Annotated in this window: 56 protein-coding genes, 1 rRNA gene and 1 other RNA gene (1 of these 58 cut by a window edge); 38 read left to right on the top strand and 20 right to left on the bottom strand. The window is 43.0% G+C overall.

Translation table 11 applies throughout. The features are described from left to right. Positions 1–223: the 3' portion of a hypothetical protein gene (locus BuS5_RS14560; protein ID WP_027355120.1), read on the top strand. Its footprint begins 188 nt before the window's first position; 223 of the gene's 411 nt are visible here — the last part of the coding sequence; the start codon falls outside the window, past its left edge; the stop codon is at positions 221–223. Between the two features lie 69 nt (positions 224–292). Here the strand turns inward: BuS5_RS14560 and BuS5_RS14555 are convergent, their stop codons facing one another. After that, positions 293–469 (bottom strand): hypothetical protein, encoded by a 177-nt coding sequence (locus BuS5_RS14555; protein ID WP_274427763.1) that lies wholly within the window; start codon positions 467–469, stop codon positions 293–295. Between the two features lie 641 nt (positions 470–1,110). On the opposite strand from BuS5_RS14555, the gene ltrA (BuS5_RS14550) reads away from it, so the two are divergent. From ltrA (BuS5_RS14550) to BuS5_RS14545, 3 genes are all read left to right on the top strand, one after another. Beyond that, positions 1,111–2,484, top strand: coding sequence for a group II intron reverse transcriptase/maturase (ltrA, locus tag BuS5_RS14550; protein WP_274427762.1), 1,374 nt, complete (start codon positions 1,111–1,113; stop codon positions 2,482–2,484). A gap of 302 nt (positions 2,485–2,786) precedes the next feature. Next, positions 2,787–3,005 carry an addiction module protein gene (locus BuS5_RS20555; protein WP_443112700.1) on the top strand — a complete coding sequence of 73 codons (219 nt, stop codon included), beginning with the start codon at positions 2,787–2,789 and terminating at the stop codon, positions 3,003–3,005. Next, positions 3,002–3,292 (top strand): type II toxin-antitoxin system RelE/ParE family toxin, encoded by a 291-nt coding sequence (locus BuS5_RS14545; protein WP_274427761.1) that lies wholly within the window; start codon positions 3,002–3,004, stop codon positions 3,290–3,292. Before BuS5_RS20555 ends, BuS5_RS14545 begins: the two co-directional genes overlap by 4 nt. A 134-nt stretch (positions 3,293–3,426) precedes the next feature. On the opposite strand, the gene BuS5_RS14540 is transcribed toward BuS5_RS14545, so the two are convergent. Beyond that, entirely contained in the window at positions 3,427–3,567 is a 141-nt protein-coding gene (locus BuS5_RS14540; protein ID WP_274427760.1) for a hypothetical protein, read from the bottom strand. A gap of 1,073 nt (positions 3,568–4,640) precedes the next feature. Between BuS5_RS14540 and ltrA (BuS5_RS14535) the strand changes: the two genes are divergently transcribed. The 3 genes from ltrA (BuS5_RS14535) to BuS5_RS14530 all read left to right on the top strand — a co-directional run bounded on the left by ltrA (BuS5_RS14535) (position 4,641) and on the right by BuS5_RS14530 (position 7,206). After that, entirely contained in the window at positions 4,641–6,014 is a 1,374-nt protein-coding gene (ltrA, locus tag BuS5_RS14535; RefSeq protein ID WP_274427759.1) for a group II intron reverse transcriptase/maturase, read from the top strand. Positions 6,015–6,153: 139 nt separating this feature from the next. After that, positions 6,154–6,327, top strand: coding sequence for a DUF1214 domain-containing protein (locus tag BuS5_RS20550; RefSeq protein WP_198012185.1), 174 nt, complete (start codon positions 6,154–6,156; stop codon positions 6,325–6,327). Positions 6,328–6,414: 87 nt separating this feature from the next. Further along, a complete protein-coding gene (locus BuS5_RS14530; protein ID WP_027353080.1) occupies positions 6,415–7,206 on the top strand; it encodes a TIGR02757 family protein in 792 nt (263 codons plus the stop codon). 296 nt (positions 7,207–7,502) lie between these two features. On the opposite strand, the gene BuS5_RS14525 is transcribed toward BuS5_RS14530, so the two are convergent. Continuing rightward, a complete protein-coding gene (locus BuS5_RS14525; RefSeq protein WP_035264440.1) occupies positions 7,503–9,782 on the bottom strand; it encodes an inorganic phosphate transporter in 2,280 nt (759 codons plus the stop codon). A 570-nt stretch (positions 9,783–10,352) separates the two neighbouring features. Here BuS5_RS14525 and BuS5_RS14515 point away from each other — a divergent pair. From BuS5_RS14515 to BuS5_RS14495, 5 genes are all read left to right on the top strand, one after another. Then, entirely contained in the window at positions 10,353–11,300 is a 948-nt protein-coding gene (locus tag BuS5_RS14515; RefSeq protein WP_232223014.1) for an integron integrase, read from the top strand. Positions 11,301–11,493: 193 nt separating this feature from the next. Beyond that, positions 11,494–13,773 carry an AAA family ATPase gene (locus tag BuS5_RS14510; RefSeq protein ID WP_027353083.1) on the top strand — a complete coding sequence of 760 codons (2,280 nt, stop codon included), beginning with the start codon at positions 11,494–11,496 and terminating at the stop codon, positions 13,771–13,773. Then, positions 13,770–15,125, top strand: coding sequence for a hypothetical protein (locus BuS5_RS14505; RefSeq protein ID WP_027353084.1), 1,356 nt, complete (start codon positions 13,770–13,772; stop codon positions 15,123–15,125). Before BuS5_RS14510 ends, BuS5_RS14505 begins: the two co-directional genes overlap by 4 nt. 11 nt (positions 15,126–15,136) lie before the next feature. Continuing rightward, positions 15,137–16,297, top strand: coding sequence for a signal recognition particle-docking protein FtsY (gene ftsY / locus BuS5_RS14500; RefSeq protein WP_027353085.1), 1,161 nt, complete (start codon positions 15,137–15,139; stop codon positions 16,295–16,297). Between the two features lie 212 nt (positions 16,298–16,509). Beyond that, positions 16,510–16,782: an HU family DNA-binding protein gene (locus tag BuS5_RS14495; RefSeq protein WP_027353086.1), complete on the top strand. Its 273-nt coding sequence runs from the start codon at positions 16,510–16,512 to the stop codon at positions 16,780–16,782. 89 nt (positions 16,783–16,871) lie between these two features. On the opposite strand, the gene BuS5_RS14490 is transcribed toward BuS5_RS14495, so the two are convergent. From BuS5_RS14490 to BuS5_RS14420, 15 genes are all read right to left on the bottom strand, one after another. Next, positions 16,872–17,147 (bottom strand): acylphosphatase, encoded by a 276-nt coding sequence (locus BuS5_RS14490; RefSeq protein ID WP_035264445.1) that lies wholly within the window; start codon positions 17,145–17,147, stop codon positions 16,872–16,874. Then, positions 17,137–18,930: a CoA-transferase gene (locus BuS5_RS14485; protein WP_027353088.1), complete on the bottom strand. Its 1,794-nt coding sequence runs from the start codon at positions 18,928–18,930 to the stop codon at positions 17,137–17,139. The genes BuS5_RS14490 and BuS5_RS14485 overlap by 11 nt, the downstream gene beginning before the upstream one ends. Positions 18,931–18,934: 4 nt before the next feature. Next, entirely contained in the window at positions 18,935–19,675 is a 741-nt protein-coding gene (gene fabG, locus BuS5_RS14480) for a 3-oxoacyl-ACP reductase FabG (RefSeq protein WP_027353089.1), read from the bottom strand. A 14-nt stretch (positions 19,676–19,689) separates the two neighbouring features. Continuing rightward, on the bottom strand, positions 19,690–20,145 hold the full coding sequence (locus BuS5_RS14475; RefSeq protein WP_027353090.1) for a MaoC/PaaZ C-terminal domain-containing protein: 456 nt from the start codon (positions 20,143–20,145) through the stop codon (positions 19,690–19,692). 7 nt (positions 20,146–20,152) lie between these two features. After that, positions 20,153–20,557 (bottom strand): PaaI family thioesterase, encoded by a 405-nt coding sequence (locus tag BuS5_RS14470; RefSeq protein WP_051374593.1) that lies wholly within the window; start codon positions 20,555–20,557, stop codon positions 20,153–20,155. Between the two features lie 5 nt (positions 20,558–20,562). Further along, positions 20,563–21,690 (bottom strand): sodium ion-translocating decarboxylase subunit beta, encoded by a 1,128-nt coding sequence (locus BuS5_RS14465; RefSeq protein WP_027353091.1) that lies wholly within the window; start codon positions 21,688–21,690, stop codon positions 20,563–20,565. 144 nt (positions 21,691–21,834) lie between these two features. After that, positions 21,835–22,452 carry a flavodoxin family protein gene (locus tag BuS5_RS14460; protein ID WP_027353092.1) on the bottom strand — a complete coding sequence of 206 codons (618 nt, stop codon included), beginning with the start codon at positions 22,450–22,452 and terminating at the stop codon, positions 21,835–21,837. A gap of 50 nt (positions 22,453–22,502) precedes the next feature. Next, positions 22,503–23,666: a thiolase family protein gene (locus BuS5_RS14455; protein ID WP_051374594.1), complete on the bottom strand. Its 1,164-nt coding sequence runs from the start codon at positions 23,664–23,666 to the stop codon at positions 22,503–22,505. Positions 23,667–23,723: 57 nt separating this feature from the next. Next, positions 23,724–24,158: a Zn-ribbon domain-containing OB-fold protein gene (locus tag BuS5_RS14450; protein ID WP_051374595.1), complete on the bottom strand. Its 435-nt coding sequence runs from the start codon at positions 24,156–24,158 to the stop codon at positions 23,724–23,726. A gap of 22 nt (positions 24,159–24,180) precedes the next feature. After that, complete coding sequence (gene acd, locus BuS5_RS14445; protein WP_027353093.1) at positions 24,181–25,344, bottom strand: glutaryl-CoA dehydrogenase Acd; 1,164 nt, start codon at positions 25,342–25,344, stop codon at positions 24,181–24,183. Positions 25,345–25,376: 32 nt separating this feature from the next. Next, a complete protein-coding gene (locus BuS5_RS14440; protein WP_027353094.1) occupies positions 25,377–26,168 on the bottom strand; it encodes an SDR family NAD(P)-dependent oxidoreductase in 792 nt (263 codons plus the stop codon). 53 nt (positions 26,169–26,221) lie between these two features. Next, positions 26,222–27,016, bottom strand: coding sequence for a 1,4-dihydroxy-2-naphthoyl-CoA synthase (gene menB, locus BuS5_RS14435; protein ID WP_027353095.1), 795 nt, complete (start codon positions 27,014–27,016; stop codon positions 26,222–26,224). A gap of 102 nt (positions 27,017–27,118) precedes the next feature. Then, complete coding sequence (locus BuS5_RS14430) at positions 27,119–28,270, bottom strand: acyl-CoA dehydrogenase family protein (RefSeq protein ID WP_027353096.1); 1,152 nt, start codon at positions 28,268–28,270, stop codon at positions 27,119–27,121. 339 nt (positions 28,271–28,609) lie between these two features. Continuing rightward, a complete protein-coding gene (locus BuS5_RS14425) occupies positions 28,610–28,885 on the bottom strand; it encodes a CoA transferase (RefSeq protein WP_027353097.1) in 276 nt (91 codons plus the stop codon). Next, positions 28,885–29,607 carry a GntR family transcriptional regulator gene (locus BuS5_RS14420; RefSeq protein ID WP_027353098.1) on the bottom strand — a complete coding sequence of 241 codons (723 nt, stop codon included), beginning with the start codon at positions 29,605–29,607 and terminating at the stop codon, positions 28,885–28,887. Before BuS5_RS14420 ends, BuS5_RS14425 begins: the two co-directional genes overlap by 1 nt. 282 nt (positions 29,608–29,889) lie before the next feature. On the opposite strand from BuS5_RS14420, the gene BuS5_RS14415 reads away from it, so the two are divergent. The 3 genes from BuS5_RS14415 (at position 29,890) to BuS5_RS14405 (ending at position 32,822) form a co-directional block, all read left to right on the top strand. Further along, complete coding sequence (locus tag BuS5_RS14415) at positions 29,890–30,345, top strand: hypothetical protein (RefSeq protein WP_027353099.1); 456 nt, start codon at positions 29,890–29,892, stop codon at positions 30,343–30,345. 272 nt (positions 30,346–30,617) lie between these two features. After that, on the top strand, positions 30,618–31,436 hold the full coding sequence (locus tag BuS5_RS14410; protein ID WP_027353100.1) for an undecaprenyl-diphosphate phosphatase: 819 nt from the start codon (positions 30,618–30,620) through the stop codon (positions 31,434–31,436). A 30-nt stretch (positions 31,437–31,466) separates the two neighbouring features. Beyond that, the gene (locus BuS5_RS14405; RefSeq protein WP_035264450.1) at positions 31,467–32,822 is read left to right on the top strand and encodes a phosphomannomutase/phosphoglucomutase; all 1,356 of its coding nucleotides are present in this window, start codon (positions 31,467–31,469) and stop codon (positions 32,820–32,822) included. A gap of 67 nt (positions 32,823–32,889) precedes the next feature. On the opposite strand, the gene BuS5_RS14400 is transcribed toward BuS5_RS14405, so the two are convergent. Both BuS5_RS14400 and BuS5_RS14395 read right to left on the bottom strand, forming a co-directional pair. Continuing rightward, entirely contained in the window at positions 32,890–33,672 is a 783-nt protein-coding gene (locus BuS5_RS14400; protein ID WP_027353102.1) for a TatD family hydrolase, read from the bottom strand. A gap of 46 nt (positions 33,673–33,718) precedes the next feature. Continuing rightward, a complete protein-coding gene (locus BuS5_RS14395) occupies positions 33,719–34,339 on the bottom strand; it encodes a DUF4126 domain-containing protein (RefSeq protein WP_027353103.1) in 621 nt (206 codons plus the stop codon). A 348-nt stretch (positions 34,340–34,687) separates the two neighbouring features. On the opposite strand from BuS5_RS14395, the gene BuS5_RS14390 reads away from it, so the two are divergent. The 23 genes from BuS5_RS14390 to BuS5_RS14280 all read left to right on the top strand — a co-directional run bounded on the left by BuS5_RS14390 (position 34,688) and on the right by BuS5_RS14280 (position 57,640). After that, positions 34,688–35,143, top strand: coding sequence for an NfeD family protein (locus BuS5_RS14390; RefSeq protein WP_027353104.1), 456 nt, complete (start codon positions 34,688–34,690; stop codon positions 35,141–35,143). Positions 35,144–35,192: 49 nt separating this feature from the next. Continuing rightward, positions 35,193–36,131: an SPFH domain-containing protein gene (locus tag BuS5_RS14385; protein WP_035264453.1), complete on the top strand. Its 939-nt coding sequence runs from the start codon at positions 35,193–35,195 to the stop codon at positions 36,129–36,131. After that, on the top strand, positions 36,131–37,051 hold the full coding sequence (locus BuS5_RS14380; protein WP_035264455.1) for a S66 peptidase family protein: 921 nt from the start codon (positions 36,131–36,133) through the stop codon (positions 37,049–37,051). Before BuS5_RS14385 ends, BuS5_RS14380 begins: the two co-directional genes overlap by 1 nt. Next, a complete protein-coding gene (locus BuS5_RS14375; protein WP_051374596.1) occupies positions 37,048–38,139 on the top strand; it encodes a serine hydrolase domain-containing protein in 1,092 nt (363 codons plus the stop codon). Before BuS5_RS14380 ends, BuS5_RS14375 begins: the two co-directional genes overlap by 4 nt. A gap of 233 nt (positions 38,140–38,372) precedes the next feature. Beyond that, positions 38,373–39,416 (top strand): rod shape-determining protein, encoded by a 1,044-nt coding sequence (locus BuS5_RS14370; protein ID WP_027353107.1) that lies wholly within the window; start codon positions 38,373–38,375, stop codon positions 39,414–39,416. Positions 39,417–39,420: 4 nt separating this feature from the next. Beyond that, on the top strand, positions 39,421–40,260 hold the full coding sequence (mreC, locus tag BuS5_RS14365; protein WP_035264457.1) for a rod shape-determining protein MreC: 840 nt from the start codon (positions 39,421–39,423) through the stop codon (positions 40,258–40,260). A 631-nt stretch (positions 40,261–40,891) separates the two neighbouring features. Then, on the top strand, positions 40,892–42,736 hold the full coding sequence (gene mrdA, locus BuS5_RS14360) for a penicillin-binding protein 2 (RefSeq protein WP_035264459.1): 1,845 nt from the start codon (positions 40,892–40,894) through the stop codon (positions 42,734–42,736). Continuing rightward, on the top strand, positions 42,726–43,829 hold the full coding sequence (gene rodA / locus BuS5_RS14355; RefSeq protein ID WP_035264462.1) for a rod shape-determining protein RodA: 1,104 nt from the start codon (positions 42,726–42,728) through the stop codon (positions 43,827–43,829). Before mrdA ends, rodA begins: the two co-directional genes overlap by 11 nt. A 19-nt stretch (positions 43,830–43,848) precedes the next feature. Then, entirely contained in the window at positions 43,849–44,250 is a 402-nt protein-coding gene (locus tag BuS5_RS14350) for a bactofilin family protein (protein WP_051374597.1), read from the top strand. Between the two features lie 100 nt (positions 44,251–44,350). Continuing rightward, entirely contained in the window at positions 44,351–44,776 is a 426-nt protein-coding gene (locus BuS5_RS14345; protein WP_027353110.1) for an ATPase, read from the top strand. Beyond that, a complete protein-coding gene (locus tag BuS5_RS14340) occupies positions 44,776–45,399 on the top strand; it encodes a F0F1 ATP synthase subunit B family protein (protein ID WP_051374598.1) in 624 nt (207 codons plus the stop codon). Before BuS5_RS14345 ends, BuS5_RS14340 begins: the two co-directional genes overlap by 1 nt. Then, the gene (atpH, locus tag BuS5_RS14335) at positions 45,399–45,950 is read left to right on the top strand and encodes an ATP synthase F1 subunit delta (RefSeq protein ID WP_027353112.1); all 552 of its coding nucleotides are present in this window, start codon (positions 45,399–45,401) and stop codon (positions 45,948–45,950) included. The genes BuS5_RS14340 and atpH overlap by 1 nt, the downstream gene beginning before the upstream one ends. Then, positions 45,951–47,468: a F0F1 ATP synthase subunit alpha gene (gene atpA, locus BuS5_RS14330; protein ID WP_027353113.1), complete on the top strand. Its 1,518-nt coding sequence runs from the start codon at positions 45,951–45,953 to the stop codon at positions 47,466–47,468. Positions 47,469–47,649: 181 nt separating this feature from the next. After that, positions 47,650–48,546, top strand: a complete 897-nt coding sequence (gene atpG, locus BuS5_RS14325; protein WP_027353114.1) for an ATP synthase F1 subunit gamma — start codon at positions 47,650–47,652, stop codon at positions 48,544–48,546. A gap of 37 nt (positions 48,547–48,583) precedes the next feature. Continuing rightward, on the top strand, positions 48,584–49,999 hold the full coding sequence (gene atpD, locus BuS5_RS14320) for a F0F1 ATP synthase subunit beta (RefSeq protein ID WP_027353115.1): 1,416 nt from the start codon (positions 48,584–48,586) through the stop codon (positions 49,997–49,999). Between the two features lie 156 nt (positions 50,000–50,155). Then, complete coding sequence (locus BuS5_RS14315) at positions 50,156–50,566, top strand: F0F1 ATP synthase subunit epsilon (RefSeq protein ID WP_027353116.1); 411 nt, start codon at positions 50,156–50,158, stop codon at positions 50,564–50,566. 89 nt (positions 50,567–50,655) lie between these two features. Continuing rightward, complete coding sequence (locus BuS5_RS14310) at positions 50,656–51,420, top strand: sugar phosphate nucleotidyltransferase (RefSeq protein WP_035264466.1); 765 nt, start codon at positions 50,656–50,658, stop codon at positions 51,418–51,420. Between the two features lie 138 nt (positions 51,421–51,558). Further along, positions 51,559–51,804: a hypothetical protein gene (locus tag BuS5_RS14305; RefSeq protein ID WP_027353117.1), complete on the top strand. Its 246-nt coding sequence runs from the start codon at positions 51,559–51,561 to the stop codon at positions 51,802–51,804. Positions 51,805–51,844: 40 nt separating this feature from the next. Further along, complete coding sequence (gene zapA, locus BuS5_RS14300; RefSeq protein WP_027353118.1) at positions 51,845–52,135, top strand: cell division protein ZapA; 291 nt, start codon at positions 51,845–51,847, stop codon at positions 52,133–52,135. Between the two features lie 189 nt (positions 52,136–52,324). Further along, positions 52,325–52,506, top strand: a non-coding RNA gene (ssrS, locus tag BuS5_RS14295) — 6S RNA. 220 nt (positions 52,507–52,726) lie between these two features. Further along, positions 52,727–54,289 carry a ribonuclease Y gene (gene rny, locus BuS5_RS14290; protein WP_027353119.1) on the top strand — a complete coding sequence of 521 codons (1,563 nt, stop codon included), beginning with the start codon at positions 52,727–52,729 and terminating at the stop codon, positions 54,287–54,289. A gap of 47 nt (positions 54,290–54,336) precedes the next feature. Further along, the gene (gene tyrS / locus BuS5_RS14285) at positions 54,337–55,632 is read left to right on the top strand and encodes a tyrosine--tRNA ligase (protein WP_027353120.1); all 1,296 of its coding nucleotides are present in this window, start codon (positions 54,337–54,339) and stop codon (positions 55,630–55,632) included. 447 nt (positions 55,633–56,079) lie between these two features. After that, a 16S ribosomal RNA gene (locus BuS5_RS14280) occupies positions 56,080–57,640 on the top strand. The last annotated feature ends 31 nt before the right edge of the window (positions 57,641–57,671 follow it).

Raw genomic sequence — 57,671 nt, 5'->3', positions numbered from 1 at the left:
GCATTTTACAGGTTTCACTGTTTCGGTACTCGGCGACATCTCGTCTTGTTTTTTGCGATTTTTTGGTAAAGTCAGCATCGCATCAACAATCATTGTTGCAGAATGCCGCAAACAGCGGTTTACGCTTTGGCAATCGTTTTTTTTATTTTCATTATTCCAGCATCCGGTTGCATCTCGTCTCGTTTTCTGTGACTATTTCTCAAGGCGTTGCTTATTGTTTTAATTGGTTATGCTGCAAGCGCCGGCAAACAACGGTGAGTTCGCCAACTTTGTATTATTTGCAAATGTTTAATTACGTTTTCTCAAATCCGGCTGCTTTACAAAAAGCAGGTTGTCGCAACCGGCAGGGGTTTACAACCAGACGCTTCTCGTGCCAAGATAAATCCGAATCGTTGGGATAAGACACAAGGTCTTTGAAACTCGATATTGTTACCAAGTGGGTGCTCGGGAAACGGTTTGTTTCCTTCATCTCTGCAGGGCTTGCTCTGGCATTGATGTTAAGATAGTCCCACCTGACTAAAGACTAACCAGCAGGTCAGTAGCGAAGTCCACAGGTAAACCCGGTAACGGGAGTCTGGAGCTGGACGGAGCAAGATTGCAGGCTCTGTATTGAGCCCCGAAAAATGTATGGTTGTGGTCATTGTGATAATCCTGCTTGCAGGAAAAAGCCGACGCTTTGGAGACAGCGGAAGGCAGCAGTCCTGAATATGCTAAGGCAAGTATTCAGGACACCACCGGGGTCTTAGACCAGGGCATGTACTCAAAGGGGTAGCTCGGGAACTTGGGAGACCCGGATGTTTCCTTGGGTAAAAAGAACGGTAACAGGAAATCCAGCGCAAGCGAAATCCCGGCGTTGCATAGGAATGTCCCGCCTTGCAACGAGTCTGCCATTGGCAGAAACACAAACATTAAAAGACGGGCGATACAAGGTATCAGGGGAGGATAGCGAAGAGCGAACGAACCTGAGATAAACATTCGGAAGTCTTAGCAGATCATAGTACCGATGATTAAGAATTGAACTATCTTGATCGGAAAGGTGGGGAAGTGATGCCCAAGCGACCCACTGCAGGGAAGGTGAAGCAGGGTATAACGTTTTTTTTGGCAGGAATTATGGGAGATACACAGAGGTCACAAACCATATCAACAAAAAGCCGAGAAATTGCAAGAACGGTCGCTTGCAATTCCAGACCGATAGAATGGGGACAACCACCGGTATTAACAGGTGGGTCATCCCTTATCAAAATCGAGCTGCTTGCTCAAAATAATCATGAACTGGTATTTACATCAGTAGTCCATCGGATAGACTTTGATTTACTGAAACAATCCTTTCGTAAAATTCGGAAAAGCGAATCTGCAGGAGTGGACAAGGTTACGGCAAAGGAGTATGCCGAAAATCTTGATCAAAACCTCTATAATCTGTATGAACGACTGCGGAGAGGACAGTACGTTGCGTCTCCTGTAAAGCGTATCTGGATAGACAAGGAAGGAGGGGAAAAGCGTCCAATTGGCATACCTGTACTTGAGGATAAAATTGTCCAGAAAGCAGCAGCAGCCATATTGAATGTCATATTTGACAGGAATTTTTACAATTTTTCCCATGCATTCAGAAAAGGTCGGAGCCAACACATGGCAATCAAAGATTTACGTGAGCAATGCTTGAAGCAGAATATCAGCTGGATAGTAAGCGCAGATATTACAGGACTATTTGACAATATTAATCACGAGTTACTTAAAGACATGATACGTCGGAGAGTAAGTGACGGCGGAATGATTCGCCTGATAGGGAAGTGGTTGAATGCAGGCGTAATGGAGGAAGGCAACCTGACGTACTCTGAAACGGGCACTCCACAGGGAGGAGTAATTTCCCCTGTGCTCAGTAATATCTTTCTTCATTATGTTTTAGATGACTGGTACGTGAAAGAAGTGATCCCCCGGATGAAAGGGAGATGCTCCATCATACGCTGGGCGGATGATTTCATCCTCGGGTTCGAGTATGAAAAAGACGCATTGCGTGTCATGGATGTATTACCCAGGCGGTTCGAACAGTTCGAGCTGTCACTTCACCCGGAAAAGACAAAACTGATTCGATTTTCCAAACGCATTAGCGGAAAGGGAAACGGGACGTTTGATTTTTTAGGGTTTACATTTTACTGGTCAAAATCATTAAAAGGGTACATGGTAATAAAGAAAAAGACGGCAAGAAAGCGTTCAAGCCGTTTTATGAAGAGAATATGGATATGGTGCAAGGATAACCGTCATAAGCCAATGGCCGAGCAGTATGAGATTCTTTGCAGTAAACTGCGAGGTTTTTACCAGTACTTTGGAGTAATAAGTAACTACAAAGTGCTGGAAGTTGTGTTTGAATATACTGAGAAAGCATGGCGTCGATGGTTAAGCCGAAGAAGTCACAAGGGCGAAGTAATGTTCGAGGACTTGCGCACAACATACCCACTGCCATTACCCAGAATAGTCCATAATATTTGATGCCGTAAGGGCTGCAAAGTTATACGCCAAACGGGGTGTCGCCTGTTTGGTTGATAATCCGGTAAAAAGGATTTGAACCGAGGAACCGTATGAGGGAAATCTTCACGTACGGGTCTGTAGGGGGGGGCGTCGGGTAACCGATGCTCCTACCTGGAACCCGACCGCCAACAGCGGTGTTTTTTTTTAAACGCTCTCTTCCGCATAAATGTTGTCGTTTGCGGAAGGTCTTGCCCCGCATGTTGGCGGCCGGTGAGTTCATCGTTCTGGCCGCTAAACTATAATGATTGACGAAGGAGAGCTTTATGCCCATCGAAATACCACTTGAGACCCTGTCTGTTTCCGAAAAAATCCGCTTGCTGGAGAGCGTATGGAACAGTCTTTGCGACAAATCAGGCGATGTACGGTCGCCGGAGTGGCATCGCGAGGTACTTGAGACCCGAAAGCGACGTCTCAAAGACGGCCGAGCGACTGTGTCACCGTGGAGCGAAGCAAAGACCCGCCTGCTGGAAGTGGGTCGATGATTGTCGATATTTCATCAGATGCCGAGGAAGACCTCATTGAGGGTTACTGGTTTTATGAGCGGCAATCCCCCGGTCTTGGAGACTATTTCCGGAGTTGCTTGATTGCCGACATCGAGTCACTGGCATACTACGGTGGAATTCATGCAATAGAATACGGCCTCTACCGGTCACTTTCAAAGCGATTTCCGTTTTGCATCTACTACCGCGTCGATGGAGACGTTGTCACCGTGATAGCTGTTTTAGATGCTAGGCGTGATCCACTGTGGATAAGGCAGCGACTTGGATAGCGCAATAGCCAGAACAAAAGGATTGAGCTGACCACAAAAGCCGAGCCAATTTTTGTAAATTCAAAGTATTAGGTGGCTTTTGTGTCAGCTCATCCTTGGCGTTGTAAACCTTATCGCAGGCTTAATTTTGATTTTTATTTTTCACTGTCTGTTTTGCTAACAACCGTTGCCGGTATCTGCCGGTTATCGTTTTTGCCGGCGTTTCTTGTTACTTTTTTGAACGTCAGCTTCGGCAAGCATTTTACAGGTTTCACTGTTTCGGTACTCGGCGACATCTCGCCTTGCTTTTTGCGGCTTTTTTGGTAAAGTCAGCATCGCATCAACAATCATTGTTGCAGAATGCCGCAAACAGCGGTTTACGCTTTGGCAATCGTTGTTTTTATTGTCATTATTCCAGCATCCGGTTGGATCTCGTCTCGTTTTCTGTGACTATTTCTCAAGGCGTTGCTTATTGTTTTAACTGGTTATGCTGCAAGCGCCGGCAAACAACGGTGAGTTCGCCAACTTTGTATTATTTGCAAGCGTTTAATTACGCTTTCTCAAATCCGGCTGCTTTACAAAAAGTAGGTTGTCGCAACTATGCAGGGGTTTACAACAAAACACTTCTCGTGCCAAGATAAATCCGAATCGTTGGGATAAGACACAAGGTCTTTAAAACTCGATATTGTTACCAAGTGGGTGCTCGGGAAACAAATTGTTTCCTTCATCTCTGCAGGGCTTGCTTTGGCATTGATGTTAAGATAGTCCCACCTGACTAAAGACTAACCAGCAGGTCAGTAGCGAAGTCCACAGGTAAACCCGGTAACGGGAGTCTGGAGCTGGACGGAGCAAGATTGCAGGCTCTGTATTGAGCCCCGAAAAATGTATGGTTGTGGTCATTGTGATAATCCTGCTTGCAGGAAAAAGCCGACGCTTTGGAGACAGCGGAAGGCAGCAGTCCTGAATATGCTAAGGCAAGTATTCAGGACACCACCGGGGTCTTAGACCAGGGCATGTACTCAAAGGGGTAGCTCGGGAACTTGGGAGACCCGGATGTTTCCTTGGGTAAAAAGAACGGTAACAGGAAATCCAGCGCAAGCGAAATCCCGGCGTTGCATAGGAATGTCCCGCCTTGCAACGAGTCTGCCATTGGCAGAAACACAAACATTAAAAGATGGGCGATACAAGGTATCAGGGGAGGATAGCGAAGAGCGAACGAACCTGAGATAAACATTCGGAAGTCTTAGCAGATCATAGTACCGATGATTAAGAATTGAACTATCTTGATCGGAAAGGTGGGGAAGTGATGCCCAAGCGACCCACTGCAGGGAAGGTGAAGCAGGGTATAACGTTTTTTTTGGCAGGAATTATGGGAGATACACAGAGGTCACAAACCATATCAACAAAAAGCCGAGAAATTGCAAGAACGGTCGCTTGCAATTCCAGACCGATAGAATGGGGACAACCACCGGTGTTAACAGGTGGGTCATCCCTTATCAAAATCGAGCTGCTTGCTCAAAATAATCATGAACTGGTATTTACATCAGTAGTCCATCGGATAGACTTTGATTTACTGAAACAATCCTTTCGTAAAATTCGGAAAAGCGAATCTGCAGGAGTGGACAAGGTTACGGCAAAGGAGTATGCCGAAAATCTTGATCAAAACCTCTATAATCTGTATGAACGACTGCGGAGAGGACAGTACGTTGCGTCTCCTGTAAAGCGTATCTGGATAGACAAGGAAGGAGGGAAAAAGCGTCCAATTGGCATACCTGTACTTGAGGATAAAATTGTCCAGAAAGCAGCAGCAGCCATATTGAATGTCATATTTGACAGGAATTTTTACAATTTTTCCCATGCATTCAGAAAAGGTCGGAGCCAACACATGGCAATCAAAGATTTACGTGAGCAATGCTTGAAGCAGAATATCAGCTGGATAGTAAGCGCAGATATTACAGGACTATTTGACAATATTAATCACGAGTTACTTAAAGACATGATACGTCGGAGAGTAAGTGACGGCGGAATGATTCGCCTGATAGGGAAGTGGTTGAATGCAGGCGTAATGGAGGAAGGCAACCTGACGTACTCTGAAACGGGCACTCCACAGGGAGGAGTAATTTCCCCTGTGCTCAGTAATATCTTTCTTCATTATGTTTTAGATGACTGGTACGTGAAAGAAGTGATCCCCCGGATGAAAGGGAGATGCTCCATCATACGCTGGGCGGATGATTTCATCCTCGGGTTCGAGTATGAAAAAGACGCATTGCGTGTCATGGATGTATTACCCAGGCGGTTCGAACAGTTCGAGCTGTCACTTCACCCGGAAAAGACAAAACTGATTCGATTTTCCAAACGCATTAGCGGAAAGGGAAACGGGACGTTTGATTTTTTAGGGTTTACATTTTACTGGTCAAAATCATTAAAAGGGTACATGGTAATAAAGAAAAAGACGGCAAGAAAGCGTTCAAGCCGTTTTATGAAGAGAATATGGATATGGTGCAAGGATAACCGTCATAAGCCAATGGTCGAGCAGTATGAGATTCTTTGCAGTAAACTGCGAGGTTTTTACCAGTACTTTGGTGTAATAAGTAACTACAAAGCGCTGGAAGTTGTGTTTGAATATACTGAGAAAGCATGGCGTCGATGGTTAAGCCGAAGAAGTCACAAGGGCGAAGTAATGTTCGAGGACTTGCGCACAACATACCCACTGCCATTACCCAGAATAGTCCATAATATTTGATGCCGTAAGGGCTGCAAAGTTATACGCCAAACGGGGTGTCTCCTGTTTGGTTGATAATCCGGTAAAAAGGATTTGAACCGAGGAACCGTATGAGGGAAATCTTCACGTACGGATCTGTAGGGGGGGCGTCGGGTAACCGATGCTCCTACCTGGAAGCCGACGCAAAAAGCGCAGCGGCGCTGAAGCGGCAAGTTTGGGTGGGCCGCTGGTGATGCGTACGTTAGATGGCGGGAAAGCCTACAAACTCACCGTTCCAGCGAACGTGCCCGCACACGACTTCTGGTCCGTGGAAGTCTACGACAGGACATTATGATCATATCAGAGACTACTTTGGGTCCACTTTACTAAATATGATTTTTGTTATTATTGTTTTCCTGATAAAAAAACAATACGTAAAATTATGAAGTGTACAAAAAAAACAAAACTTGACAGTATATACAACCAATACAACAGGCGCAGTTTTGTTCATCCTGATCCTCTTGAATTCCTTTATTCTTATCAGGATATCAGGGACAGGGAAATCGCAGGCCTTATAGCATCTGCCCTTGCATATGGAAGAGTCGCTCAGATTTTAAAAAGTGTTTCTTCCGTGCTGGGTACAATGAATGAATCACCTTATCTTTTTTTACAAAATTCTGATAAAAAATTTCTTTTACAAAGATTTAAACAATTCAAACACAGGTTTGCTGACGGCAAAAATCTTGCGGCACTTCTTTATGGTGCAAAAAATGTTATCGCCCGGTATGGTTCCCTGAATGAATGTTTTGCGGCAGGAGTGTCACATGACCATGAAAACATTTTTTTTGCAATGATTGTTTTTGTGGACGAACTTACTTCATCGGGCAATAATCCTGGTCATCTTATCGCCCGCCCGAAAAAAGGGAGTGCCTGCAAACGTATGAACCTTTTTCTTAGATGGATGGTGCGAAGGGACAGAGTTGATCCAGGAGGATGGAAAAAAATTGACAAATCAAAACTGATTAATCCAGTAGATACCCATATGCATAAAATCGGGATGATGTTGGGCTTTACGTCACGGAAACAGGCAAATATGAAAACAGCCATGGAAATCACCGAAGGTTTTAGAAAAATTTCCCCGGAAGATCCTGTAAAATATGATTTCGCACTTACAAGATTCGGAATCAGAGGCGATATGGATATTAATAGTTTATCCTCTGGTTGGGCTCTGTAACGTTATAACGAAACCGAACCAGGTGGGGGACGTCCATTTGTAATTCAGTAGTTATTCAATAATTTGAAGATTGTTAGTCTTGACAATCTTTTCTCCCTTTTTCACTGCATAGGCGACCCCTGGCTGGCTCATGTGTAAACGCTTCGCCATGCTGAGTCCCTTCTAATCCCAACTCCCGTACCGCCCAATAGCAAACACACTTCTTGCCTCCGCGCACACCTTTTGTCTGCTTTTTGAGTATAACGCCTCTTTCTCAATCTGGTAAAGCTCTCTTATTCCCCGTAATTCTTTCAGATCTATTGGGAATCAACATCGGCATATGATTTGGAAAGCTCTTCGTCGAATTCGAACGATTCATTGAAGATCTCGAGAAGCTTTATGTTCTGCTTGGTCATCATGAGGCAGTTTCCCACAATGGCATAATAAAGGATGCTGAGGCGTGTCTTGGATGTGTCGTCTCTTATCCTTTCGGTTTGAACCATGTTGAATTGATCCGCCAGGTTCCTCATGTATTGGTACTGGTCGATTATGTGCTGATAATCTATAATCTTCCGCTCCTTGAAGATGTTTTCCACTTGTTGAAGGACATCCATTATGCAGGTTTTTATCTGTTTGAGCTCCTCTATCTGGAGGTTCAGGAGCCCTTTATGCTTATTGCTGGTGTGGATATAGGAGCGCAGGAGAATGTCCCTGTGGCCGTCGGACAGCTTCTGCATCCTTCTGATGGTCTGTGCGTACTTGTGGGATATATTGTAGTCCCTTTTTTGAATCAGGCGCATGACCTTGAATACATTGGCCATAACAATATTGGCCTCTATCTGAATCTGTTTCACCTTTTTTCTCTGTTTGTTCAATGTGTCCGTATCCCGGTTGAACAGCGCTTCAAATGAGACGTCAAGGGATTCCCTGATCCCTTTGAGCAGGTATGACAGGTGCTCGAACGTGTTTGCGATCGACATGTGCGGATCACGGATTTTTTCGAGATTGAATATATTCAGCTCATTTTTTTCTTTCTCACGATTCTTGTGAGTTCGATGATTCTGCCAGATCACAGCTACTGCTACGAATATTATAAGTGCGATGCCAGGCAGCTTGAGATAATGAATGGTATTTGCAAAGACAAAGGCGGTTACAAAGGCTATAAAGGCCGTCATGAACCATCCGCCGATCACCGTCAGGACCCCTGTTACACGGTAAACCGCGCTCTCCCTGCCCCATGCCTGATCAGAGAATGATGATCCCATGGCCACCATGAAGGTCACATACGTGGTCGAAAGGGGGAGTTTCATGGAGGTTGCAAAGGAAACCACCGCACTTGCAACCATGAGGTTGACCGACGCCCTGATCAGATCAAAAGAAGGCTGACTGTCCTGCAAAACGGCCGGTTTGTGACCATCGGGGTCTATGCGCCTGAAAACAAAGGCCCTTAAAGCGCGGGGGACACATTTACCACAGGAGACGAACAGGGAATGCACCATGCTTACAATGCTTCTGGAAAGCCATATGGATTCAAATCTCTCCGTGCCCTCCTCCTGCTGGCCCAGGCTTATCTCGGTCTCGGTTACTGTTCGGGCCTTTCTGGATAGGCAGAGGGTCAAAACCATGATGGCGCCGGCAGTGAGCAGCAGAATTGTCTGGGACTGGACCTGCTTGCTGAGGGCGGTCATGGTGATGTTCAAGGGATCGCCCGAGGCTACGGCGCTCTTGTATGCACTAAAGGCTGCCAGGGGAACGCCAATGAAATTGACTAGGTCGTTTGCCGCGAATGCCATGGCCAGCGCAAATGTGCCTACCAGCACTATGGGTTTCAGTATGTTTATTCGAAAAAAAGAAATCAGGATCTGAAAAACAACGGCCGAGACCAGGAAAATCAAAAACATCAGCAACAGGCTGTTATTGCTGACCCAGTCGACCGCCTCCGGGGTCATGAAGGATGACCCTTTGGAGCCTTTAACCAGGATGAAGAACGTGATGGACGACATGGCAACGCCGCCCCAGATCGCTCCGTAACGCTTGAGTCTTTTTTGATAGTCAAAGGTGAAAATCAGGCGGGATATGAATTGAACAATGGCACCGGAGAAAAAGGCCACGACAATCGAAAGGAGAATGCCGAAAACAATCATCATTGCCTTTCCCGTATTGATATAGTCCCCCATGCCCATAACGGTGTCGGTTGCATTCATGATTTTTATGGCAGACACGGCCACTGCCGCTCCAAGAAGCTCGAAGACTATTGATACGGTTGTGGAGGTGGGCAATCCATAGGCATTGAAGAGATCCAGCAGGAGAATATCGGTGAGCATGACCGCCATGAAGACAATTATTAGCTCTGGCATGGTGAAGAACTGGGGGTGAAATATACCCTTTCTTGCCACCTCCATCATTCCGCTTGAAAAAGTCACACCAACAAGTATGCCCAGGCTTGCTGTGGCCATGATAACGAAAAAGGGGGCCACCCTGGAGCCGATTGAGGAATTAAGGAAATTCACCGCATCGTTGCTTACGCCCACAACCAGATCCAGCACGGCAAAAAGCAGCAGGAATAAGAGGGCCACAAAAAACAACTCAATACTCATAAGATCTCCCTGAATGTATCAGACAATTAACCTGGGAAAGGTATACATTAAAAATTAAAGTATAAAGAGAAGGAGATTTTTCATTTTTAGGGTTCATAAAACCACCAGCTCTGCTGGTGCGATTCTAATAAGCTTTGCCGGTCAGACGAGATATACCTCCTTCTTGAGGGTCCCCCTGGAAAGGGTAGTCTTAAGAAGGAGGTGTAAATGAAAGATTATCAGAATCAATCACATGTACGTTATGAATGCAAGTATCATATTGTTTTGTGTCCAAAATATCGACGTAAGAAGTTATACGGGGCACTTGGGGATGTCCATTTGCAATTCAGTAATTATTCAATAATTTGAAGATTGGTAGTCTTGACAATTTTTTCTCCCTTTTTTCATGATATAGGAGTATATATATGGAAAATATTTCTATTTATCCATATATTAAATTTAAATTAGGTAAATATTTCTCTTGAAATTTGTAGCATTTTTATCTATTATTAAATTTTCTATTTAATAAAGATACTATAACAAAGATATGGAATCAAGATGCAATTTAAACCGAATCCAGGATATAGTTTAATGGATCAAGTCCGTGAAGTTTTACGATATTATCACTATGCATACAGGACTGAACAGTCTTACTCATCCTGGATATTGCAGTATATAAAATTTTATGGTGGTAAAACAGATCCGAAAGATATGGGCAAAAACGAAGTTGATCGGTTCTTGAGCCACCTTGCAGAAAAGAAGAATGTTGCTGCAGCAACCCAAAAACAGGCATTGAACGCATTGATATTTTTGTACAAAAAGGTTCTTGATGTTGATTTGGGAGGTGGTATAGCCCCAACGCGGTCAAAACGAAGAATGAATCTGCCGACTGTATTGACACAAAAAGAGGTTTCCAGGCTCCTTGGCAAGATGAAGGGAAAGCACGCTCTGATGGCAAAATTGTTATACGGCGGCGGTCTCAGGCTTCTGGAGTGTGTTCGTTTGCGGGTCAAGGATGTGGATTTTGGCCAGGGCAGAATTTTTATACGTAACCCAAAAGGCGGCAAAGACCGCACAGTAATTTTGCCTGACTCCATACAGCATGAATTACAAGAGCAAATTGATTATGCTATTGCATTACACAAGGAGGACATCCTGGAAGGTTTCGGTGAAGTTTATCTCCCTGGGGCGCTTTCCCGTAAATACCCGAATCTATCCAAAGAGACCGGATGGGAGTATGTTTTTCCTGCCAAAAAATTGTCGAAGGACCCCAGATCCGGAAAAATAATGCGTCATCATGTTCTGGAATCGGGCCTGCAAAAGGCGATCAAACAGGGTTTAAACCGGGCCAAAATTGACAAGAAGGCCGGCTGTCATACTTTTCGTCACAGCTTTGCCACTCATCTACTTGAAAACGGCACTAATATCCGGGTGGTTCAAAAACTTATGGGTCATGCTGATGTAAAAACCACCGAAATTTATACCCATGTCATGAAAAAAGATATCGATTCCGTTAAAAGCCCACTGGATTTGTTGTAATAGATTTTTGGAATCTTCAGAAGCAAATCGCCTGGCGTATTTGTCAATAAAAGTGTAAAGGAAGTTATAAAAAGAAAGCCGCTTCAAACTTTTACGTTTTAAAGCCAGGGTCACAAAAACTTTAACAGTATACCACACTGTTACTTCAATTCCATTAATTCAGGATACTTTCTTACTCTGGAGAACCTTTCCCATGAAACTTAAAAGATTGGACATAACCGGTTTTAAGTCTTTTTGTGAAAAGGCGAGCATAGAATTCCCTCCTGGTATTTCTGCAATTGTTGGTCCTAATGGATGCGGAAAAAGCAATATCGTAGATGCCATACGTTGGGTTATGGGAGAACAGAGCGTTAAGCAGCTCCGCGGAAAATCGATGGAGGATGTAATCTTTGCCGGTGCCGGCGGAATCCCACCTGTCAATATGGCGGAGGTCTCCTTAACCTTGGTGAATGATAATGGATCAGCTCCGGAAGAATTGCCGGAAGAATTTAAGGACTTCGCCGAAATAATGATAACCAGGCGTGTTTTTAGATCCGGTGAAATGGCCTATTTACTGAATAAACGGCCCTGCAGGTTAAAAGATATATACAATTTATTTCTTGGAAGCGGCATGGGCGCCAAATCGTATGCTGTAATACAGCAGGGGAATATCGGAGCAATCACAGAGGCGGAACCGGGCGAAAGGAGGGTTTTTATAGAGGAGGCCGCCGGGATTACAAGGTATAAAAAGAACAAGACCGAGGCCATGCACAAGGTGGAGGCGACCAATCAGACCCTGCTGCGCATAGAGGATATTATTCTGGAAATAAAACGGCACATGGCGGCACTTAAACGCCAGGCCGGAAAAGCCGAACTTTACCAAACTTACCGGGGCCGTATAAAAAGAATCGATATTTTACTTGCCCTTGATTTATATAACGATCTTTCAGTCAAAATAGCAGATACGAGAAACTTGTTAAAGAGTCTCAAGGATGATGATATCCAGCATACATCAAAATCAAAGAGGTTAGATGCTGCAGTTGAAGAATTAAAGCTGCTATGTCTGGAAAAAAAACAGGATATCTCTAAACAGCAATCCGAACAAATTGAGACTCAGCGTAAAACAGACCGGCTTGAAAATGATCTGGAACATCTCCGCAGCGAGGTATCAAGACTGAAAAATGAAATTATGGAACAGGAATCTGCCCATGGCGGACTGGATGAAAAGTACTCTGAAATAACAGCAGAGATTGAGCAGATAAAATCTGAAGAGGATCTTTTCCTTGATAAGATAGAAAAGATTTGTATCTCCCTTGGCACAGAAAAAAAAGCAGCGGAAACTGTAAAGAACAGGCTGGCTGAATTAAATAGAAAGATGGAGGCGGAAAAAAATGGTCTGATTGATGCGGTTGCCCTGGAAGCCGGATACAGAAATATTTACCAGAATGCCGCCGGCAAAAAGGAAAAGATTCAAAGACGACTTAAACAGGCTGATGAAGAGGAATATGGCGCAAACAGACGGATTGAGGAAATGGCGCGGATTAAACAAAAAGCAGAAGAACTTCTGAATCGGTTGATTAAGGAGGCTGATGAACTTGATAAGAGCATCACACAGATCGAAAAAGAACATGAAGAGAAAAGGCAAATTTTGGGCCGCCGGATAAAACTTGTACAATCCATGGAGCTGGAGAGAAGCAGGCTTCTGTCGGAACTGACTACTATTAAAAAGATGGATGATAATTATTCGTGGTATCAAGACGGTGTTAAAGCCATAATGAAGGCAAAAAAAATAAATTTGCAGGGTAAGCATCAGAAACAAAAAAAAGCTGATGAGTTGAATGCGGATTTGCAAGGATTATCGGACAGGATTATTTGCCTGGTAGCCGATGTAATTGAAGCTGAACCTTCTTTTGTGGCTGCCGTTGAAAGTGTTCTGGGCGAGTCCTTGCAGTATATACTTGTTAAGGAGAAACAAACATGCGTCAATCTTGTCGATTATCTTCAGAAAAGCAGCCTGGGCCGCAATGGATTCATTCCTTTTGAATCCATACAGGCAGAAGGAGATACTTCCGCCATCAAACCTTATAAGGATAAGTTACTCTTAAACCATGTCAGTATAAAGCCAGGTTTTGAAAAAATTGTGGAAATCCTTTTGGGCAAAGTTATTGTTGTTGATAATCTTGAAGAGGCGGAAGCCTTTGCTATTAATTGCAAAGGTTTGTATACACTTGTGACCGGAGACGGAATAATTGTCACTGCTAATGGCATAATAATAGGAGGAAACAAAGAGGTCCAGGCCGGAATACTGGCCAAAAAGCAGGAGATGAGAGACTTGCAAAACAGGTTAAGTGAATTAGATAAGGATATTGAAGCTGCAGGTTCATACAGGGAAAAGCTTGAACATGATATCCGAAGCGTGGAAATAGAGATGCAGGAAATTATACAGCAGAAAAATGAAGCTGAAAAAAAATATACAGGGTTTCTGAGGATTTGAAGCATGCTGAACGTCATTTGGATATAATCCGCCTGGAGCAGGAACAGCTTTCAGGTGACGAGATGGATCTTGATGGCGAGATGGAGGAAAACCGGAGGGCGTATCATGAGATCGTGGCTAAGGTTAAGGCTGCCGGGGAGAGCGTTGAGGAAATAAAAAAAAATATAAATGTAGTTTCGACCGAAAGTGATACATATAACCGCAAGGTAATAGATCTTAATCTTAAGCTTACAGCTTTAAATGCCGGATTGGAAAACAGCAGGAATACATTAAAAAGATTAGATGAATTCCGAATGGATAAGAGCAGGCACATTAAAGAACTTTTGATTGACATTGCAAAAAAAGGGGACAAACTTTCTTCATCAAGGCTTATGATAGAGCGATATGAAGAGAATCTTGCCGAAGAATATAAAAAGATAAAAATAATTTCGGAAAGGCTGAATAATTATGAATCGGAATACGGAGAACTTGAATCGAGGCTAAATGAATATGACAAGGCTATGGCAGAGATTGATAACCGGCATGATGAGGTTCTCGGGAAAATACGTATCCTTGAAATAGAACAGACTCAGAAGATAATAAAACTTGAAAATATTGAGAGTCGACTCAGAGAACGCTATCACAAATCGATTTTCCAGCTGAAAAAGGAGTTCACCCAAAATTCGAAAGACTCCATGGCGTCATCGGCGATTTCACGGGATGAAATGGAAAAAGAGCTTTCGGATTTAAATAAAAAGCTTGAAAAATTCAATGATGTGAATATGGGCGCCATAAAGGAATATGAACAGCTTAAAACCAGGTATGATTTCCTCTGTGAACAGCGTGACGACCTTGTTGCGGCAATAGAAAACCTGAACAAGGTTATAAAGAAGATAAACAGAATTACCAGGGAGAAGTTCCTTAAGACTTTTGATCTTATTAATGAAAAATTCAACCTGGTCTTTCCAAGACTTTTTGATGGAGGGGCCGCAAAGCTGACTTTGACGGATCCCGGCAATCTGCATGAGACGGGCGTGGAGCTTATGGTGCATCCTCCCGGAAAAAAACTTAGGAGGCTCAGCCTTCTTTCCGGAGGTGAAAAAGCACTTTCCGCCATAGCATTTATATTCTCCATATTTTTAATAAAGCCCGCCTCCTTCTGCCTTATGGATGAAATCGATGCCCCTCTTGACGAAGCAAACATTTTCCAGTTTAATAACCTGTTACAGCTTATAGGAGAGAAATCCCAAATTTTAATGATAACACACAATAAAAAAAGTATGGAATTTGCTGATACTCTTTTTGGAATTACAATGGAGAATAAAGGGGTTTCAAAGATTGTTTCAGTAAATTTGGAAACTGTTATGAAATAAGGAAAGGATCTATGGCTTTTAATTGGTTTAAAAAGAAGAAAAAGCAACCCCGGGAAGAAGTTGAAACTGGGGAGGTAGTTGCAGGGCAGGAGGATAATTCTGAGAATGAAGAAGTTGATTCAGCAATTACTGAAATAGAAGATACTGAAATAGAAGAGCAGCCTGATGAAGAAACAGTTGATGGTGTTGAAGACTTCGAAGAAAAACAAAATATTCAAGAGGTTGAGGAGATTGAGGAGCTTCAGGAATCTGGGAAAACGCGGAATAGAGCCGGTTTTTTCGGGAGGTTAAAAAAGGGCCTTGCCAAAACCAGGGAGATTTTTACAACAGACATAGACGATCTTTTTACAGGTAAAAGAAAACTTGACGACGATATGCTTGAAGAACTTGAAGAACTTTTGATCACTTCAGATATCGGAGTACAGGCTTCCATGGATATTTTGGAGAATATCTCACAGAAATCTTTTAAAATATCCGGCGCTGATCAGTTGAAAGAGATCTTAAATGAAGAAATCCTGGCTTTGTTTGAATCGAAGGAAGATACGGCGAATATTGTTCAAGGCAAACCCCATGTTGTAATGGTTATAGGTGTAAATGGAGTAGGTAAAACAACTACCATCGGAAAGCTTGCCTCTAAATCCGCCGGCTCCGGAAAGAAAGTGCTGATAGCTGCGGCGGACACTTTCAGGGCCGCGGCTATAGAGCAACTTGAGATTTGGGCCAACAGGGCCGGTGCGGATATCATTAAGCATAAGGATAATTCGGATCCGGCTGCTGTGGCATATGACAGTATTGAAGCAGCTCTGGCAAGAGATGCCGATATTGTCTTTGTGGATACTGCCGGAAGGCTGCACACCAAAGTTAACCTTATGGAAGAGCTTAAAAAAATTAAACGCGCTCTTGCAAAAAAAATTCCGGAAGCTCCCCATGAGATTCTTCTTGTGCTCGATGCCACAACAGGTCAAAATGCATTGTCACAAGCCGAGATGTTCAATGACGCGCTTGGAATAACCGGAGTTGTTATAACAAAACTTGACGGCACTGCCAAGGGTGGTGTTGTTATAAGTATTTGCAGCACGCTTGATATTCCATTGCTGTATATAGGAGTCGGAGAGACGATAGATGACCTTGACGTTTTTAAGCCAAAAGATTATGTAAATGCTTTGTTTTAAGCGTTTTGTATCGGTATATTTCATTTCCCGGTTTATCTTTAAAATTGTAAACTACTTTTTTGGCTTTCTTAAGGATGCCTGGGAATCTATAAAAGTGTTGCAGCGTGCGGGTTTTTTTGTTGACATAGAAAAAAACCTGCTGTAGGGAGCTTTAAAAGTCGGTCTAATCTTCTCATATTTTCGTAAACCCAAATAATAAGGAGTAAAAAAGAATGAAGAAAGTGGAATTAATAGAGAAAATGGCACAGGATGCAGGGATATCCAAAGTGGTTGCCTCAGATGCCCTTAACTCGTTTTTAGCTAATGTCACAAAAGCCCTCCAGGAAGATGATGGAAGGGTAACCCTGGTGGGATTCGGCACATTCTCAAAAGTACGCCGAGAGGCCAGGACAGGGCGTAACCCTCAAACGGGCGAGCCGATTAATATAGAAGCGTGCAATGTTGTTAAGTTCAAACCGGGTAAAAAACTCAAAGATGCCGTTTAAGTGATGATTCAAGGCGGTTTCTTTGAAAGGTTCTGCATGCTTATTTGTAATAATTGCAAACAGAAGAAGGCCGCCTTACTTTTGTCAAATTACGGTAAAACCTGAAAGTTGTGAAACTCATTCTTATGATCTTCCGATCTTGTTGCAACCTTGTTGACCCTTGCCATTGACGGGCCGTTCCGGCACCATTCCAGCACTGAATTCACTCTTTCTTTTTCACCCTCAAAAACGGCTTCTACAGAGCCGTCAATTCTGTTCCTGACCCAGCCTGTGACGCCATGTTTTTCAGCCTCTTGTTTTGTCGTTATCCTGAAACAGACGCCCTGGACTTTTCCGGTAATTATTACATGAACTCTAATATTCATTATTCAATGCTCCAAGGTAGTAGCGGTTTGGATCGAATATCCTGAGCATTTTCAACTCATCATGCGCAGGAGGTTTTATCTCTTTTAAGTTTTTCCCAATATTAAAGGACCAGCTTGATTTTTTCTGGAATTTTTCTATGATTTTTTCCAGGTTTCCTTCGTTTGAGGGAAAATACCCGGTTAAGGTGAAGCCCGAATCATTAGCTGTTTTTTCAAAAATTCCCATGGTTGATACCACTGTACTGACATTTTTTCCTGGAGAAGTGATGTAATATACATCCTCTATGAGCCTGTCCGATGACTGGGGCAGAATTGCTACAACATCTTTAGCAACACTGCACACATCATTGGCCCCACCGGAGCCTACAATAACATTATCCTGATCCATTTTTGTGGTATTTATGCTGCCGTGTTGATCTATCTGTGCCGCGCCGAGCGCGCCTATGCAGTTCGCTTTTATGCCGCCCACAAACAGGCCCATAATGGTCGGGATATCGGTTGTTATCTTGCAGGTTGCGAAATTGCTGGTATTGAAAAGAATCGGTTCGGTGGGGCAGGGCACATACCCGTACATCCCTATCTCAGCCATCAATTCCAGGGGATAATCTTCCTGCTTCAGTTTGTAAAAACAGAGCCAGGAAGCAAGGTTGGCAATCCCTGCGCCCGCCAGAAGGGTTTTATGTTTATCTTTTTTGACTTTCTGCGCCAGTATCCTGGCCATTACAACCATTGCCATTTCAATCGGCGTATACTTTTCATCATCTATTATTTTTTCAAGACTTGAAAAATTAACGCGCCAGGATTCAGGATTCGACTGCCCGGTCAGCCTCTGAATCCTCTCATGACCCAGTTTAGCCAGATAGTCTTCATGATCGGAACATGAAAGGACCCATTTATCTATCCAGGCCTGAAATGAATCCTTGTTTTTGCCGGCCTGGTGGACCTCTTCGATAAAAGCGTAATCTTCACTATAGAGATCCAGTTCATCCAGACCTGTGCGAGACAAACCACTGGGATGCGCCCCAAAAGGAACTTCCGAGACGCTTTTCACATAGGTGCCAGGCAGTTTTACCATATGTGAATACTTCCTTAGTTTTTCCGTGGGCACGATTTTTTCTACTGTAAGGATTACACCTTTTTTGCTGCCGAGCGCTCCCTTTATATTTTCACCAAGGGGAGCAAGGAAAACGGCATTCCCTTCAGAATCGGCAAGCCATCCATGAGCTATGGTAAGATCGGGTTGCAGGGCGCTTACCAGGGCTATTTTTTCTCCTTCACGCAAAGGATCATCCATGACAACGAGATCCTTTTTATTATCCTGCTCCATTGTGCTCCCCAAAAGCGAATGGGTGGGAAGGAATGGAAGGTTAAGGGCTGCGGCCTGCAGACGGAGGGTTATGGTATAGATGGACCAATGCTCAATCTCAAGGGTTCCTTCTTTTACGGCCTTCTGAAACACCCTGTTTGGGCTCGGCACGATGTAGGGATCGCCAAAATAACTGGTGATCATTTTTTTGACCAGTCCGCCGTGAACAAGCACCGCATGGGGGAAGTTCATTGAAATACCGGCCAGGGTAAAATCGCCTCTTTTGCCCCAGAACTGTCTTGCAATCTCATTAAAAATTGCATGGCACCAGCGGATGCTTGTCTGGCAGGTATGTATCATCATGCCCTGCTTTACATATCTGCTCACTGCTTCTTTCAGCGGCATAACTTTTGAGCCTGTTTCCGATCCCTGAACGGAAAAGATCGGATCGTGCAGCAGTTTTTGCATTCTTTCCATAAAGCTAGTATCTTCCGCCTGTTATGTGAATAATTTCACCGGTTATATAGCTTGAATAATCACTGACCAGAAAGTGAACCAGGTTGGCCACATCTTCGGGTTCTCCTATTCTTTTTAAGGGTGTAACCTTTAAAGCTCTTTCGACTATCATATCATATTTTTTAAGGGCTTTGATGCCTTCCGTATTAACCATGCCCGGAGCAACAGCATTGACATTAATATTATAGCGGCCGAATTCAAGGGACAATGAACGGGTAAGTCCGATTATGCCGGCCTTGGAAGCAGAATAATTGGCCTGACCAGGGTTGCCCAGATGCGCCCTGGAAGAAAGATTTACTATTTTGCCGTATTTCTGTTCCACCATATACGGAGTGGCGAACTTGCAGCAATTAAAGGCTCCTTTAAGATTTATATCAAGGACCTTGTCCCAGTCATCTTCCTCCATATCCCTTAGCAGCATATCGCGGGTTATGCCGGCATTATTAACCAGGATATCAATTTTGCCGAAGGTCTCTTTGGCCTTTTTGATTAAATCTTTGGCCCCGTCCCATTTGGAAATATCCGTTTGTGAAAAAACCGCTTCACCATTTTTTGATTTTATATTCTCTACGGTAAGATTGCCCTGCTCTTCAACAACGTCATTTACTACAACTTTAGCGCCGTTTTCCGCCAGCCTGTAAGATATAGCTCTCCCCAGCCCGCTTCCGGCACCGGTTACAACTGCGACTCTTCCTGTTAAATCCATTTTTAAAAACCTCATTATATAGGCCTGCGCCTGATCATCATGATAATATCACCTTCCTGAACGGCATCGCCTTTTTGATTTACAACAGTTCTTTTTAATATAACAATCCCCCGATCGGGCTTGCTTGTTTCCTTTTTTTCGATGATTTCTACTTCAAGATGAATAGTGTCTCCTATAAAAACCGGTTTCAGGAATTTCCATTTAATCTCCATTAATGCGATAACGCTTTTTTTCATAAAAGTGTTCATTTCGCTTTGGGTAAATAGCCCGGACGCAACGGAAAAAACCAGGATCCCGTGTGCTATCCTTTTTTTAAAAAAAGTTTTCTCTGCAAAGGCCTGATCCATATGAATAGGATTAAAATCACCGGACAATCCCGCAAAATTTACTATATCCGCCTCTGTTATGGTTCTTCCCACGGTCTGATCCTGATCGCCTAACTGCAGGTCTTCAAAGTATTTTTGATCCATTTTTTTTTCAATCTTTCAAATAATAGGTGCCGATGCCGACTGCGGCTGTTCTGCCGTCCATGAATTTAACCTTAATGCTCGATGTCCCTATTGCAGATCCCAAACGTTCTACTTTTCCTTCTGCAACCACATCTTCACGAATCGGCAGCAGAAAGCTGATTTTTAACTCAACCGTCGATATCTTGATGCCTGGTTTAGCAAGAGTAAGCAAGGCCCACCCGCCTGCGGCGTCGGCTATAGCCGTTGTTATGCCTCCCTGGAGAGCCTGCATGGAATTGCCCAGTTTGGTATTATGCGGCAGCTCAACCCGGGCAGCGCCTTTTGATAATTTTGACAAACGAGCTCCCAGGTATTTCCATACCGGGATAGCTTCTGCTTTTTGATACAAATAATCGTAAATTTTTTTTTCCATAATAATTAATTAAAAAAACTCCATAAAACTCCCGCCGCGATGGCAGAGCCGATAACTCCCGAAGAGTTGCATGCAATGGCATGCATCAGCAGGAAATTCGTGTGGTCTTCCTTAAGAGCCAATAAATGGGCCTCGCGGGCGGAACCAGGCACTGCTGAAACCCCTGCGGCCCCCAAAAGTGGATTTATCTTTTGTTTCATAAACAGGTTCATTATTTTGGCGAATATAATGCCCGATGCGGTTGCAATGCTGAATGCAATCGCTCCCAATAGAAATATCCCAAGGGACTGTTGTGTTAGGAATCTGTCACCCTGGGTGCTTGCGCCTACGATTACCCCCAGCAATATGGTCGCTATATCTATAATTGCATTGCGGGCGGTGTTGGCCAGACGTTCGGTTACAGTACACTCCTTTAAAAGATTGCCGAAAAAGAGCATACCCAGAAGCGGTAAGGCCGCCGGAGCAATAAAACAGCAGAGCAGAAAAGCGACTATCGGAAAAATTATTTTTTCTTTTTGTGAAATTTCACGCAGCACCCCCATACTTATAAGTCTCTCTTTGTGGGTGGTAAGAAGTTTCATAATCGGCGGCTGAATAACCGGTATCAGAGCCATGTAGGAATAGGCCGCTATGGCAACCGAACCTATGAGGTGCGGCGCTAATCTGGCGGTAAGAAAAATTGATGTCGGCCCGTCAGCGCCCCCGATAATCGCTATGGAGGCAGCTTCTTTAGGATCAAAGCCAAAAAAAAGAGCTCCAAGAAGAGTAAAAAAAATTCCTATTTGGGCGGCAGCTCCCAGAAGCATTAATACAGGTCTGGCCAGCAATGAGGAAAAATCGGTCATGGCTCCCAGGCCCAGAAAAACCAGTGATGGATACATGCCGGTTGTGACCCCGAAATAAAGAAAATGCAATACCGAGCCATCCTCATACAGACCCAGTCCAAATCCTTTGAATACCGGTATATTGCCTAATAATATACCGAATCCTATCGGCACCAGGAGAAGCGGCTCACATTTTTTTGCTATGGCAAGGTATATGAAGAACAACCCGATAAAAATCATTATAAGGTTGCGATAAGTTACCAGCGCATAGCCTGTGTTGGACAAAAACTTTATTAGTAGATCCGACATAACCTGAACTCCCTCGTCTCGGTGCTTATAGGTTTTTAAAATTCGGCACAAGGCCGGAGGAGGTAGAGACGCAAAATTTTGCGTCTCTACCTCCGACGACCGATAACGCAGTGAAATTATTATGTGGAAATCTATATATGAAATTTATTTTTGTTTCAGTAATCGCACTATATTTTTACCCAAAGAGCTGCATGTTTTTGCTGTTAGAGTATCCTCTGATACATCCTTTTTCCATTTTATATTTTCGCCGGCCATGGAGTCGAACATTGTTCCAAGGGGGCCGCCGTTGAAAATCCCTGTTTCCGGATCCCGGGCTTCAACAACATGCAGACCGTGGCACTGGAGAAATCTCTCAAGGATCATTTGTGTCATTTCCTGCCCCCCGTTTCGCAGGCCCGCATGGGTCAACGCTGCTCCTATTTTACCGTCAAGGGCATTTTTGCACATATGCATGGATCGTGAGCGGTCGATAAATATTTTCATAATGCCGCTTACATTGCCGAAATAGACGGGAGAGCCAAGAATGATCGCATCCGCCGCAAGCAGCTTATCTATTATCATGGGCATATCGTCATCCTTGATTGAGCATTCCGGCTTCACGAGGCATTTATTGCATGATTTACAAAGTTTGATTTCATGTTCGTAAAGCTCAATCAGCTCTGTTTCAAAGCCTTCCGCCTTAACCTCATCAAGCACCATATTCAGCATTGCGGCTGTGTTATGGCCCGGCCTGTGACTCCCGTTTACAGCTAGAACTTTCATTTATACCTCCTTGGTTTTAATGTAAGGGTTCAAAATTTTGAACCCTTACATTATTTTTTTTTTAAAATAGTGACCGAACTGTTGGGTCCTGCTCCCATGGAATGTGCGAGTCCGATCCTGGGATTATTTACCTGCCTTTTACCTGCTTCGCCGCGCAACTGGTTTATGATTTCACAAATCTGTCCAAGCCCGGTTGCGCCCAGGGGATGGCCGCGGGACATTAGTCCGCCATCTGTGTTTACAGGTATATTCCCGTCTATATCAAAAGCGCCTTCTTTTAAAAGTCCGGGAGCTTCGCCGTTCCGGCAGAATCCGAGCTTTTCAATATCCCACAGTTCAGCCGGAGCCATTGTATCATAGGCCTGAACAACATCCATATCTTCGGGGCCGTAACCGGCGATTTCATAAGCCTGATCCGCCGACAGCTTTACTATACCACTTTTAGCCGGAAATTTTAAGCTGTTAACTGTGCCGCACATCATTATACCTTCTCCATAAACACCTGAGGTCAGGGTAGAGGCAGCTACAATTATGCTTCTTTTTATTGATTTTAATTTGTTTTTGCTGCAAAGAACAGCTGCTGCAGCGCCGTCTGCAAGGGGACAGCAGTGGAAAAGCCTTAACGGGGTTGACACCATTCTCGATTCCATTACTTCTTCCAGTGTAACCGGTTTCCGGAATCTTGCATTCGGGTTCAGCGCCCCGTTTTTACGGTTTTTTACAGTTACACGCGCAAAGTCTTCGACCGAGGCACCGGTTTCATGCATATATTCAACCGCCTCATTGGCATAATTAGCCATCTGCACGTTAAATCCGGAAGCAAGCTCCCATGGACGAAAGGCAGTGCTCTTAATAGGCCCTTTAGGCATCTTTTCCATACCCACAGCAATGACAATATCATAAATTTCCGCCGCAATCATCTGGTAGGCAAGCCTGAAGGCCGAACTGCCGCTGGAACATGCGTTTTCGATATTTACTATCGGTATCCCTGTTTGACCCACCTCTTTAATTACCTGATGGCCGGATCCGGTTCCCTGGTAAACACTTCCGATGAAAGCAGCCTGGATGTCCTTCCATTCCATTTCAGCATCTTTCAGGGCGTTGAACACGGCGTCGCTTCCGAAATCGTAATGTTCTTTATTTTCGTAAACTCCCCATGGCACAAGGCCTATACCGGCGACAAAAACTTCCCGCATCTCATTCATTTTTTTCATCTTTATATCCTTCAATAGAGGGCGACCACAAGGGTTCGCCCATACAATGAATTTTTTTTAAACAGGTTTAAATTTGAATGTCACAACCTCATTGCCGTCGTCATCATTATAAAATTTTTCAATTACCAGCTCAACATCCATATCTACTTCAAGTTGATCAAAATTATCGGCGGATAATAGGGTTTCAATCCTTATCCCGTCTTCCACATCAACGCAGCCATAAGCGTAAGGAACCGGGCCTTTATAAAAACCACCGCCCGGTTGCTGCATTACAACACTGTAGGTGGCAATCTTCCCCTTATTGCTTAAAGTCGTCTCTTCGAGTGTAGGCCTGTTACAGTGCACACACCAGTTTTTCTCTTTTTTTGGAAAAAAAATTTCTCCGCAGGAAGAACATCTGCTGCCTATTAATCTTGTCTGCTCATTACCATCCCGCATGTTTGTCCAGAAGCCTTTCCTGAGAGGAATAGTCGTTATATCTGTTGAAACCATTATCAATATCTCCCCTAAATTTTTATCTATTGGCCTTACGGTATCCCAATTGATCCATGGCTATAATCTGTTTACATATATTGGCAGAACCTTCGACAATGAAGAGACTGGGAATATCCCGGTAAAAACGGGCCAGTGGGTATTCGGTTGAATAGCCATAAGCGCCCATGATCTTCATCGCGGTATGGGAACATTTGAGAGCAACCTCTGCCGCCAGATATTTTGCCTGGGCCACATCCAGGCCATTATTAAGGTGGCCCTTATCTTTTCGATCAGCCGCCATGTAAACCAGAAGTCGGGCGGCTTCTATTTCAGCCGACATTTGGGCAATGAGATCCTGGGTCATCTGGAATTTGCCGATTTCCCGGCCGAACTGTTTGCGCTCCTTACAGTATTTTACGGCCAGTTCATAGCAGCCCCGGGCCGCGCCGATAGAACCTGCGGCGGCAGAAATCCTGGTCTGGTTAAGAGAACTGAATACAATTTTTGCCCCGTCTCCCGGCTGCCCAAGTATATTCTCTTTAGGCACCTTTGCATTATTAAAAAATATTTCACCCGTTGGTGATGAATGGACTCCTAGCTTTCCAAGGGATGAAGTTGTTATTCCGGCAAAGTTTTTTGGCTCTATCAGGAAACAGGAAAGGCCTTTACTCTTTTTTGAACGATCCGTGTAGGCATAACAAACAAGCAGATCGGCGCAATTTGCATTCGAAATCCATGTTTTGGAGCCGTTCAGCAGCCAATGGTCGCCACAATCATCCGCCGTCAACTGCATCGACATTACATCCGAACCTGCATCAGGTTCCGTGATGGCAAAACCTCCCAGATATTCCGCTTTAACCAGTTTGGGAACATATTTTTTTTTCAGCTCTTCCGTGCCGTAGGTGCAGATAGTGTAAGCCGAACCGATCGACTGCATATTTACCTGGATCCTGATTGAAGCGGAGACGCGCGCAATCTCTTCGGTGATAATAACGGCCGCCATCCAGCCCATATCCTCACCACCGTATTCCTCAGGTATAACGGCGCCGAAAAAACCAAGCTCTCCCATCGGTTTGAGTACTTCCTCATGGGGCAGGTAATTATTGTTATCCCATTCATCAGCATAGGGGGCTATCTTTTTATCAGCAAAATCACGCACTGCATCTCTTAACATTTCAAGCTCTTTTGACAGTCTGAAATCCATCCTGAAACTCTCCCTTTTTGTAATAATATTTTCTACATCATTGTATATCCGCCGCTTACGCTGAGTGTCTGACCGGTGATATGACCGGCACAGTTTGATGCCATAAAAAGAACGGTTTGAGCAATTTCATCGGGTTTGCCCAGCTTGCGCAAGGGATAGGCTTTGGCCGCCCTGGCCTGCGCCTCGGGTGTAAATATTTTCATCATATCGCCGGCCCAGAGACTATCCTTGCCGATATGGTCTTCACTTTCCGGAATAGTAAGTCCCGGGCAGACTACATTTACCCGGATACCGAATTTGCCGACTTCCCTGGCTATAGCCTTGGTAAATGCGATTGTGCCGCCTTTACATGCGCCATAGACAGCTTCCCTGAATTCGCCCATTCTACCGGCGTCGGATCCTATATTTACAATTACGCCCTTTTTACGTTCCACCATATGATCAAGAACCGCCCTGGTGCAGTTTAATGGCCCCCAGAAGTTGATGGCCACTATTTTTTTCCATTTTTCCCTGGTCTCTTCCAGAAAGAGCTGATCCACGTTCCAGCCAACATTGTTGATAAGTATATCAACTTGGCCGAATTGGTCTATTCCCTTTTTGACCATATCTTCAACCTGGAGATGGTCGGAAACATCAGTCTTGACAAAAAGTGCTTCTGCTCCTAAATTTTTTATTTCTTCTTCAACTTTTCCGCCTTGAGTATCATCAAGTTCTGCAATGACCAGTTTCACTTTTTCTTTGGCAAAATTATGACAAATGGAACGACCGATATTGGAACCGCCGCCTGTGACGATAACTGTTTTGCCTGCTAATCCTAAATCCATTTTTTTCCTCCTGTTTAAAAATTCTTAACAGGGCACGATGCATCGTGCCCCTACTATCCCCGAAATTTGCTGAATTCGGGCGGTCTCTTTTCCAGGAAAGCCTGAACACCTTCGTGTGCTTCATCGGTTGTATAAAAAAGATTTACCGCGTGTTTGGACATTGCATTCAATCCGTTGATATGATCGGTATCGGCATTAAACGAAGCTTTAATATATGATATGGAAGTAGGCGCTTTTTGAAGAATTTCCCGGCACCAGGTTTCCACCTCCTGCTCGAGTTCCGCCTGGGGTACAACCTTGTTGACCAGACCCATCTCAAGAGCTTCCTGCGCTGTATATTGACGGCAGAGATACCAGATTTCACGGGCTTTTCTTTCCCCTACCAGTCTTGCAAGAAAGACGGTTCCGAAACCTGCGTCAAAGCTTCCGACCTTTGGACCGGCCTGGCCGAATTTAGCGTTATCAGAGGCAATGGTTAAATCACAGACCACCTGCAGGACGTTCCCTCCGCCTATGGCAAAACCGTTTACCATGGCAATTACAGGTTTTGGGATAGCCCGGATTACCTCGATTAACTGCCCGTGGGCATCAAGGAGATCGAATTTTGCTTCACCTTTTCCGTATCCGGAATCATCTTTGGTTTTCTGATCTCCCCCGGTGCAGAATGCTTTATTGCCGGTCCCGGTCAGAACAACAACTCCTATGCTTTTATCCGCCCATGCATCCCGAAAAGCGTGAAACATCTCCACAAGGGTCAGTGATGTAAAGGCATTGTACCTGTCAGGTCTGTTAATAATTACTTTTGCTACCCCGTCTTTTTTTTGATAAATGATTTCACTAAAATCCATTATGTCTGCCTCCGAAAGATTAAGATAAAGTTTCAGGTGTTAGGTTTTGGGTGATAGGTGGTGTATTTCTTAAAATTTAACATTTTTATTTCCAAAACGATGTTATCTGATGGCTGACAGCTTCAAAATATCCCGTCCGATGATTAATTTCTGTATCTGGGTGGTTCCTTCGGCCATTGTAAGATGTCTGACATCGCGATAATATCTTTCAACAGGATATTCTTCCGTGTACCCATATCCTCCGTGTACCTGGATGGCACTGGAAGTTACGTCAACGGCCGCCTCGGTTGCATAAAGTTTTGCAAATGACGCTTCCCGTCGGCACTCGGCCCCTTCATCGAGCATTGTTGCCACACGATAGCCGAGTATTCTGGCGGTATCGACCTTTAAAGCCATATCCACGATCAGTTCCTGAACCAGTTGAAAACTCCCGATCGGTTTCCCGAACTGATGCCGTGTTTTGGCATATCTGATTGCTGCTTCAAGAGCGGCCTGGGCAACGCCTATTACCCCGAATGTTACCGTTACCCTCCCCACATTCAGTCCGCCGAGAGCAATTTTGAGGCCTTCGCCTTCCTCACCAAGTCGATTTTTCACTGGAACCCGGCAGTCTTTTAATACTATTTCCGAAAGAGGGCATGAACGGTTTCCCATTTTGCGGATATCGCTGGTTCGGAATTCCGACTCATTTTTTTTTACAAGAAATGCTGTAACCCCCTTGTTTTTTTTTGCGGGGCCCACTGTTGCGTACACACATAATAGATCCGCTATGCTTCCGCCGGTAATAAGGGTTTTGGTTCCGTTCAATATATAGGAATCGCCGTCACGTACTGCTTCCGTCTCTATGGCGCCGGCATCGGATCCGGCATTCGGTTCCGTTAATGCAAAACAGGCGATCTCGTCCATGCTTAATAAACGAGGCAGGAATTTATCTCTCTGCTCTTTAGTCCCTATTCTTGAAATCAGTCTTGTTGCCAACCCGCTTGAGGTAACCATTGATCTGAGCGCCCCCCATACCTTTGCAAGCTGTTCCACCATAATCGAATAGCTGATAAATCCGAGCCCGAGACCGCCATTATCTTCGGGAATCAGCGCAGATGCGTAGCCGAAGGTATCAAGCTTTTTGAAGATTTTTTTTGTAAAATTTTTTTGTTCAAATTCGTATTCTTCCGCAAGAGGAGCGATCTCTTTTTTGAGAAAATCTTTTAATGAATCCCTTAATATCCTCTCTTCCTGGGTAAGCTTAAAATCCATTTTTTTTGTAATCCTTGGCATCCTTCATTCTCAGTTTACATTTATTTTGTATAAAAAATTAAATTTTACCGCCGAGAACGCAAAAAACGCAGAGAAAACTACTTGATTTTTAATGTAATATCTCAGCGTTTTCAGCGAACTTTGCGGTAAAATACTGATTCTGACATTAAAAAAAAGTGTTAACTACTTTTGGGCATTAATGAAAGATGCCTAATCCTTATATTGCTTTTTCTTTTTTTAATGTATCAATCTCTTTTTGACTTAAGCCTAACTTTGAGAAGATTGTACTATTATCCCTGCCGGGCTCGGGTTTTACCGATTCATTACTGTCAGCGTTAATTAAATTATCGACAGGAAATCTCCGACTTTCTCCGCAATTTTCGTGAATAGCCCTATCCCTTTTTCATGCTTGAGATTAAGAGTTATAAACCTCTTGTTACCGTTGAGATAGTCGAAACAGCCCGGTATGACATCCCTCATCCCATCTCCCGTTACGGTCCGTTCTACTTTGATTACTTCCGCCCCTATTTCTGCCAGTATCATGGCGCAGTAATGTCCCGGAATAAGTATGGAACAATCTAAAACACTAACATTCTTCAAAAATGCATACCCCATTATTTGATTACTTCTTTATCCTTTGAAAGGATTGGCAAAACATAATCACCTTCATTATCAAATATAGCAAATTGCAGTGATCGTTGATAAGCTTGATTTATATGGTTGCGTGCCTCCTGATCCGCTTTTTTGGTGTTTCTCTCTCTCAGGGCCGTTATGATGCTGTTATGTTCTGAAATTGACAGAAGGGTTGAATTATCTCTTTCATAATAACAATTAGTGATCCAAAGCCATATTGAGCCTTTTGTCAATGACCTCATCGCCCGGTTCATCGCATGGTTGTCGACTACTTTAATAATCAGGCTGTGAAATTCATAATTGAGCCTGGTACATAATTTATATTTTTCTTCTTTATGGGCAGCCACCATTTTTAAGTTTATCTCGTTTAACTTACCGATCTGTTCCGTTGTGATTTTTGATGCGGCGCAACCTGCTGCCAGCCCTTCAAGACATGCCATGACAGGGAAAATTTCTTCAATATCCTTTTTTGTGATTCTTCTGACGCATCGTTTTTTATAATCATCCATTATGATTAGACCATCGCCCTGAAGAAGGCGCAGAGCCTCTCTTATCGGGGCCCTGCTGACCCCGAACCATTTTTGCAGTTCAACCTCTTTTAATTGCTGGCCGGGCAACAGGTCGCCTTTTTCAATAGCACCACAAAGGTCGTGTTTGATCTGGTCAACAAGGGATCTAGGCTTTGAAAAAGTAGTCTGTTTCATTATTTTACTCTATAATGTTCTTAAGGATTGATTGTTACGTTATGCAAAAAAAATATTATGATTGTCGACAATTGTCAATAACTATTTTTTTTAAATTATATCTGGAAGGTTATAAATTTCGTTATAATTAATATTGTCAAACAATTAGAAATATGCGATATTATAGCATCCTTCATTTGTCAGTTTACACTTTTTTATGTTGATTCTTGCTTGGTTTCCAGGCTGGAGCATGGGAACGAGAAAATGAGAACCTTTAAAAGTGTAAACTACTTTTGAGCATTAATGAAGGATACCGTTATTTTTTGTTTCCTTTATTCCGAAATTGAAGCTTCGGAACAGTCAGAACTGAATCACGGGAGTTCGAGGAATATAAAATCTGTTGAAAGGCCGGGAGACGGCTTCCTCAAAGGAACTGAAGAATTACATACATATGCCTCTGTTATCGCAGGCGATAGCGGTAAAGGTGAAATGCCCGCATTGCATGTCGGCTATGGCTATTTTTTACGGGACCGCTTGTCGGTCAACATTGATATTTTGGGTACATATGTTCGCTCCGGAATAGACGACAATGGAGCTGTTGTCGGTCTGGACGTTTTATTGCGTGAGCATTTCTACAATAGCAATGATGGTATATGGTTCGCCTATTTTGACGCCGGCAGTGGTTTTCAGCAACAGTCCACCAATTTTTTCGGCAGACGCTATTTTAATTTTCGATTGTTCGGGGGGGTGGAACAATGAAAGTTTTTAGTAATATACGAATGATGGGTGGGGTACGATATTTGCATATTTCTGCTGCCGGGATCAAGGGCGGCGGCTATGATGGATTCATGTTTTACTATGGGTCCGGGTTCCCATTTTAAAATATATATAGATTGTCACATAAATAATTTCACTGCGTTATCGGTCGTCGGAGTATTACAATACGCCTTCCTCCCTCTGGCCTTGTGAAATGAATTATGTGACAATATATACCTTGATGCAAACTTTTTGGAATAGGATATAACCTGCCGGTGGAACCAATTCAAGCAATCATACTCGGTATAATACAGGGGCTTACCGAATTTCTCCCTGTAAGCAGCTCAGGACATTTGGTAATTTTACAGAATATTTTTGGTTTAAAAGATGGTGCCCTGGCATTTGATATAAATGTGCATGTAGGCACTCTTCTTGTTGTTTTAATATGTTTCAGGAAGGAAATCCTTTCTATAATCATATCTCTTTTCCGCTGCCTTAACCAGTTGATCGGAAAAGAGAAATCTATATTTGAAATTTATAAAGACCCTGATTTTAAACTTGCCTTTTTGATAGTAGCAGGTTCTGTGCCCACAGGTATCCTGGGGCTTATGTTTCACAGCCTGGCTGATACTCTCTTCTCTTCCGTCGCAATGGTTGGGGTGATGCTTATTGTTACCGGTTTTATTTTATGGTTTACCCGCTATTTACCAAAAAGCGGGAGAAATATAGATGGCTTTGTTGTCAAGGATTCACTTGTAATAGGGTTGATACAGGGTTTTGCGATAATACCGGGAATATCCAGATCAGGCTCGACCATTGCGGCGGGATTATATCTGGGACTTAACAGGGAGACTGCGGCAAGGTATTCATTTCTTTTGTCCGTTCCAGCCATTATCGGGGCTGAAATATTAAATATAAAAAAATTGCCGGTGGGCTCTATGCTGCCGGATAACATAACGCTGCTCGGTATGCTGGCATCATTTATAACAGGATACTCTGCTCTTAAAGTTCTTTTGTTTATAGTAAAAAAAGGTAATATGCATTTTTTTGCGCCTTACTGCTGGATGGCAGGAATTGCAGCGCTGGTTTTCTGAACAAGACTTAAATCTGTAAAGGAGATTACCATGAATCCGGAAATTTTCAGAGAATACGATATAAGAGGAGTAGCCGGTAAAGATATAACCGGGGATGAAGTTATACTAATAGGTAAAGCCGCCGGAACATACCTGCGGCAGCATGGGCGCAACAGACTTACAGTAGGGAGAGACTGCCGGGTAACATCCGAATCTTATGCAAAAAAAGTAATCGAAGGGCTTGTTTCGACCGGGTGTGAAGTTACGGATATCGGCGTTTGCACATCGCCGATTCTTTACTTCTCGATCCAGCACTTCAACCAGGAAGGCGGGGTCATGGTGACCGCAAGTCATAACCCTAAAGAATACAACGGTTTTAAGCTTTGCATGGGGACTGATTCTATTCATGGTGAAGAGATTCAGAAGATACGCGGATTAATAGATAAAGGCGAGTTTGCTATTGGACAAGGCAAAGTTTCTGAAAGCAACGTTATCCCGGATTACAACGCATATATTCAAAAGAACATTGAAATTTCAAAACCCCTCAAGATTGGAATTGATGCAGGCAACGGCACCGCAGGTGTAATTGCCGTGCCTTTGCTCAAGAGTCTTGGCTGCCGAGTATTCGATATTTACTGCGAAATGGATGGGACATTTCCAAATCATGAGGCTGATCCGACTGTGGCTGAAAATATGAAAGATCTCAGCGATCTCGTAAAATCGGAAGGTCTGGATATCGGCATAGGTTATGACGGCGACGGCGACAGAATCGGTATCCTGGATGAAAACGGAGAAATTGTATTCGGAGATAAACTGTTAATAATTTTTGCCAGGGAAATCCTGAGCCGAAAGCCGGGAGCTACATTTATTTCGGAAGTTAAATGTTCCAAAGTTATGTATGACGATATTGAAAAACATGGCGGAAGAGCTATAATGTGGAAAACCGGTCATTCCCTTATAAAACAGAAGATGAAACAGGAGAATGCCGCTTTGGCCGGAGAGATGAGCGGACACATATTTTTTTCAGATCGCTATTTGGGCTTTGACGATGCTGTATACGCATCATGCCGACTTATTGAAATAATGGCGAATACCGGGAAAACAATATCAGAACTTCTTTCTAATATTCCCAAAACTTACTCCACACCTGAAATAAGGGTGGAATGCCCTGATAATAAAAAATTTGCCCTGGTCGATAAGGTGACCGAATACTTCCGAAAAGAATATAATGTTATTGATATTGACGGAGTACGAGTCCTCTTTGATGATGGATGGGGCCTGGTCAGAGCATCCAACACTCAGCCTGCGCTTGTGCTTCGTTTTGAGGCCCTGACCAAAGAGAGACTGGGTGAGATAAAGAATCTTGTTGAAACCGTGCTGGAGGAAATGAAACAAAGCAATGGTTGATGTTTATCAGTTTACGGTTGACGGTTTTTTTTAATGAATTATGCAATCCCCGTAAATTCTTTTACAATTAACCGTCAATCCCATAAAGTCTGCACGTATTGTTCCAAATTTTTTCCGCAAGCGATTCGGGATCATCTTTTCTTACTTCCGCAAGTTTAAGCAAAACGGACCGCACAAAAGCAGGCTCATTTCTCCTTGTGCGGTTCTTCTCGGGGGCGGGGGTCAAATAAGGGGCATCAGTTTCTACAAGAAGCCTTTCAACAGGTATATCTTTAACAATATCCCTTAAATAAGCGCCCCGTTTTTTTATGGTAAGTATACCTGTAATGCCGATATACAATCCCATATCAAGATACTCCCCCAGTTCATCCCTGCTGCCGCTGAAGCAGTGCACAACGCCTCTTCTCTTATGATTGAAAAAAGACTTCAGAATCTTCAATAATCGGCCATTGCTGTCCCTTTCATGAAAAATCACAGGCAGCTCCAGGCTATCTGCTGTTTCAAGCTGCCTTATGAACCATTTTTCCTGAACATCTCCGGGCGAGTACATCCTGTTAAAATCGAGCCCGATCTCCCCCCAGGCCCGCACATTCGCATCATTTGCAATTTTCACAAGATCTTTTATTGTCTTCTCGCTGCAACTCTTTGCATCGTGAGGATGAACACCAGTCGACGCGTAGAAGCACGCATTTGATTTAGCCATTGCAACCGCTTTTTTCGAACTGTCCAGGTCAATGCCGACGATCATTACGGCCTCAACACCTGCCTCAGCAGCACGCTGCATAAGATTATCAAAATCTTTTTTAAAGATCCGGTCATCAAGATGACAATGACTATCGAATAATTTCATAATTCACTAATTCCGTATCAGACCCGTTTTATTCCACGCCCCAGGTCTATTGATGCTCCTTATCTCTTTGAAAGAAACGCGCAATGAAGCTGAAAACTTTTTTTATTCCTTGCCATATTTTTGGCAGCAACCATATCATCAGCACAATAAAAATAACCAGTAATGCGATAAAGAGCCATGGATAGGAAAGAGCAGTCCATATCCCTGCAATAACCGCAAGATCTTCCGTTATTGAAGCTGTCCAGTTGGAAAACGGCTCCGGAGAAGTGTTGATAAGCGCCCTGGTTCCGGATTTAACAGCATGCGTGCCTGCGGCTATACTCCCTCCTGCAATGGCTGCGGCAAGTGCAACAACAGGATTAACATCACCAACAGCGGATGCAGCAAGTAGAGCACCGGCAGGGATGCGGATAAAAGTATGAATAACATCCCATCCTGTATCAACCCCAGGTGTTTTATCCGCAAAAAAATTAACAAGGTACATAAGACCCGCCGCTCCGATCACCATAGGATTGCTTAATATCTGCAAATCCGGGGGCAGGCTGATATTGCCGGTTATCTCAAGCAGACCAAGCATCAAAACAGCAAGATAAAGATTAATGCCGCTTGCCCACCCGGCGCCCATTGAAAGAGCTATTGTTTTTGATATTTCATTTAAATTATCCATTTAAACTCGGGGCCGGGGTGATTTCGCCCCGGTAGAATCATAGTGCATCGTATTTGTCGTCAACGTCGGCCGATCATACACCAGCCCTGATTTCTCACAAATTGCATATATACTATAAATCATGTATTGATATATTTCTCAGCATACAATTTGTCAATGACTGAAATGAGCGGCAAAAAATTGGGTTGGCCAAGGCGTTTCATTTCGGAACCATTAGGAGCTAGGACGAAATAATTTCCCCAACCATGCAAGAGGAAATGTAAGAATTTTTTAAACTTGTTTGTTCTTATCGAAGGCGGTATATTTATTGCTTATAAATGTTCCTGGATGTTATATGATGGAGGATAGATGGGATTTGCGGAAATATCCAATGAACCAGCGATGGTATGGTTTATAATTGGCCTGGTATGTGCGGTGGCTGAATTTATTCTGCCGGGTCTTATTATTATTTTTTTTGGTATCGGGGCCTGGTGTTCTGCGCTGTTACTTCTGGTTTTAGATGTCAGCATTTTTTTTCAGATACTAATTTTTATTTTATGCTCAACATTATCGCTTGTTTTTTTGAGAAAAAGGGTATCGTTTAAAAAGGAATACGCAAAAGACGCTACAGAGGATTTTATCGGTAAAAGGGCCAGGGCCCAGGAGAGCTTTACAAAGGGAGAGTTCGGCAAGGTATTTTTCAAGGGCACATCCTGGAAGGCAGAGACCCTGTCTGAAAACATTATAAAAAATGGGGATTATGTTAAAATAACCGGGCAAGACAGCCTGACATTGCTTGTTGAGTCATTAAAGACTGAGGAATAAAAGGAAACATCCAAACCCGAAACCCTAAACCTGAAAACAGGAGGATTTAATGGAATATATAGGAATAGGTATAGTAATTCTTGTTGTAATAGCATTTTTTAAAACAGTCCGGATTGTTCCGCAGAAAACAGCCTATGTCATTGAGAGGCTGGGGCAGTACAGCCGGACTTTGGATGCCGGTTTTTATATTCTGATCCCTTTTCTGGACAAGGTTTCATACAAACGCTCTTTAAAGGAGGAGGCCATTGATGTGGCTCAGCAGAACTGCATTACAAAGGATAATGTTTCAATCGGGGTGGACGGTATTTTATATATCCAGGTGGTGGATGCGAAAAGATCCGCTTATGGGATTGAAGATTATAAATATGCTACTTCCCAGATTGCGCAAACCACCATGCGGAGTATCTTCGGAACCTTTGACCTGGACGAAACCTTTAAGGCCCGGGACACTATCAACTTAAAGGTGGTTCAAGCTGTGGATGAGGCCAGCGATCCCTGGGGGGTAAAGGTGACCAGGTATGAGGTCAAAGATATAGAACCTCCCCAAAGTATTATCGAGTCAATGGAAAAACAGATGAAGGCAGAGCGGGACAAGAGGGCCGTGATTGCAGAATCGGAAGGTGAAAAACAGTCCGAAATAAACCGGGCAGAGGGTAAGAGACAGGCTATGATTGCAGAATCGGAAGGTGAAAAACAGAAGCGCATCAACGAGGCAGAAGGGAAAGCCGCGGAAATTGAGAAGGTGGCCGAAGCTACCGCCCGTGGTATAGCTAAAATCGCAATGGGGATTGGCAAGGAAAACGGCAAGGATGCGGTTAATCTTAGAATCGCTGAACAGTATATCAAGGAATTCGGCAATCTGGCCAAGCAGAATAATACAATGATAATTCCAACAACACTTTCGGATATTTCCGGGTTTGTCGCTTCCGCAGTTAAGGTGATAGACACCGTAAAAGAGAAAAAGGAAAAGATTGGCGCTTTAAGTTAATGGGAAAAGAAGCTCTTATTCTTCCACGTAGACTTGCCGAAGGCGATTTAATCGGAGTTGCTGCTCCGGCGAGCCCTTTTGATGCTGATGAATTTGCGAGCGGCGCGGCGGTTTTGGAGGCGATGGGGTTATGTGTTTATATTCCCGGGGGTATCTACCGGCGCAGTGGTTACCTGGCAGGTTCCGATTCCGAGCGGGCGGAGCTGCTGAACGGACTTTTCAAAAACAGGCAGGTTAAGGCGATAATTTGCGCCAGGGGCGGATTCGGTTCCAGCAGGCTTTTACAATATTTGGATTATGAAGCGATCAAGAAAAATCCGAAGATCTTTGTGGGGTTCAGTGATATAACCGCCATATTGTCAGCCCTGTATACAAGATGCGGGCTTGTTACCTATCACGGTCCGCTGGTAACAAGTTTCGGAGATGCCGACAGAGTTACCAGGGAGTCTTTGCGAGCTGTTTTGATGTCTGACAAGAAAATTTTGGTAAAACCGAAAAATGGTGTTGTAATCAAAAAAGGAGTTGCTGCAGGGCCTGTTTCAGGCGGTAATCTTTCGATCCTTTGTCATATGCTGGGCACTTCTGTTCAACCGGAGTATAATGGCCATATTCTTTTTGTTGAAGAGAGGGGTGAAGCCCCCTATAGAATCGACAGGATGCTGACCCATCTGAAACAGGCCGGTTGTTTTGAGAGCCTTGCAGGCCTTATTATCGGTTCATTTGAAGGTTGCGGCGACAATAATGAGGTGTTGAAAATTTTTTCTGATATAACCAGGTCTTTTGATTTTCCTGTTATTTCAGGATTTGAAGCAGGGCACGGCAAAACAAATATTACTATTCCTATGGGACTTGCCGCCAGGCTCGATACGTATAAAAAAACGCTCGCTTTTAGCAAAGCTGCAACAAGTTTTGCAGAATGATGGATCAAGCTGATACTCTTATGGCAAGAGGCGTTGCGGAGGGAGTCTTCCCCGGCGGTGTTTTACTGGTTTCAAAAGATAGGAAACAGTTATTTTGCAAGGCATATGGTTGCGCGGATATTTTTTCCAAAACTCCCATGACCGAAGAGACAATCTTTGATTTGGCATCTCTTACCAAACCACTGGCTACCACTCTTGCCGTGATGAAGCTGATTGAACGGAAAAAATTATTTTTGGGTCAAAGCGTAGCCTCGATACTCCCCGGATTCGGAGATAATGATAAAAAAGAGATAACGATTAGCAATTTGCTCTATCATAATTCCGGTCTTCCTGATTACAGGGAATATTACAAGGATTTACGCAGACTTCCTGAAAACAGGAGGGCCGCGGCTTTAAGGGCTTATCTTGTAAAAGAACCATTATTGTATCCGGCCGGGAAAAAGACTTTGTATAGTGATCTCGGGTTTATGATACTGGGATTGATTGTTGAAAATGTATCAGGACGACGTCTTGACAGGTTCACGACTGAAGAGATTTACGCGCCCTTGAAACTTGGTAACGGCTCTGCTGAGAGCCTGTTTTTTGTTGATCTTAAGATGTTGGGGCTTGATAATGATATTTTTGCAGCCACTGAAGTATGCCCCTGGCGTAAAATTCTTTTAAAAGGTGCAGTTCATGATGATAATGCCTATGCATTAGGAGGTATTGCCGGACATGCCGGGCTTTTTGGCAGCGCGGGAGCTGTTTTTAAGCTGTTATCATTCATCATGGATATTGTTCATGGACATCTGGTTGTGCCGAATCTTTTTGATAGAAATTTAATGAGTGAATTTTTAAAGAGAGATGATCATGCGGGCCGGGCGCTTGGTTTTGATACGCCTTCCTCTCCAGCTTCCAGCAGCGGACTGTTTTTTTCGAAAAAGAGTGTCGGTCACCTCGGTTTTACAGGCACCTCCTTTTGGATGGATCCGGAACGTTCAGTGATAATTATTCTTTTAACCAACCGTGTGCATCCATTGCGCCAAAATAACAAGATCAAGGCGTTTCGGCCGGAATTGCATGATGCTGTTATGAAAAAAATTTTATAGAAGATTTTTTACTTGTAATAGCAATCCATTTCTGGTAGCGGTTTTTCTATTTTATAGAATTTAATATAAAAGATTTTGGGTGCGTTATCGGTCGTTGGAGTATTGTATACTTTCCGAGGTATAATAAGCCTTCCTCCCTCTGCTCTTGTGCTAAATTTTAAAATCTGATAACCTATATATACAATTGTAACCATGCAACTTCTGCACATCTGGTTGTGCGAAAAAGAGGGGAAATGAATTTTTTTGTAGATAGTGTTCTGGGCTTTTTTTCGAGCGATCTTGCTATAGATCTTGGAACTGCAAATACACTTCTTTATGTCAAGGGCAAAGGTATTGTGTTGAGTGAGCCTTCGGTAGTTGCTGTACGGACAGATGAAAGAACCAGAAATCGTGTTCTTGCTGTGGGCAATGAGGCCAAAAACATGCTAGGCCGGACCCCCGGAAATATAATAGCCATACGCCCCATGAGGGATGGTGTGATTGCGGACTTTGAAGTTACCGAGGCGATGTTGCGTCATTTTATTCACAAAGTTCATAACAGAAGATCGTTTGTGCGGCCTAGAATTATTATTGCGGTTCCTTCGGGGATTACCCAGGTTGAAAAGCGGGCGGTCAAGGAATCAGCGGAATCTGCCGGTGCCAGGGAAGTCTTTTTGATTGAAGAGCCTATGGCCGCAGCTATCGGGGCCGGCCTGCCGATTACCGAACCAATATGCAATATGATTGTTGATATTGGGGGCGGTACCACCGAAGTGGCAGTGATTTCACTGGCAGGCATTGTTTTCAGCAGGTCCATAAGGGTTGCGGGCGATAAAATGGATGCTTCCATAATTCAGCATATCAAGAGAAAATACAATTTGCTGATCGGTGAAAGGACGGCCGAAATAATCAAAACTACAATAGGAAATGCATATCCGGATACACAGAACCTGGAGACGATAGAGGTTAAGGGGAGGGATCTTGCTTCCGGAATTCCCAAAATTTTAACGATAGATTCGGAAGAAATCAGGGTGGCTATTTCCGAGCAGATAGATGCTATTGTCGATACTGTTAAGATAGCACTTGAACAGACACCTCCCGAACTTGCCGCTGATATTGTCGATACGGGAATTGTGCTGACCGGAGGGGGAGCATTGCTCAAGAATTTGGATAAGCTTCTAAGGGAGGAGACCAGTCTGCCCATAACAGTTACAGATGACCCCTTATCTACGGTGGCCCTTGGTTCAGGCAAGGCAATCGACAGTATGGAAATCCTCAGGCAGGTTGTCATTTACTAAATATATGTTCTCAAAAAAAACGGTTGTGATTATTGGCTTGATTATTATGATTGTCGCCAACATCGTAGCTCTTTCCATTACCAGCCGTTATCCTTTTCATGAATATGGCCGCCTTTCTATTTTTATCATGGCCCCTTTCCAGGATGCCATTTCAAACTCTCTGAAGTTTCTCGAAAGCATTTGGAATAATTACTTTAATCTTATCTCAGTGGCTAACGAGAATAGGATGCTGAAAAAAGAATTAAGCAATGCCATAGAAAGAAATAATTTTTGTTATGAAGCGGAACTTTCAAATATACGTCTCCGCCACCTTCTTAATTTTAAAAAAACTTTAACCGATGAGGTCATTGCAGCCGAAGTAATCGGAAAAGACCCATCAGCATGGTTCCAAACCATTATTATCGACAAAGGTAATGCTGATGGAATCTTAAGGGGTCTGCCGGTGGTAGTCCCGGATGGTATTGCAGGACAGGTTACAGATGTAGCGGAACATTATTCTAAAGTTCTTCTGATTACAGACGGAAATAGTGCTGTGGATACGCTCGTGCAAAGAACAAGGGCTCGCGGGCTGCTTCAAGGTGGTCGATCGGGTCTCTGTATCCTCAAATATGCATTGCGCAAGGAAGATGTAGTCCCTCGGGATACTGTAGTGACGTCGGGGCTTGACGGTGTTTTTCCAAAAGGGCTTCGTATTGGATATGTTTCTAAAGTTATAAAACGAAATTCAGGTCTTTTTCAGGAGGTCGATGTTACACCCTATGTTGACTTTGAAAAGCTTGAAGAGGTTATGGTCATATTAAATAAGACCAATCTTACCGGGATAGAAACGGATGTTAAAGACTGATGCTATTTTGTTTTTATGCGGTGGCTATAATATGTCTTGTTATTGCCCAGACTGTTATTATGTCGTCCATCCCTTTTTTTGATTCATTCTATGATATATTAATCCCCTTTATAATTTACCTCGGTCTTTTCCGCTCACTTCGGGAAAGCCTGCCGGTGGTTCTGTTGTGCGGATTTTTCATTGACGGCCTTTCAGGCGGTAGTTTCGGCCTTTACTCGACGACATATATCTGGTTATATATCTGTTGCAAGTGTGTTATACGATTTTTTCACGCTGAAAACAGATTTATATTGTTTTTTGCTGTTGTATTGGGTGTTATATTGCAGAATGTAATGTTTTTTGGAATTTTTTTTATCCTGGAACCAGGTGGACGCCAAGACATTTATATCATTCATTTCTTTCAAAGCCAGGTTATATGCGCTTTCATTACAGGTCCTTTTCTTCTTGCCGGTTTTAAACAAGTCTTTATAATTTTGGATAAGCGACTATACTCTGAACGGTCATAGTTTGCGTTATAGGCTTTAAGATAAAGATTTTGGGTGCGTTATCGGTTGTCGGAGTATTATAATACGCCTTTCTTCCTCTGGCCTTCCCAAAATCATTATCTTAAAGCCTATATTTCGAGGGAACTTTGGGTAGTTATTTAAAAACTGCTGATAGTGAGTGGTATCATCAGAGATTATCCTTAGCATTTTTTTGTATAATGGCTGCTTTTGCGATTCTCTTTGTCCGCCTTTTTTATCTTCAGATTATAGCCGGGGATGAATTCCGACGTCTTTCTGAAAATAATTGTATCCGCTTACAGACTATAGACCCCCAGCGGGGACTGATTTTTGACCGGAATGGGACCCTTTTGGTGAATAACAGACCGTCTTTTGATTTGGGCATAATATTAAAAGATGCAAAGCCGGTTGAAAATACAATAAACAGGCTCTCAAGTTATACATCTATTCCTTTTAAAGAGCTTAAAGAAAAGATCGCACGGACAAAATGCGCCTCTTATAAACCGATTATTTTACAAAAGGATATAGGGCGTGATTTGCTGGCTCGCATAGAAGCGCATAAATTTGATCTCCCCGGTGTGGTTGTGGATGTAAAACCGAGGCGGCATTATATTTATCGGTATAGCGGAACACATATTATAGGATATTTGGGAGAAATTAATTCTGATGAGTTGAAGGCCGGTCAATATACCGGATGCAAGAGTGGTGATTTTATAGGCAGATTCGGTGTTGAAAAGACTCAGGGCGATTTTTTAAGGGGTAAGCGCGGCGGCCGCCAGGTGGAAGTTAATGCTGCAGGTCAGGTGATAAGGGTTTTAAAAACCGTCGATTCAAAGCCCGGTCATAATATATATCTTACCATTGACCATGTCCTGCAGAAAAAGACGGAAGATCTTTTAAACAACAGGGCAGGCGCCGTTCTTGCTATGATCCCTTCTTCAGGAGAGATCCTGGTCATGGCCAGCAGCCCATCATTTGACCAGAATTTTTTTGTCAGCGGAATGTCCCACAAGGAATGGGATTCTCTGATTACAAATCCGTTCAGGCCGATGGAGAACAAGGCCATACAGGGCGAATACCCCCCGGCTTCGACTTATAAGATAATTACGGCCATGGCCGGCCTTGAGGAGGGTGTTATAGATGAGAATACCACCTTTTTTTGTCCTGGTCATTACCGGTACGGTAATCGTGTTTACAGGTGCTGGAAAAGAGCGGGACATGGTTCCGTAGATGTGGTAAAGGCTCTTGCCGAGTCTTGTGACGTGTTTTTTTATCAGGTAGGCCAGAAGCTCGGGATAGACAGGTTGGCCTGGTATGCAAAAGCATGCGGGCTCGGATCCTACACGGGTATTAATCTTGACCACGAAGCGGATGGGCTTGTCCCGACGGCAAACTGGAAAAAACAGCGTACCGGTGTTTCATGGCAGGGTGGAGAGACCCTTTCAGTGGCTATAGGACAGGGGTACAATCTTGTTACACCTTTACAAATGCTGATTTTAATTTCGGCTGTAGCTAATGGTGGAACACTATACAAGCCGCTGATTATAAAAGCAATAGAAACTGCTGAAGGGGAGATCGTAAGGAAAAGTGCGCCTCTTGTCGCCGGAAAGCTGCCTGTTTCAGCCAAAGTAATGGAGTTGGTAAAAAAGGGTTTGTGGAAAGTTGTTAACGATAGAAAAGGAACGGCCTGGGGGTCCAGATTGGACGGCATAGAAATTTGTGGAAAAACAGGGACCGCCCAGGTAGTCAGTCGTAAAAAAGATGATTCCTTAAGTGAAGAGGAGCGGTCTTTTTTTCTGAAGCCCCATGCCTGGTTTGTGGCGTATGCACCCTCGGTTGATCCGGAAATAGCTGTTGCCGTAATCGTTGAACATGGTGAACATGGGTCGAGCATTGCTGCTCCAATTGCCAGTGAGGTCATCAGGACGTATTTCGAGGGGATGACGGAGGAGACTATCAATAATGTTCGATAGACGCCTTGTGCAATATTTTGACTGGGGATTGCTCTGTTTGACTGTGATTATAGGTTTTATTGGGCTGATTACGCTTTACAGCGCTGTAACAGCGGGGATATCTGCTCCGCAAAAGGTTTTGTGTGTCAAGCAGTTGATATGGTATGGTATAGGTTTGACAGCCATGATTATCTCTTTCCTGTTCCATTATAAGGCCCTGGAACGTTGGGCTGGAGTAATTTATGTGTTTTGCATAATTCTTTTGATTTCAGTGCTCTTTTTTGGCAGATATGTCGGAGGATCAAGACGCTGGCTGACAATATTATCGGTTTCTCTTCAACCCTCCGAGCTCGTTAAAATAGCAACAATCATTCTCCTTGCAAGGTATTATTCTAGTCTGGCCAAAACAACCGGGTTGAAGATGAAAGATCTCTTCATACCTTTTATACTGGTTGCAGTACCTTTTATTTTAATAGTTAAACAGCCTGATCTTGGAACGGCGATGCTTATTCTTTTAATTGCCGGTTCTATGACTTTTTTTGTTAAGATTGAAAGACGGACACTTATCTATATTACTACTTTTTGTGGAATAACGGTCCCGTCTATATGTTTTTTTTTGAAAGAATATCAGAAGCAGAGAATTTTAACATTTCTGGATCCGGATCGAGATCCCCTGGGAACGGGCTATCATATTATTCAATCGAAAATTGCTATTGGTTCGGGAATGCTCTACGGCAAGGGGTTTTTAAAGGGAACTCAGAATGCATTTTCTTTTCTTCCGGAAGAGCATACGGATTTTATTTTTTCAGTGCTGGCCGAGGAATGGGGTTTTGTAGGTTCTGCTGTTCTTCTTTTTATTCTTTTCATGCTTATTGTCTGCGGGTTGAATATTGCGTATGGTTGCAGAGATTCGTTCGGAACGATTTTATCCGTGGGAATCACAACAATGCTGACTTGGGAAATATTTATTAATATCGGGATGGTTGCCGGAATAGTACCTGTTGTAGGGGTGCCTTTACCGTTTATCAGCTATGGCGGCTCATCAGTTTTAACTGTAATGATCAGCATCGGTATTTTAATGAATGTAAGTATGCGGCGGTTTATGCATTCATAGTACTGTTAACGGGGAGAATATGAAAAAAACCAACAAGAGTGGCAGAGTATCTACTTATATTGGAGTAAACGCAAGCATAGAAGGCACAATCAATTTCAGTGATACCATAAGACTTGACGGTAATGTAAAAGGAAAGATTATAAGTGCCGGCGGGACGGTTATCATAGGTGAAAAGGCAATTATAAATGCCGATATAGAGGTAGATGTAGCAATAATCAAAGGAGAAATTAACGGCTCCTTAGAGGCTCGCGACAGAATTGAGATCAGCCCCCCGGCCCGGATAACCGGAGATATTCATGCCCCTGTTATTTTAATAGAAACCGGGGTAGTATTTAATGGACACTGCTCCATGAACGAAAGTAAATTATTATCAGAGAATCCGGCCAGCTTCATTGATCCACAGGATGACATGGAAGGATAAATTGCACTGCAAAAAATGTTTGACATTTGAAAGATTTTAATGTTACATATTTTAAAATTTTACAAGTACTATTCATTAAAATTTAATATGGAGGTCATTAATGGTTAGCCTTGATGTATCGCTTATTATTCAGATTGTTAATTTTATTTTACTTATATGGTTGCTTAATATCCTGTTGTACAAGCCTATTAGACGTATTGTGCTTGAAAGGAAGAACAAATTTACAGGGATAGAGCGTGCAATTAACACTTTGAACGGGAGCGCGAGAGATGCAGAGGATGCTTATGCTGTAGGGGTAAGAGATGCAAGAGCTAAGGGCCTTAAGGAGAAGGACGCTTTTCTCTCGGTTGCTGCTGAAGAGGAAAAAGAGATTATAGATAAGATAAATAAAACGGCTCAAGAAAATCTTGCGGAAGTTCGTAAAAGAATTGCCAAGGATGCTGAAAGTGTACGAGTATCGCTGCAAAAGGAACTTACAACTTTTACAGATGCTATTGGGAAAAAAATTTTGGGGAGGGCTGTTTAATGGGTTCAAGTATTATAAAATGCCCTGGCGTAATATGCAAAAAGCTTTTTTTAAATAAAAAGAGCGTAATAATTTTTTTCGTTTCTTTATTTGTTATCTGGATGGGCGGCCTTGCGACAGCCTCCTCAGGCGGTGAGCATGGGTCCAAAGGCTGGGTTGCAACAGATACATATAGAGTGATGAATTTTGCTGTTTTGGCGATTGCGCTTTTTTTGCTTTTGCGCAAACCTGTTTCTGATGGACTCAGCTCCAGGATAAAAGGGATAAAAGATGAACTGAATGAATTGGAAGCCGGGAAAAAAGCCGCTGAAATGGAGCTGTCGCGCTATCAGGATAAGCTGGATAAATTAGATCAGGAGACAGAGAAGCTTATTGCAGAGTATGTCAAGCAGGGGAATGATGCCAAAGAAAGAATTTTGAAGGAGGCTGAATCTGCGGCGGTAAAACTTGAAGAACAGGCGCGCAGGAATATTGAGAATGAATTTAAAAAGGCCAGGATTAAGCTCAAAGAAGAAATACTTGAGAAGGCCCTTGTAAAAGCGGAAGAGATGATAAAAAGCAAAATTACGGCTGAAGATCAGGATAGACTTGTAGATGAATATTTGGAAAAGGTGGTGGCATAATGAAAAATATGGCTGTGGCACGGCGTTATGCCAAAGCGCTTCTACTCATTGGGAAGGATGACGGTCAGGCTGAAGCTTATAGGAAAGAATTAGATGATTTTTCGGATTTAATGGAGCGTGAAAAAGAGCTTGAACAGGCTATTTGTAATCCTTTGTATGATGTGGAAGGTCGCAGGAAGGTATTGCAGGCTGTTATCGAAAAGTTGAAACTTTCCATGGTGATACGTTCGTTTCTTATTTTCTTGTTTGATAAGGGCCGGATAGGTTTCCTCGGCAGTATCAATGATTTCTACAAGAAGCTGGCCGATGAACTAAAAGGTATAGCAAGGGCCAGTCTTGTGTCGGCAACTGTGCTTTCTGAAGATGCTATAAACAAAATAAGATCCACATTGTCAAAAATGACAGGTAAGGAAGTTTTTCTGGAGGTTGAACAGGATACAAGCCTGATTGGTGGAGTAGTTACCAGGCTTGGTGACCTTGTTTTAGACGGAAGTATAAAAACACAATTACTCAATATGAGAGAATCCTTAAAAAGGGGTGAGAGTGTCTAAATGGAATTAAAAGCTGAAGAAATAAGTCAGATTATTAAAGAGCAGATTACAGATTATGATAAAAAAGTAGAGCTAAGTGAAACAGGAGTTGTCTTATCTGTCGGTGACGGTATTGCGAGAATATATGGGCTTGAAAAGGCCATGGCGCTTGAGCTGGTAGAATTTCCCGGCGGCATACTCGGACTTGTTCTTAATCTGGAAGAGGATAATGTCGGTGTAGCCATTATGGGTGAGGACATCCATATTAGAGAGGGTGATATTGTAAAACGAACCGGTAAAATTGCAGAGGTACCGGTTGGCGAGGCTGTGCTTGGTCGCGTTGTGTCGGCGGTTGGGGAACCTCTTGACGGCAAAGGGCCTATCGACTCCAGTGAATACAGCCGGGTCGAGATGGTTGCCCCCGGTGTTATTGCCAGAAAAGGTGTGCATGAACCTATGTATACCGGCCTTAAGGCTGTGGATGCCATGACACCTGTTGGAAGGGGACAGCGGGAATTGATAATAGGTGACCGGCAGATCGGCAAAACAGCCGTCTGTGTAGATTCCATTATCAATCAGAAAGGTAAGGACGTTTACTGCGTCTATGTGGCTTGCGGGCAGAAAAAATCTACTGTTGCTCAAGTGGTTTCTGTTCTTGAAAAGCATGGAGCCATGGAATATACGACTGTTGTTGCGGCTTGCGCCAGTGATCCGGCGACATTGCAATATGTTGCACCCTATGCAGGGTGTGCCATGGCTGAATATTTTCGCGATAAGGGACTGCATTCCTTGATCGTTTACGATGACCTTTCAAAACAGGCGGCCGCATATCGCCAGGTTTCTCTTCTCTTAAGACGTCCCCCTGGACGGGAGGCATACCCAGGTGATATTTTTTATAACCATTCCAGACTGCTTGAGAGATCAGCTAAATTAAACGATGAACTTGGCGCAGGTTCCCTTACGGCGCTTCCGATTATCGAAACCCAGGCCGGCGACGTATCCGCATATATCCCGACAAATGTTATTTCCATTACAGACGGGCAGATATATCTTGAACCTAATCTCTTTTTTGCTGGTGTGCGTCCCGCAATCAATGTCGGGCTGTCGGTTTCACGAGTCGGAGGAGCTGCGCAATGCAAGGCCATGAAGCAGGTTGCAGGAACATTGAGGCTGGATATGGCTCAGTTTCGCGAGCTGGAGGCATTTGCCGCATTCGGCAGCGATCTTGACGCTGCCACCCAGAAGCAGCTTACACGCGGTGCAAGACTTGTCGCCATACTAAAGCAGCCCCAGTATAAGCCTTTGTCTATGGAGCAGCAGGTGACAATTCTTTATGCCGGTACCAGGGGTTATCTTGACGATTACCCGGTGGATGTGCTTGAAAAATATGAAGCAGGCCTTTATACATTTATAGAAGACAGATTCCCGCAGCTTTTTTCCGGTCTTGATGAAAAACAAGAGATTACCGATGATATCGAAAAGGTTATGCAGGAAGCATTAAACGCCTATGCCGAAGAATTCAAGGATACAATAAAATAATTAGGCTGTATTTATTTTTTTTGAAATATAGATTTAATTTAGGGAAAATACTTTACCTATAAATTTTCAGATAATTAATTTTACAAGGCCAAAGGGAGGGAGGCGTATTATATACTCCGACCACCGATGACGCATTAAAATTGTTATATGGAAATTTATATAAATATAAGGACTGGTTTGTATGGCAACATTAAAAGAAGTACAAACAAAGATAGGCGCTGTAAAAAAGACTAAGCAGATTACTAAAGCCATGAATATGGTTGCCACTTCACGGTTACGCGGAGCTCAGGCGGCCACAGACGGGTTTAGGCCTTATGCCGGCAAATTTGCCGAAGTACTGGGAAGCCTTTCAGAAAAGGCCGGGGATGAGACGAGTCCCTTACTTGAAGTTCGTGAAAAGGTTGAAAAGATACATGTTGTGCTTTGCACATCAGACAGGGGTTTGTGCGGCGGTTTTAATGCTCATCTGATTGCCCGGGCGGAAAAATTTTTAAAAGAAAAAAAGGGTGATGAAATAACTTTTTCTTTTACAAATTTTGGGAAAAAAGGTCTTCATTGGACCCGTAAAAACGGGCTTGAAATTGTTGATGAACATTTGGGTATTGTGGGTACAAAGTTCGGTTTTAATATCGCTTCAATCTCGGGAGCAAAACTAGTTGAAGGCTTTTTAAACGGTGCTTATGATGAAGTTTATCTTATCTATTCTGAATTTGTAAATATGGCAAAACAGATTCCAGTATTAAAACAGGTGCTTCCTATACCTCCTCTTGAAACAGCAGAGGAGGCGCATGACTCGGAGCCGGGCACGCCATTTCTTGCAGAACATATATGCGAACCGCCAACAGAACAACTCCTTGGCGTTCTGCTTCCGAAAAATATTTATGTTCAGCTTTACAGTGCGTTGCTGGAAACATCTACAAGTGAGCATGCTGCAAGGATGACAGCAATGGATAATGCCACAAGCGCTTGTAATGATATGATAGATAATCTTACACTGGCATACAACAAAGCCCGGCAGTCTGCCATTACCGCTGATTTAATGGATATAGTCGGCGGTGCCGAGGCTCTCAAAGGGTAACATAATATACTGCATATGGTTTATTGGAGGTCTATAAATGGGAGAAAATATAGGTAAAATTATTCAGGTCATGGGGCCTGTCGTTGATGTGGAATTCGAGCAGGGTAAGTTGCCGACAATACTGACAGCCCTTTTGATTTCTAATCCTTCTATCAGTGATGAGCCTGATAATTTAGTTGTTGAAGTAGCGCAGCATCTTGGTGATAATGTTGTACGCACCATTGCCATGGATGTTACTGACGGTTTGACAAGGGGCATGCCTGTAAAAGACAGCGGCAGCCCGATTATGATGCCGGTCGGTGCAGCCGGACTGGGGCGGGTTTTAAATGTTGTCGGCAAACCTGTCGACGGCCTTGGAGAAATCAGCCAGGAAAAAATGCTTCCGATTCACAGGGAAGCCCCAAAATTTACCGAGCAGGATACTTCTGTACGTGTGCTTGAAACCGGAATCAAGGTTATTGATTTGTTGGTACCCTTCCCCAGGGGTGGCAAAATGGGTCTTTTTGGTGGAGCGGGTGTTGGTAAAACGGTTATTATGATGGAGATGGTAAATAACATTGCCATGCAGCACGGCGGTATCTCTGTTTTTGCCGGTGTGGGCGAAAGAACCCGCGAGGGGAATGACCTTTATCATGAAATGAAAGATTCCGGTGTTCTTCCAAAAGCCGCACTGGTTTACGGGCAGATGACGGAACCACCCGGCGCAAGAGCGCGTGTTGCCCTTTCAGCGCTTACAGCGGCGGAGTATTATCGTGACGAAGAAGGTCAGGATGTTTTGATTTTTATTGACAATATATTTCGTTTTACCCAGGCTGGTTCGGAAGTTTCCGCATTGTTGGGCCGCATGCCCTCCGCTGTTGGATATCAGCCTACTCTTGCAGTCGACCTTGGCGAGCTTCAGGAACGTATCACATCGACCACCAAAGGCTCTATTACTGCCGTGCAGTGCGTTTACGTCCCGGCTGATGATTTAACAGATCCGGCGCCGGCGACAACCTTTGCCCATCTGGATGGAACTGTTGTTTTGTCGCGTCAGATAGCGGAACTTGGTATCTATCCTTCGGTTGATCCATTAGACTCAACATCAAGGATTCTTGATGCGTCTTATATAGGTGAAGAACATTATCAGGTGGCACGTTCCGTACAGAATATGCTTCAGAAGTACAAGGAACTGCAGGATATTATCGCTATCCTGGGAGTTGATGAACTTTCGGATGAGGATAAGCTTACGGTCGCCAGGGCAAGAAGAATTCAGCGTTTTCTCTCACAACCGTTCCATGTTGCTGAAGTTTTTACCGGAAAAGCCGGCAAATATGTAAAAATAGAAGATACTGTCAGGGGGTTTAAGGAGATCTGCGAAGGAAAGCATGATGACCTTCCGGAACAGGCTTTCTATATGGTCGGCGGGATTGATGATGTTGTTGGGGCGGCAAAAGAGGAGAGCGCTGCTTAATATAAAATAGTTCCCATTCGGAAATAGCTATAGCTTTCTACCTATATAATTTTAATGCCTTATCGGTGAAAGCCTTCTTCAGGTTTTTTCCTATAGCCTTTTGAAATTATTATCTGAAACCTATATTTATGTATGGGTACTAAATAGGGGAACATAATGGCGGAGAATATTAAACTGGAGGTAGTTACTCCTGAAAAGTCAGTTGTCAGTGAAGATGCTCAGATTGTTATGGCACCAGGCACCGAAGGGGAATTTGGTGTTCTTTCAGGCCATACCCCTTTTTTGACAAGTCTAAAACTGGGCACTATTCATTACAAAAATTCCGAAGGAAAGGAAGCTTTTGTTTTTGTTAGCGGCGGTTTTGCAGAAGCGCTTCCAGACCGGGTTACTGTTTTAGCGGAATCGGCCGAAAGAAGGCGAGATATTGATATTGACCGCGCCAAAGCGGCAAAGAAACGCGCTGAAGAGCGTTTGGCGGCTACGGGCAAAGATATTGTAATGGAAAGAGCAAGAACAGCATTGTCGAGATCATTGCATCGGATTAATTTGGCTGAAACCAGATCATAATATTAAGAAATTGTAACAAATCATATTTTTTGACTGGGAAGGGCGGATCAGAATGTTTTTGGTCCGTCCTTTTTTATTGGAGGAATGCAATGGGTAATAAAACCGCGGTTATTATACTTGCAGCAGGGTTGGGCAAACGGATGAAATCGGCAAAGGCCAAGGTCCTGCATGAGGTTTTGGGCAAACCTATGATTCTGTATGTTCTGGAAACCGCAATGGGGATTGCCGGAAACAATTTAATCGTAGTTGTCGGATATCAAGCTGAAATTGTTCGTCAAAAAGTATCTGAAGTTTTTGAGGTTGAATTTGCATATCAGGCCGAACAGCTTGGAACGGCTCATGCCGTCAGCTGTGCAATCCCGCATCTTCCTGAAAATATGGAAAATATACTTATTTTGTGTGGAGATGTTCCATTAATTTCTCATAATACATTAAAAAATCTTTTTGAATATCATATTGAAACAGAACGTGATATATCAGTTCTTGCTGTTAACGTTGATGATCCAACAGGTTATGGACGAATCATAATGGATGAGTCCGGGAATGTGTCGGGAATAACCGAAGAGGCGGATGCCACAGATGACGAAAAGAGTATTAAAACTATTAATTCAGGGATATACTGTGTCAGGAAGGAATACTTGCTTAAAACTATCAATAAAATTAAGGCAGATAATGTTCAAGAAGAATATTATCTAACAGATATAATTGCAATTGCTTATAATGAAAAGAAGAGTGTTGGTGCGGTTGTGGGTCAGTGCCAAAAGGAGATTATAGGTGTCAATAGTCTGCAGGATTTGAAAATGGCTGAAAATTTTATGCAATATCTGGCAAGTGAGGAATGTAAAACCGGGTAATTTTAAAATAAACTTCAGTTGTGTTGATATTAATTTACATGTCAACCCCTTAACATAGTACCCTATATATTAACTGTTTGAGTCAATATTCCTTGACTTTACTCGATTTGATAGACTATAAAAAAAGAGGTGTAAAAATTGGATAATGAACTAATACTGTTGCAATTTGAAGAGATTGAGCAGAAAGTGGAAGAATTGATAAACAGGTGTAAATCTTTTAAAACAACAAACACAGATTTAAATAACCGTATTGAGCATCTGGAAAAAGAATTGCAAGAAAAAGTAGATATTGAAAATAACTATATTGAAGAGAGGGATTTAGTTCGCTCAAAAATAGATGGTTTATTAAATAGGCTTGAGGAAAAAGAGGAAGGCCAATATTAGCAGCAAGGGTTTATTCGGAGAAAGGTGGATTGTTAGATAATTGGAACAGATTTTAACAATAGAACTTTTTGGCCAGTCTTATAAATTTAAAACAAAAATCGATAAACAGGACGCAAAACAGGTAGCAGATCTCCTTTTGGAACATGTTCATAGAACCGAAAAACAGCAATCTGTTAAATCGCCTCAAATTAATAAACTTGCGATTATGATTATTGTTGCTTTAAACATTGCGAATAAAAATGTTGAAATTCAAAAAGAAAATTTAGATTTGTTGAACAATATCTCTAAAGGATATAAAAAGTTGATTTCTGATTTAGATTCTGTCCTATAATAACTGATATTCGAATAGACAATTAAAGTGTAAACAAGTTTCTAACAATTTTTACTATAGATTTTCATATAATTACCCGATTTTAAAATTTGGCAAAAGGCCAGGGGTGGTAGGGGTTCAAAATCTTGAACCACTACCACGACGACCGATAATGCAGTAAAATTATTTATATGAAATTTTTATATTGATTAGCCCCTGCAGTGTACGTGATTGTATGATGTGCTTTGATCCAATACTTTTCATAAGGGAGCCGTCACTGGTTTTGGTGAGCATGTTCTGCTTGTACAGAAAAGCCTAAAGAGACTACAAGGCGCCCACTTTTTTGTGTTTCGGTTCAAAGAATGGTCAACACGGCATATGGCGGGGGTTTACTAATTATTCCTCAATTTTTTCTCTTCCTTGCCGCTATTCCAACAAAACACCTTATATACAAAATTAGGAACATTGAAATAAATAATTTTTCAGTCTTGATGATGACGTGAAAGTCCCATCTACTGCCGAGTAGTTATTACTCCTCTCTATTGCAATAGTCTATGACGATTTGTTGAACTTAGAGTGAACTTGATTTACAGCGTATCGGGGAGAACATTAATGCCAGTATATTATATAATAATTGGTCTGGTCACCTTTTGTGCCGGGGCAGCAATTGCATATTGCGTAAAGACTAAAAATATATCTAAAAAAATCGAAGCATCTGAGATTGAAGCGCATAGGTTGCTGAAGGATGCCAAGCAGCGGTCTGGGATGATTCTAAAAGAAGCCGAGTTTGAGGCTAAAGATAAGCTTTTCAGAAGTAAGAGTGAATTTGATGCTGAATCTAAAGAGGCCAGGGCAGAGTTAAGAAAAAGGGATAAGAGGTTAATAGAGAAAGAGGAAAGATTAGACCATAAGGCTGGGCAACTTGAGAGTAAGGATAGAGAGTTTGTTCGAAAAGAAAAGCTGTTAAAAAAACGCGAGATTAACATTAATAATGATGAACGAAAGTATAATGAACTTATTGATGAACAAAAGAAGCAGCTTGAAAAGATTTCGGCGTTGACTGCTGAACAGGCGAAGGAACTCTTAATCAGGGCCATGGAAAATGAAGCGAAATATGAAGGTGCAAGGCTTATAAAAAGAATAGAGAACGAGGCACAAAAAGAAGCCGATAAAAAAGCCAAAAAGATAATATCGACTGCCATACAAAGATATGCAGGGGATTACGTGGCGGAACGAACCGTCTCTGTAATACAGTTGCCCAGTGACGATATGAAAGGACGGATTATCGGTAGAGAGGGACGAAACATAAGAGCCCTTGAGGCCGCTACCGGGATAGACCTTATTATTGACGATACACCGGAGGCTGTAATTATGTCCGGTTTTAACCCGGTCAGACGTGAAATAGCCAGACTTTCTTTATTGCGTTTGATTTCTGACGGTCGAATTCATCCTGGACGTATAGAGGAAGTTGTAAAAACGATAGGCCGCGAAGTTGATTTAACTATAAAAGAGGCCGGAGAACAGGCAGTATTTGATCTAGGGGTACACGACGTACATAATGAACTAATTATATATATAGGAAGCTTAAAATATCGTACAAGCTATGCACAAAATGTTTTGCAGCATTCTGTAGAGGTCGCTTTTTTATCTGGTATCATGGCAGCTGAATTGGGGCTTGATCAAAAACTTGCAAGGCGAATGGGCTTACTGCATGATATAGGGAAAGCTGTTGACCATGAGGTTGAAGGATCTCACGCAATTATTGGTTCAAAAATTGCTAAAAAGTTTGGTGAATCCGATAGTGTTGTACATGCCATAGCCGCCCATCATGAAGATATAACTCCTAACAGTATTTATGCTTTGCTGGTACAGGCTGCAGATGGGCTTTCCGGGGCAAGACCCGGTGCCCGTAAAGAACTGCTGGAGAATTATATTAAAAGACTTGAGCAGCTTGAAAAAATAGCAAAATCTTTTAAGGGAGTTGCCAATACTTATGCTATTCAGGCAGGTCGTGAACTTAGAGTAGTGGTAGAAAGTGAGATTATTTCGGATGAGGAGGCTACACTTCTCAGCAGGGATATCGTTCGTAAGATTGAGGAGTCATTGACATTTCCCGGCCAGATCAAGGTCATAGTGATACGTGAAACTCGGGCTGTGGAATATGCAAATAAATAGCGCTAAAAATATTAAATAACTATTTGTCAAAGGTTTTACAATATAACATGGTTAATATTAAAGAAATACTTTCCGAAAGAGGATTTATAGAGCAGACTACCCACGAGGGGGAGCTGGATGAGTACCTCAATCAGAAAGAGGTAACGTGCTACATAGGTTTTGATCCCACTGCAGCCAGTCTGCATGTTGGGAGTCTTATTCCCATAATGGCGCTGGCGCATATGCAGAGAAACGGCTGCCGGCCAATAGCGCTTGTTGGAGGCGGAACCGGTCTTGTGGGCGATCCAAGCGGAAAGACTGAAACAAGAAAGTTACTTATCCCTGATAAAATAAATGATAATATTGTTAAAATAAAAGAACAACTATCAAAGTTTATAGATTTTAATGAAGGAAAGGCTTTATTATTAAATAATGCTGAATGGTTGAATAGCCTGGAATATATACCATTTTTAAGAGATATTGGCCTGCATTTCTCAGTAAATCGTATGCTAAAGGCCGAAAGCTACAGGATGCGCCTGGAATCTGAGGAAGGATTAAATTTTATTGAATTTAACTATATGTTGTTACAAGCATATGATTTTTTGATGTTATATGAACGATTTGGCTGTAAGCTCCAGATGGGCGGCAGTGATCAATGGGGTAATGTAATTGCGGGTATTGAGCTGGTACGAAAAATCCGCAAGGAGACTGTATTCGGGTTGACTTTTCCCCTTATAACAACCAGCAGCGGCGTTAAAATGGGCAAAACAGTTAAAGGAGCGATATGGCTTAATCCTTCAAAAACTACTCCTTATGACTATTATCAGTATTGGATAAACACCGATGATAGAGATGTTGCGAGATTTCTTGCCCTGTTTACTTTTCTTCCCATGAATGAAATCAAAGCAATTGAAAAATTAGAAGGCGCGGATTTGAATAGCTCAAAGTCAGTGCTTGCATTTGAAGCTACCTTGCTTGCTCATGGCAGAGAAGAGGCCGTTAAAGCATATAATGCATCGGCAAGTATGTTCGGCTCCAGAGCTCTTTCGGAAAATATTTTACGAAGCAGCACTATACCACGTCAAACTGAGGCTGAGGATGATACTTCTGTACCTTATTCTTTTATCGACCTGGAGCAAATAAAAAATGGCATTCCCGCATTTAAAATAATACATGACGTGGGCTTGGCAGACACCAAGAGTGCATCTCGCAGGCTTATAAAACAGGGTGGCGCTTATATTAATGGACAACGCATAACCAGCTTTGATTACTTAATATCTTATCATGATATTAAGGAGATGGAAATATTATTAAGAGCAGGGAAGAAACGGTTTCATATATTAAAAATAAAACCTGTAAAATAGTGTTGACAGAATTATGATATGGGGATATAAAAATTTTTTTTTGATCGCCGAGTAATTTTATAAAAAATTAAATTCTTTTAAAAAATACTTGACGGGCAAAGCAAAAAAATATATATTTATTTTTTTTTGATCGCCGAGTAATTTTATAAAAAATTAAATTCTTTTAAAAAATACTTGACGGGCAAAGCAAAAAAATATATATTTATTTTTTTTTGATCGCCGAGTAATTTTATAAAAAATTAAATTCTTTTAAAAAATACTTGACGGGCAAAGCAAAAAAATATAAACTATTCTAAAAATAAATTGTTATAATATTGTGAGTAATGTTGTAACTAAAAAGAATTTTATTTTTAAGAATATTTGATCTTTGAAAACTAAATAGTAACATTTTGTAAGTTGGGTTAACGTCAATTAACAAAGAGTCTGATTTATATTCAGACAAAAAAATAATTGGAGAGTTTGATCCTGGCTCAGAATGAACGCTGGCGGCGTGCTTAACACATGCAAGTCGTACGAGAACTCTTTAGCTTGCTAAAGATAGTAAAGTGGCGTACGGGTGAGTAACGCGTGGGTAATCTACCCCTGAATCTGGGATAACATTGCGAAAGCGATGCTAATACCGGATAATATCTGAATTAGAACTCTTTTTCAGATCAAAGGTGGCCTCTATAAATAAGCTACTGTTTTGGGATGAGCCCGCGTACCATTAGCTAGTTGGTAGGGTAATGGCCTACCAAGGCAACGATGGTTAGCTGGTCTGAGAGGATGATCAGCCACACTGGAACTGACACACGGTCCAGACTCCTACGGGAGGCAGCAGTGAGGAATTTTGCGCAATGGGGGAAACCCTGACGCAGCAACGCCGCGTGAGTGATGAAGGCTTTCGGGTCGTAAAGCTCTGTCGAGTGGGAAGAACAAAAAAGGTTATAATACACCTTTTTCTGACGGTACCACCAAAGGAAGCACCGGCTAACTCCGTGCCAGCAGCCGCGGTAACACGGGGGGTGCAAGCGTTATTCGGAATTATTGGGCGTAAAGGGCGCGCAGGCGGTTTCTTAAGTCAGATGTGAAAGCCCGGGGCTTAACCCCGGAAGGGCGTTTGAAACTAAGTAACTTGAGTATGGGAGAGGGAAGTGGAATTCCTGGTGTAGAGGTGAAATTCGTAGATATCAGGAGGAACACCAGTGGCGAAGGCGACTTCCTGGACCAATACTGACGCTGAGGCGCGAAGGCGTGGGGAGCGAACAGGATTAGATACCCTGGTAGTCCACGCAGTAAACGATGAACACTAGGTGTAGCGGGTATTGACTCCTGCTGTGCCGCAGTTAACGCATTAAGTGTTCCGCCTGGGGAGTACGGTCGCAAGGTTAAAACTCAAAGGAATTGACGGGGGCCCGCACAAGCGGTGGAGCATGTGGTTTAATTCGACGCAACGCGAAGAACCTTACCTGGATTTGACATCCCGGGAATTTTTCGAAAGAAAAAAGTGCCCTTCGGGGAACCCGGAGACAGGTGCTGCATGGCTGTCGTCAGCTCGTGTCGTGAGATGTTGGGTTAAGTCCCGCAACGAGCGCAACCCCTATCTTTAGTTACCATCATTAAGTTGGGGACTCTAAAGATACTGCCCCGGTTAACGGGGAGGAAGGTGGGGATGACGTCAAGTCCTCATGGCCTTTATATCCAGGGCTACACACGTGCTACAATGGGCTGTACAAAGGGTCGCGAACTCGCAAGAGTAAGCCAATCCCATAAAGCAGTCCCTAGTTCGGATTGGAGTCTGCAACTCGACTCCATGAAGCTGGAATCGCTAGTAATCGTGGATCAGCATGCCACGGTGAATACGTTCCCGGGCCTTGTACACACCGCCCGTCACACCATGAGAGTTGATTGTACCAGAAGTTGTTGGACCAACCCGCAAGGGGGGTAGGCACCTAAGGTATGGTTGATAATTAGGGTGAAGTCGTAACAAGGTAGCCGTTGGGGAACCAGCGGCTGGATCACCTCCTTTCTAAGGATGAATATCCAGCAGGAAGAATAAA

Source organism: Desulfosarcina sp. BuS5 (genome assembly GCF_028752835.1).
GTDB lineage: Bacteria > Desulfobacterota > Desulfobacteria > Desulfobacterales > BuS5 > BuS5.
This window is presented reverse-complemented; position numbering and strand designations above follow the sequence as displayed.

Bases quoted from the DNA above. Each gene is read 5' to 3' on its own strand.
- BuS5_RS14555 (WP_274427763.1), bottom strand. From the start codon at position 469: ATGAAGGAAACAAACCGTTTCCCGAGCACCCACTTGGTAACAATATCG.
- ltrA (WP_274427762.1), top strand. From the start codon at position 1,111: ATGGGAGATACACAGAGGTCACAAACCATATCAACAAAAAGCCGAGAA.
- BuS5_RS20555 (WP_443112700.1), top strand. From the start codon at position 2,787: ATGCCCATCGAAATACCACTTGAGACCCTGTCTGTTTCCGAAAAAATC.
- BuS5_RS14545 (WP_274427761.1), top strand. From the start codon at position 3,002: ATGATTGTCGATATTTCATCAGATGCCGAGGAAGACCTCATTGAGGGT.
- BuS5_RS14540 (WP_274427760.1), bottom strand. From the start codon at position 3,567: ATGTCGCCGAGTACCGAAACAGTGAAACCTGTAAAATGCTTGCCGAAG.
- ltrA (WP_274427759.1), top strand. From the start codon at position 4,641: ATGGGAGATACACAGAGGTCACAAACCATATCAACAAAAAGCCGAGAA.
- BuS5_RS20550 (WP_198012185.1), top strand. From the start codon at position 6,154: ATGCTCCTACCTGGAAGCCGACGCAAAAAGCGCAGCGGCGCTGAAGCG.
- BuS5_RS14530 (WP_027353080.1), top strand. From the start codon at position 6,415: ATGAAGTGTACAAAAAAAACAAAACTTGACAGTATATACAACCAATAC.
- BuS5_RS14525 (WP_035264440.1), bottom strand. From the start codon at position 9,782: ATGAGTATTGAGTTGTTTTTTGTGGCCCTCTTATTCCTGCTGCTTTTT.
- BuS5_RS14515 (WP_232223014.1), top strand. From the start codon at position 10,353: ATGGATCAAGTCCGTGAAGTTTTACGATATTATCACTATGCATACAGG.
- BuS5_RS14510 (WP_027353083.1), top strand. From the start codon at position 11,494: ATGAAACTTAAAAGATTGGACATAACCGGTTTTAAGTCTTTTTGTGAA.
- ftsY (WP_027353085.1), top strand. From the start codon at position 15,137: ATGGCTTTTAATTGGTTTAAAAAGAAGAAAAAGCAACCCCGGGAAGAA.
- BuS5_RS14495 (WP_027353086.1), top strand. From the start codon at position 16,510: ATGAAGAAAGTGGAATTAATAGAGAAAATGGCACAGGATGCAGGGATA.
- BuS5_RS14490 (WP_035264445.1), bottom strand. From the start codon at position 17,147: ATGAATATTAGAGTTCATGTAATAATTACCGGAAAAGTCCAGGGCGTC.
- BuS5_RS14485 (WP_027353088.1), bottom strand. From the start codon at position 18,930: ATGGAAAGAATGCAAAAACTGCTGCACGATCCGATCTTTTCCGTTCAG.
- fabG (WP_027353089.1), bottom strand. From the start codon at position 19,675: ATGGATTTAACAGGAAGAGTCGCAGTTGTAACCGGTGCCGGAAGCGGG.
- BuS5_RS14475 (WP_027353090.1), bottom strand. From the start codon at position 20,145: ATGGATCAAAAATACTTTGAAGACCTGCAGTTAGGCGATCAGGATCAG.
- BuS5_RS14470 (WP_051374593.1), bottom strand. From the start codon at position 20,557: ATGGAAAAAAAAATTTACGATTATTTGTATCAAAAAGCAGAAGCTATC.
- BuS5_RS14465 (WP_027353091.1), bottom strand. From the start codon at position 21,690: ATGTCGGATCTACTAATAAAGTTTTTGTCCAACACAGGCTATGCGCTG.
- BuS5_RS14460 (WP_027353092.1), bottom strand. From the start codon at position 22,452: ATGAAAGTTCTAGCTGTAAACGGGAGTCACAGGCCGGGCCATAACACA.
- BuS5_RS14455 (WP_051374594.1), bottom strand. From the start codon at position 23,666: ATGAAAAAAATGAATGAGATGCGGGAAGTTTTTGTCGCCGGTATAGGC.
- BuS5_RS14450 (WP_051374595.1), bottom strand. From the start codon at position 24,158: ATGGTTTCAACAGATATAACGACTATTCCTCTCAGGAAAGGCTTCTGG.
- acd (WP_027353093.1), bottom strand. From the start codon at position 25,344: ATGGATTTCAGACTGTCAAAAGAGCTTGAAATGTTAAGAGATGCAGTG.
- BuS5_RS14440 (WP_027353094.1), bottom strand. From the start codon at position 26,168: ATGGATTTAGGATTAGCAGGCAAAACAGTTATCGTCACAGGCGGCGGT.
- menB (WP_027353095.1), bottom strand. From the start codon at position 27,016: ATGGATTTTAGTGAAATCATTTATCAAAAAAAAGACGGGGTAGCAAAA.
- BuS5_RS14430 (WP_027353096.1), bottom strand. From the start codon at position 28,270: ATGGATTTTAAGCTTACCCAGGAAGAGAGGATATTAAGGGATTCATTA.
- BuS5_RS14425 (WP_027353097.1), bottom strand. From the start codon at position 28,885: ATGGGGTATGCATTTTTGAAGAATGTTAGTGTTTTAGATTGTTCCATA.
- BuS5_RS14420 (WP_027353098.1), bottom strand. From the start codon at position 29,607: ATGAAACAGACTACTTTTTCAAAGCCTAGATCCCTTGTTGACCAGATC.
- BuS5_RS14415 (WP_027353099.1), top strand. From the start codon at position 29,890: ATGAAGGATACCGTTATTTTTTGTTTCCTTTATTCCGAAATTGAAGCT.
- BuS5_RS14405 (WP_035264450.1), top strand. From the start codon at position 31,467: ATGAATCCGGAAATTTTCAGAGAATACGATATAAGAGGAGTAGCCGGT.
- BuS5_RS14400 (WP_027353102.1), bottom strand. From the start codon at position 33,672: ATGAAATTATTCGATAGTCATTGTCATCTTGATGACCGGATCTTTAAA.
- BuS5_RS14395 (WP_027353103.1), bottom strand. From the start codon at position 34,339: ATGGATAATTTAAATGAAATATCAAAAACAATAGCTCTTTCAATGGGC.
- BuS5_RS14390 (WP_027353104.1), top strand. From the start codon at position 34,688: ATGGGATTTGCGGAAATATCCAATGAACCAGCGATGGTATGGTTTATA.
- BuS5_RS14385 (WP_035264453.1), top strand. From the start codon at position 35,193: ATGGAATATATAGGAATAGGTATAGTAATTCTTGTTGTAATAGCATTT.
- BuS5_RS14380 (WP_035264455.1), top strand. From the start codon at position 36,131: ATGGGAAAAGAAGCTCTTATTCTTCCACGTAGACTTGCCGAAGGCGAT.
- BuS5_RS14375 (WP_051374596.1), top strand. From the start codon at position 37,048: ATGATGGATCAAGCTGATACTCTTATGGCAAGAGGCGTTGCGGAGGGA.
- BuS5_RS14370 (WP_027353107.1), top strand. From the start codon at position 38,373: ATGAATTTTTTTGTAGATAGTGTTCTGGGCTTTTTTTCGAGCGATCTT.
- mreC (WP_035264457.1), top strand. From the start codon at position 39,421: ATGTTCTCAAAAAAAACGGTTGTGATTATTGGCTTGATTATTATGATT.
- rodA (WP_035264462.1), top strand. From the start codon at position 42,726: ATGTTCGATAGACGCCTTGTGCAATATTTTGACTGGGGATTGCTCTGT.
- BuS5_RS14350 (WP_051374597.1), top strand. From the start codon at position 43,849: ATGAAAAAAACCAACAAGAGTGGCAGAGTATCTACTTATATTGGAGTA.
- BuS5_RS14345 (WP_027353110.1), top strand. From the start codon at position 44,351: ATGGTTAGCCTTGATGTATCGCTTATTATTCAGATTGTTAATTTTATT.
- BuS5_RS14340 (WP_051374598.1), top strand. From the start codon at position 44,776: ATGGGTTCAAGTATTATAAAATGCCCTGGCGTAATATGCAAAAAGCTT.
- atpH (WP_027353112.1), top strand. From the start codon at position 45,399: ATGAAAAATATGGCTGTGGCACGGCGTTATGCCAAAGCGCTTCTACTC.
- atpA (WP_027353113.1), top strand. From the start codon at position 45,951: ATGGAATTAAAAGCTGAAGAAATAAGTCAGATTATTAAAGAGCAGATT.
- atpG (WP_027353114.1), top strand. From the start codon at position 47,650: ATGGCAACATTAAAAGAAGTACAAACAAAGATAGGCGCTGTAAAAAAG.
- atpD (WP_027353115.1), top strand. From the start codon at position 48,584: ATGGGAGAAAATATAGGTAAAATTATTCAGGTCATGGGGCCTGTCGTT.
- BuS5_RS14315 (WP_027353116.1), top strand. From the start codon at position 50,156: ATGGCGGAGAATATTAAACTGGAGGTAGTTACTCCTGAAAAGTCAGTT.
- BuS5_RS14310 (WP_035264466.1), top strand. From the start codon at position 50,656: ATGGGTAATAAAACCGCGGTTATTATACTTGCAGCAGGGTTGGGCAAA.
- rny (WP_027353119.1), top strand. From the start codon at position 52,727: ATGCCAGTATATTATATAATAATTGGTCTGGTCACCTTTTGTGCCGGG.
- tyrS (WP_027353120.1), top strand. From the start codon at position 54,337: ATGGTTAATATTAAAGAAATACTTTCCGAAAGAGGATTTATAGAGCAG.